This is a genomic window from Achromobacter sp. RT286_PF (genome assembly GCF_059760425.1).
Window position 1 is genome coordinate 55,658 of the sequence record NZ_JCBAMR010000002.1, and the last position, 56,762, is coordinate 112,419.

50 protein-coding genes (2 of these 50 running past the window's edge) are annotated in these 56,762 nt (G+C 65.7%); 24 read left to right on the forward strand and 26 right to left on the reverse strand.

All coding sequences use genetic code 11. From position 1 onward, the window contains the following. On the reverse strand, window positions 1-231 hold the 5' portion of the coding sequence (locus AC6LJY_RS02155; protein ID WP_104142344.1) for a hypothetical protein. Its footprint begins 171 nt before the window's first position; 231 of the gene's 402 nt are visible here — the first part of the coding sequence; the start codon lies at window positions 229-231; the stop codon falls past the left edge of the window. A gap of 153 nt (window positions 232-384) precedes the next feature. Here AC6LJY_RS02155 and AC6LJY_RS02160 point away from each other — a divergent pair, with 153 nt between their 5' ends. The 3 genes from AC6LJY_RS02160 (at window position 385) to AC6LJY_RS02170 (ending at window position 3,542) form a co-directional block, all read left to right on the forward strand. Next, window positions 385-1,746, forward strand: a complete 1,362-nt coding sequence (locus AC6LJY_RS02160; RefSeq protein ID WP_498135175.1) for an XAC2610-related protein — start codon at window positions 385-387, stop codon at window positions 1,744-1,746. A 113-nt stretch (window positions 1,747-1,859) separates the two neighbouring features. Then, the gene (locus AC6LJY_RS02165; RefSeq protein ID WP_498135176.1) at window positions 1,860-2,453 is read left to right on the forward strand and encodes a YdcF family protein; all 594 of its coding nucleotides are present in this window, start codon (window positions 1,860-1,862) and stop codon (window positions 2,451-2,453) included. A 45-nt stretch (window positions 2,454-2,498) separates the two neighbouring features. Beyond that, window positions 2,499-3,542 carry a histone deacetylase family protein gene (locus AC6LJY_RS02170; RefSeq protein ID WP_498135177.1) on the forward strand — a complete coding sequence of 348 codons (1,044 nt, stop codon included), beginning with the start codon at window positions 2,499-2,501 and terminating at the stop codon, window positions 3,540-3,542. A 21-nt stretch (window positions 3,543-3,563) separates the two neighbouring features. Here AC6LJY_RS02170 and AC6LJY_RS02175 read toward each other — a convergent pair whose 3' ends face one another. After that, entirely contained in the window at window positions 3,564-4,898 is a 1,335-nt protein-coding gene (locus tag AC6LJY_RS02175) for an MFS transporter (protein WP_046806790.1), read from the reverse strand. Window positions 4,899-5,119: 221 nt separating this feature from the next. Here AC6LJY_RS02175 and cyoA point away from each other — a divergent pair, with 221 nt between their 5' ends. The 5 genes from cyoA (at window position 5,120) to AC6LJY_RS02200 (ending at window position 10,082) form a co-directional block, all read left to right on the forward strand. Then, complete coding sequence (gene cyoA / locus AC6LJY_RS02180) at window positions 5,120-6,163, forward strand: ubiquinol oxidase subunit II (RefSeq protein WP_046806791.1); 1,044 nt, start codon at window positions 5,120-5,122, stop codon at window positions 6,161-6,163. Between the two features lie 86 nt (window positions 6,164-6,249). Beyond that, window positions 6,250-8,253, forward strand: a complete 2,004-nt coding sequence (gene cyoB / locus AC6LJY_RS02185; RefSeq protein ID WP_046806792.1) for a cytochrome o ubiquinol oxidase subunit I — start codon at window positions 6,250-6,252, stop codon at window positions 8,251-8,253. Next, window positions 8,246-8,887 (forward strand): cytochrome o ubiquinol oxidase subunit III, encoded by a 642-nt coding sequence (gene cyoC / locus AC6LJY_RS02190; protein WP_046806793.1) that lies wholly within the window; start codon window positions 8,246-8,248, stop codon window positions 8,885-8,887. Before cyoB ends, cyoC begins: the two co-directional genes overlap by 8 nt. After that, on the forward strand, window positions 8,884-9,303 hold the full coding sequence (gene cyoD / locus AC6LJY_RS02195) for a cytochrome o ubiquinol oxidase subunit IV (protein ID WP_498135178.1): 420 nt from the start codon (window positions 8,884-8,886) through the stop codon (window positions 9,301-9,303). Before cyoC ends, cyoD begins: the two co-directional genes overlap by 4 nt. Next, window positions 9,303-10,082, forward strand: coding sequence for an SURF1 family protein (locus tag AC6LJY_RS02200; RefSeq protein WP_498135179.1), 780 nt, complete (start codon window positions 9,303-9,305; stop codon window positions 10,080-10,082). Before cyoD ends, AC6LJY_RS02200 begins: the two co-directional genes overlap by 1 nt. A gap of 79 nt (window positions 10,083-10,161) precedes the next feature. Here AC6LJY_RS02200 and AC6LJY_RS02205 read toward each other — a convergent pair whose 3' ends face one another. From AC6LJY_RS02205 to AC6LJY_RS02215, 3 genes are all read right to left on the reverse strand, one after another. Beyond that, a complete protein-coding gene (locus AC6LJY_RS02205; RefSeq protein ID WP_104142231.1) occupies window positions 10,162-11,856 on the reverse strand; it encodes a nicotinate phosphoribosyltransferase in 1,695 nt (564 codons plus the stop codon). Window positions 11,857-11,869: 13 nt separating this feature from the next. Then, window positions 11,870-12,778 carry a phosphoribosyltransferase family protein gene (locus tag AC6LJY_RS02210; RefSeq protein ID WP_498135180.1) on the reverse strand — a complete coding sequence of 303 codons (909 nt, stop codon included), beginning with the start codon at window positions 12,776-12,778 and terminating at the stop codon, window positions 11,870-11,872. 116 nt (window positions 12,779-12,894) lie between these two features. Beyond that, window positions 12,895-13,548, reverse strand: coding sequence for an NUDIX hydrolase (locus AC6LJY_RS02215; protein ID WP_314361896.1), 654 nt, complete (start codon window positions 13,546-13,548; stop codon window positions 12,895-12,897). A gap of 267 nt (window positions 13,549-13,815) precedes the next feature. Between AC6LJY_RS02215 and AC6LJY_RS02220 the strand changes: the two genes are divergently transcribed. Next, complete coding sequence (locus AC6LJY_RS02220; RefSeq protein WP_314361897.1) at window positions 13,816-14,922, forward strand: porin; 1,107 nt, start codon at window positions 13,816-13,818, stop codon at window positions 14,920-14,922. Window positions 14,923-15,087: 165 nt separating this feature from the next. On the opposite strand, the gene AC6LJY_RS02225 is transcribed toward AC6LJY_RS02220, so the two are convergent. Further along, window positions 15,088-15,717, reverse strand: coding sequence for an ankyrin repeat domain-containing protein (locus AC6LJY_RS02225; protein WP_485858291.1), 630 nt, complete (start codon window positions 15,715-15,717; stop codon window positions 15,088-15,090). 220 nt (window positions 15,718-15,937) lie between these two features. Here AC6LJY_RS02225 and AC6LJY_RS02230 point away from each other — a divergent pair, with 220 nt between their 5' ends. Next, a complete protein-coding gene (locus AC6LJY_RS02230) occupies window positions 15,938-17,266 on the forward strand; it encodes a ParB/Srx family N-terminal domain-containing protein (protein ID WP_498135181.1) in 1,329 nt (442 codons plus the stop codon). A 60-nt stretch (window positions 17,267-17,326) separates the two neighbouring features. Beyond that, window positions 17,327-17,767, forward strand: coding sequence for a gas vesicle accessory protein GvpU (gene gvpU, locus AC6LJY_RS02235; protein ID WP_498135182.1), 441 nt, complete (start codon window positions 17,327-17,329; stop codon window positions 17,765-17,767). A gap of 25 nt (window positions 17,768-17,792) precedes the next feature. On the opposite strand, the gene AC6LJY_RS02240 is transcribed toward gvpU, so the two are convergent. Further along, window positions 17,793-18,602: a hypothetical protein gene (locus AC6LJY_RS02240; protein WP_046807908.1), complete on the reverse strand. Its 810-nt coding sequence runs from the start codon at window positions 18,600-18,602 to the stop codon at window positions 17,793-17,795. A 324-nt stretch (window positions 18,603-18,926) separates the two neighbouring features. Between AC6LJY_RS02240 and AC6LJY_RS02245 the strand changes: the two genes are divergently transcribed. The 5 genes from AC6LJY_RS02245 to AC6LJY_RS02265 are packed head-to-tail and all read left to right on the forward strand — an operon-like array spanning window position 18,927 to window position 27,715. Further along, window positions 18,927-21,761 carry an ATP-binding protein gene (locus AC6LJY_RS02245; RefSeq protein ID WP_498135183.1) on the forward strand — a complete coding sequence of 945 codons (2,835 nt, stop codon included), beginning with the start codon at window positions 18,927-18,929 and terminating at the stop codon, window positions 21,759-21,761. A 2-nt stretch (window positions 21,762-21,763) separates the two neighbouring features. Continuing rightward, window positions 21,764-22,981 carry an EAL domain-containing response regulator gene (locus AC6LJY_RS02250; protein ID WP_498135327.1) on the forward strand — a complete coding sequence of 406 codons (1,218 nt, stop codon included), beginning with the start codon at window positions 21,764-21,766 and terminating at the stop codon, window positions 22,979-22,981. A gap of 15 nt (window positions 22,982-22,996) precedes the next feature. After that, the gene (locus AC6LJY_RS02255; RefSeq protein ID WP_498135184.1) at window positions 22,997-26,293 is read left to right on the forward strand and encodes a hybrid sensor histidine kinase/response regulator; all 3,297 of its coding nucleotides are present in this window, start codon (window positions 22,997-22,999) and stop codon (window positions 26,291-26,293) included. Between the two features lie 55 nt (window positions 26,294-26,348). Then, a complete protein-coding gene (locus AC6LJY_RS02260; RefSeq protein ID WP_046807966.1) occupies window positions 26,349-26,999 on the forward strand; it encodes a response regulator in 651 nt (216 codons plus the stop codon). Between the two features lie 20 nt (window positions 27,000-27,019). Beyond that, window positions 27,020-27,715: a pentapeptide repeat-containing protein gene (locus tag AC6LJY_RS02265; RefSeq protein WP_046807965.1), complete on the forward strand. Its 696-nt coding sequence runs from the start codon at window positions 27,020-27,022 to the stop codon at window positions 27,713-27,715. Between the two features lie 152 nt (window positions 27,716-27,867). Here AC6LJY_RS02265 and AC6LJY_RS02270 read toward each other — a convergent pair whose 3' ends face one another. From AC6LJY_RS02270 to AC6LJY_RS02290, 5 genes are all read right to left on the reverse strand, one after another. Continuing rightward, window positions 27,868-28,845 (reverse strand): GNAT family N-acetyltransferase, encoded by a 978-nt coding sequence (locus tag AC6LJY_RS02270; protein WP_485798788.1) that lies wholly within the window; start codon window positions 28,843-28,845, stop codon window positions 27,868-27,870. 71 nt (window positions 28,846-28,916) lie between these two features. Then, on the reverse strand, window positions 28,917-29,741 hold the full coding sequence (locus AC6LJY_RS02275; protein WP_498135185.1) for a DUF1365 domain-containing protein: 825 nt from the start codon (window positions 29,739-29,741) through the stop codon (window positions 28,917-28,919). Continuing rightward, window positions 29,723-31,048 (reverse strand): NAD(P)/FAD-dependent oxidoreductase, encoded by a 1,326-nt coding sequence (locus AC6LJY_RS02280; RefSeq protein ID WP_498135186.1) that lies wholly within the window; start codon window positions 31,046-31,048, stop codon window positions 29,723-29,725. Before AC6LJY_RS02280 ends, AC6LJY_RS02275 begins: the two co-directional genes overlap by 19 nt. A gap of 115 nt (window positions 31,049-31,163) precedes the next feature. Next, complete coding sequence (locus tag AC6LJY_RS02285; RefSeq protein WP_498135187.1) at window positions 31,164-31,721, reverse strand: DNA-3-methyladenine glycosylase I; 558 nt, start codon at window positions 31,719-31,721, stop codon at window positions 31,164-31,166. Window positions 31,722-31,816: 95 nt separating this feature from the next. After that, the gene (locus AC6LJY_RS02290; RefSeq protein ID WP_314361913.1) at window positions 31,817-32,242 is read right to left on the reverse strand and encodes a lysozyme inhibitor LprI family protein; all 426 of its coding nucleotides are present in this window, start codon (window positions 32,240-32,242) and stop codon (window positions 31,817-31,819) included. 103 nt (window positions 32,243-32,345) lie between these two features. On the opposite strand from AC6LJY_RS02290, the gene AC6LJY_RS02295 reads away from it, so the two are divergent. Beyond that, window positions 32,346-33,161: a metallophosphoesterase gene (locus tag AC6LJY_RS02295; protein ID WP_314361915.1), complete on the forward strand. Its 816-nt coding sequence runs from the start codon at window positions 32,346-32,348 to the stop codon at window positions 33,159-33,161. A gap of 129 nt (window positions 33,162-33,290) precedes the next feature. On the opposite strand, the gene AC6LJY_RS02300 is transcribed toward AC6LJY_RS02295, so the two are convergent. Both AC6LJY_RS02300 and AC6LJY_RS02305 read right to left on the reverse strand, forming a co-directional pair. Further along, complete coding sequence (locus tag AC6LJY_RS02300; protein ID WP_255444748.1) at window positions 33,291-33,506, reverse strand: hypothetical protein; 216 nt, start codon at window positions 33,504-33,506, stop codon at window positions 33,291-33,293. A 90-nt stretch (window positions 33,507-33,596) separates the two neighbouring features. Continuing rightward, window positions 33,597-34,646, reverse strand: a complete 1,050-nt coding sequence (locus AC6LJY_RS02305) for an NADP(H)-dependent aldo-keto reductase (RefSeq protein WP_046807105.1) — start codon at window positions 34,644-34,646, stop codon at window positions 33,597-33,599. 145 nt (window positions 34,647-34,791) lie between these two features. Between AC6LJY_RS02305 and AC6LJY_RS02310 the strand changes: the two genes are divergently transcribed. Continuing rightward, the gene (locus AC6LJY_RS02310; protein ID WP_046807104.1) at window positions 34,792-35,568 is read left to right on the forward strand and encodes a bestrophin-like domain; all 777 of its coding nucleotides are present in this window, start codon (window positions 34,792-34,794) and stop codon (window positions 35,566-35,568) included. Between the two features lie 28 nt (window positions 35,569-35,596). Here AC6LJY_RS02310 and AC6LJY_RS02315 read toward each other — a convergent pair whose 3' ends face one another. The 4 genes from AC6LJY_RS02315 to AC6LJY_RS02330 all read right to left on the reverse strand — a co-directional run bounded on the left by AC6LJY_RS02315 (window position 35,597) and on the right by AC6LJY_RS02330 (window position 43,039). After that, window positions 35,597-38,233 (reverse strand): excinuclease ABC subunit UvrA, encoded by a 2,637-nt coding sequence (locus tag AC6LJY_RS02315; RefSeq protein WP_046807103.1) that lies wholly within the window; start codon window positions 38,231-38,233, stop codon window positions 35,597-35,599. 49 nt (window positions 38,234-38,282) lie between these two features. Then, window positions 38,283-39,848 carry a hypothetical protein gene (locus AC6LJY_RS02320; RefSeq protein WP_498135188.1) on the reverse strand — a complete coding sequence of 522 codons (1,566 nt, stop codon included), beginning with the start codon at window positions 39,846-39,848 and terminating at the stop codon, window positions 38,283-38,285. 221 nt (window positions 39,849-40,069) lie between these two features. Then, window positions 40,070-40,969, reverse strand: a complete 900-nt coding sequence (locus AC6LJY_RS02325; RefSeq protein ID WP_498135189.1) for an alpha/beta fold hydrolase — start codon at window positions 40,967-40,969, stop codon at window positions 40,070-40,072. A 216-nt stretch (window positions 40,970-41,185) separates the two neighbouring features. After that, a complete protein-coding gene (locus AC6LJY_RS02330; protein WP_104142203.1) occupies window positions 41,186-43,039 on the reverse strand; it encodes a methyl-accepting chemotaxis protein in 1,854 nt (617 codons plus the stop codon). Window positions 43,040-43,181: 142 nt separating this feature from the next. On the opposite strand from AC6LJY_RS02330, the gene AC6LJY_RS02335 reads away from it, so the two are divergent. Next, complete coding sequence (locus AC6LJY_RS02335) at window positions 43,182-45,011, forward strand: ATP-binding response regulator (RefSeq protein WP_498135190.1); 1,830 nt, start codon at window positions 43,182-43,184, stop codon at window positions 45,009-45,011. Next, on the forward strand, window positions 45,008-45,646 hold the full coding sequence (locus AC6LJY_RS02340; RefSeq protein WP_498135191.1) for a response regulator transcription factor: 639 nt from the start codon (window positions 45,008-45,010) through the stop codon (window positions 45,644-45,646). Before AC6LJY_RS02335 ends, AC6LJY_RS02340 begins: the two co-directional genes overlap by 4 nt. Here the strand turns inward: AC6LJY_RS02340 and AC6LJY_RS02345 are convergent. The 5 genes from AC6LJY_RS02345 to AC6LJY_RS02365 all read right to left on the reverse strand — a co-directional run bounded on the left by AC6LJY_RS02345 (window position 45,585) and on the right by AC6LJY_RS02365 (window position 51,612). Next, window positions 45,585-47,780 (reverse strand): peptidase domain-containing ABC transporter, encoded by a 2,196-nt coding sequence (locus AC6LJY_RS02345; RefSeq protein WP_498135192.1) that lies wholly within the window; start codon window positions 47,778-47,780, stop codon window positions 45,585-45,587. The two genes, AC6LJY_RS02340 and AC6LJY_RS02345, sit on opposite strands and share 62 nt — an antisense overlap. After that, window positions 47,777-49,069 (reverse strand): HlyD family secretion protein, encoded by a 1,293-nt coding sequence (locus AC6LJY_RS02350; RefSeq protein WP_498135193.1) that lies wholly within the window; start codon window positions 49,067-49,069, stop codon window positions 47,777-47,779. Before AC6LJY_RS02350 ends, AC6LJY_RS02345 begins: the two co-directional genes overlap by 4 nt. Before the next feature lie 54 nt (window positions 49,070-49,123). Continuing rightward, the gene (locus AC6LJY_RS02355) at window positions 49,124-49,321 is read right to left on the reverse strand and encodes a hypothetical protein (protein ID WP_314361935.1); all 198 of its coding nucleotides are present in this window, start codon (window positions 49,319-49,321) and stop codon (window positions 49,124-49,126) included. Between the two features lie 259 nt (window positions 49,322-49,580). Continuing rightward, window positions 49,581-50,627 carry a Dyp-type peroxidase gene (locus AC6LJY_RS02360; protein WP_314361937.1) on the reverse strand — a complete coding sequence of 349 codons (1,047 nt, stop codon included), beginning with the start codon at window positions 50,625-50,627 and terminating at the stop codon, window positions 49,581-49,583. 226 nt (window positions 50,628-50,853) lie between these two features. Then, window positions 50,854-51,612 (reverse strand): MipA/OmpV family protein, encoded by a 759-nt coding sequence (locus AC6LJY_RS02365; protein WP_498135194.1) that lies wholly within the window; start codon window positions 51,610-51,612, stop codon window positions 50,854-50,856. 142 nt (window positions 51,613-51,754) lie between these two features. Here AC6LJY_RS02365 and AC6LJY_RS02370 point away from each other — a divergent pair, with 142 nt between their 5' ends. Beyond that, window positions 51,755-52,423, forward strand: a complete 669-nt coding sequence (locus AC6LJY_RS02370; RefSeq protein ID WP_082134636.1) for a response regulator transcription factor — start codon at window positions 51,755-51,757, stop codon at window positions 52,421-52,423. Further along, a complete protein-coding gene (locus tag AC6LJY_RS02375) occupies window positions 52,420-53,778 on the forward strand; it encodes an ATP-binding protein (RefSeq protein WP_498135195.1) in 1,359 nt (452 codons plus the stop codon). The genes AC6LJY_RS02370 and AC6LJY_RS02375 overlap by 4 nt, the downstream gene beginning before the upstream one ends. 37 nt (window positions 53,779-53,815) lie before the next feature. Here AC6LJY_RS02375 and AC6LJY_RS02380 read toward each other — a convergent pair whose 3' ends face one another. Continuing rightward, entirely contained in the window at window positions 53,816-54,670 is an 855-nt protein-coding gene (locus tag AC6LJY_RS02380) for an alpha/beta hydrolase (protein WP_498135196.1), read from the reverse strand. Between the two features lie 155 nt (window positions 54,671-54,825). Between AC6LJY_RS02380 and AC6LJY_RS02385 the strand changes: the two genes are divergently transcribed. Then, complete coding sequence (locus tag AC6LJY_RS02385) at window positions 54,826-55,491, forward strand: GntR family transcriptional regulator (protein WP_046807092.1); 666 nt, start codon at window positions 54,826-54,828, stop codon at window positions 55,489-55,491. An 18-nt stretch (window positions 55,492-55,509) separates the two neighbouring features. After that, on the forward strand, window positions 55,510-55,872 hold the full coding sequence (locus tag AC6LJY_RS02390; protein WP_314361943.1) for a hypothetical protein: 363 nt from the start codon (window positions 55,510-55,512) through the stop codon (window positions 55,870-55,872). Window positions 55,873-55,884: 12 nt separating this feature from the next. Here the strand turns inward: AC6LJY_RS02390 and AC6LJY_RS02395 are convergent, their stop codons facing one another. Beyond that, on the reverse strand, window positions 55,885-56,553 hold the full coding sequence (locus AC6LJY_RS02395; protein ID WP_046807090.1) for an RraA family protein: 669 nt from the start codon (window positions 56,551-56,553) through the stop codon (window positions 55,885-55,887). 31 nt (window positions 56,554-56,584) lie between these two features. After that, window positions 56,585-56,762, reverse strand: partial view of a Bug family tripartite tricarboxylate transporter substrate binding protein gene (locus AC6LJY_RS02400; protein WP_498135197.1) — the end only. 788 nt of this gene lie beyond the right edge of the window; the window shows 178 of its 966 coding nt (coding positions 789-966); its start codon lies beyond the right edge, outside the window; its stop codon occupies window positions 56,585-56,587.

Here is a 56,762-nt window from a genome sequence, read left to right on the forward strand (position 1 = left end):
GCTGGGCGTGATGACGATCACGATGCCCAGCTGCGCCTGGATACGTCCCTGCATGGCACGCAGGTCTTCCAGGCTGGTGATGTTTTCCAGGCGCGCGACCAGGCGTTTTTCTTCTTCCTTGGTCAGCCGAAGGATGCGGATATCGGCCGCCGGGTCCGCCAACAGCGCGTCGCGGTCGCACATACAGGCGCCCGGCGGACATTCTTGGCGGATGGGAAAGGCAACGTTCATGGCGGACAGGCACGCGTGGGCCGATAAGACCGGCAGCAACTCCAGACGGTCAATTCTACTCAAGATGGCAAGCCGGCTTGCGCCGCGCGGTGATCGTTTTCCCGCACGGCGCTGCGGTATATTCCCCCCCTTGTTCCAGGTGGGGAGAGGCGCGTGAAACGGATTTTGCTGGCGGCCTCACTGGCCACGATGGCGGAACAGCCGCAGGCCGGGGCTTGGGCACAGACCCCGGCTCGGGACCAAACGCGTACCCAGCCGCAGATTCTTGCCCAGGCCGCGTCCGCGACTTCTTCCCCGGCCGCCCGGCAAGACTATCCCATTGTCATCCAGCCCGGGCTGGCGGCCGTGATCACCCTGGGCAATGGCGATACGCAGCAAGCGAGCGTACGCGTGGGCGACGGCCCCCTCCAGCCGCTGGCCACCTTCGATGACGACACCGTGGACCAGGTGCAGGCCGTGGACATCAACCACGACGGCTACCGCGACCTGATCCTGGGGCAAAGCGGCGGCAGCACGCAGCTTTTCGCCCGCCTGTTCCTGTACCAGCCGGATCGCCGCGGCTACCAGGAAATTGCCCACCCCGACAACGCCAGCCCCTGCAAAGGCTTCGTCAACCCGGTCATTGACGACAAGCAGCCTGTGATTCACGTGGCCTGCCGCTACGGCGCCGCCAGCAATGGCTTTGAAGACTACGTGCTGCGCCCCGACGGCACCGTGCGCGCCACATCGTGGGGCACCCAGGCGCTGTTCGCGCTGGAGAGCGAGGCTGCCGAACTGACCTACCGTTTTCGCGAAGACGGCGCCATCGACCGCATCGACATCGAGGGCGAAGGATCGCCGCTGGAGGGCGGCACGGTGCCGGTCAGCCGGCTGGACCTGTACGACACGCCGGACGTCAACGCCCGGCCCGGCACGACCGCCGCTGAAAGCGAGCACCTGGACGTCGTCGCGCTGCGCCCGCCCCACTGGCTGCAAGTGCGCTACGCCGACAAGACGGCGGGCACGGTGCTGAAATGGGTGCGCTACGGCGATCTGCGCGTCGACAAGCATCGGCTGGCAACGCCGTCGCCGAAAGACAGGCTGACGCTTGAGCTTGCCGACACGCTGGCCGATTGGAATGGCGAAGACGGCGGGCAGTTCATGGTCAGCGTGGCCAACCATGGCGACGGGCCCGTTGCCCTGAACGCGCCGCGCGTGTGGCTGCTGTTGACCAACGCGCAGGGCGAGCGCATCGTGCACCCGCTGTACCAGCGTGAGGGCGACACGCTGCACCCCGCCAACCCGCAGGGCTTGGCGCGCGACCCGGTCGTGTGGGCCGCCGGTGAAGATGGAAAACCGACTTATCAGGTGAACGACAACGGCTATAGCAGCGTGCCGTTCCTGCCCGCGCTTGCGCCCGGCAAGTACCGCGCCGCCGCCGTCCTGACCGACCCGGGCAATCTTGCCGTGCCCATCGTGTCCAACGACGTCCGCTTTGATTACCCGTTGCCGAAACGGCCGCCCGCCGCGCAGTAGCCGCGCGTTCATCATCCACCACAGCGTCCCGACCCGTGACCTTTCCTCGCGCTGATCGCGGCCAGTCGGGCGATAAGGCGGCCCCGGCTTCGGACCGGACTTCGAAGTCTGCAATGCGCCGCCGCGCCGGCCGCGTGGCCGTCTTATTGCTTGCCGCCTTATTGCTTGCCGCCGTTTTGCTGGGCGCCGCCGCCCTGGCCGCAACCGGCCTGCTTACTGGCCTGTCCACCCAAGCCCGCCCCGCCGACGTCGCCATCGTGCTGGGCAACACCGTGCTGCCCAACGGCCAGCCCTCGCCACGGCTAGCGGCCCGACTGGATCGCGCCTATGACTGCTACGCGGCCAAGCAATGCCACACCCTGTTCGTCAGCGGCGGCATAGACCCGGCCGGGGCCGACGAGGCCGCCGTGATGCGCGGCTACCTGTTGGCACGCGGCGTGCCCGGCGACCGCATCGTGACGGACAGCGCGGGAAACAATTCCTGGGCCACCGCGCGCCATGCCGGCGCCTACATGCGCGAACACGGCTATACCCGCGCGCTGGTCGTGACGCAGTATTTCCACGTCCCCCGCACCATGCTGGCCTTGCGCCGCCATGGCGTGGCGGACGTCAGCGGCGGCTATCCGCGCTTCTTCGAATGGCGCGATATTTATTCCCTATTTCGAGAACTGCCGGCCGTGGCGTGGTATGCGCTGCGCCCGCTATAGTGACAACCGCCACCTGTCATTGCCCGCCATTCAAGGACCGACCCCGTGCTGATTTTCCACAACCCCGTCCACGACCAACACGCCGGTCGCCACGAAATGTTCCGGGGCAAGCTGGTGCCCTGCCACGAAACGCCGGCCCGGCTGACCTTTGTGCTGGACGCGCTGCGCCAGCGTGGCATCGGCGAACTGCGTGCGCCGTCCGCGCCCGACATGGACCTGATCAAGCGCGTGCACACGCCGCGCTACGTGGATTTTCTAGCCCGAGCCTGGCAAGACTGGGTGGCGCTGGATCCGGCCAACGCGGACATCGACATCCTGCCTTCCGTCTGGCCGGTGCGCGGCTTTCGCCACGACATCGAACCGACCAATTTCGCCGCCCGCGTCGGGCTGTTTTCGTTTGATAGCGGCTGCCCGTTGACGGCCGGCACCTGGGTGGCGGCCACCGCCGGTGCGGCTTGCGCCATCGACGCCGCGCGCGCCGTCACCCCCGCTGGCGGCCCGCGTGCCGCCATGGCCTTGACGCGCCCGCCCGGCCACCATGCCGGCGCTGATTTCTTCGGCGGTTACTGCTTCCTGAACAACGCCGCACTGGCCGCGCAAGCCCTGCGCGAAGCCGGCGCCGCGCGCGTGGCGATTCTGGATGTGGACTACCACCACGGCAACGGCACGCAAAGCATCTTCTACGAACGCGGCGACGTGTTGACGGTGTCGATCCATGGCGACCCGACCACCGAATACCCCTTCTTTCTGGGCTATGCCGACGAAGCAGGCGAAGGCGCGGGCTTTGGGGCCAACCTGAATTTGCCGCTGCCCGCGGGCACCGACTGCGCCACCTGGATGCAAGCGCTGCAACAAGGGCTGGCCGCCGTGCAAGCGTTCAAGGCCGACGCGGTCGTGGTCGCGCTAGGCGTGGACACCTACGAAGGTGATCCGATCTCGACATTCAAGCTGAAAAGCGCGGACTATCTGGCCGTCGGGCAGGCGCTGGCCAGCCTGGGCCTGCCAACCGTTTTCACGATGGAAGGCGGCTATGCCGTGGCCGACGTAGGCATCAACGTGGCGAACGTGCTGGAAGGATTCGGGGGCTGAAAAAAGCCCCCGGCCGAAGGATCAATCCCGCGTTTCCAGCACCTTGTTGATGCGCAATGCCAGCAAGGTGCATGCCGCGCCCGACAGCAGGTAGACGCTGACGGCCACCAGGCCGAAGCGGGCCGACAAGCCCAGCGCAACCACCGGCGCGAAGGCCGCGCCGACCAGCCACGCCATGTCCGACGTAAGCGCCGCGCCCGTGTAGCGGAAGCGGCGCGTGAAGTTGGCCGTGACAGTGCCAGACGCCTGTCCATACGACAAGCCCAGCAACGCGAAGCCGATCAGGATGAAGGCATCCTGCCCCACCGGCCCGCCGCCCAGCAGCCACGGTGCGAACAGCGCAAAGATGCCGATCGCCACCGCCAGCATGCCCAGCGTGGTGCGCCGGCCGATGCGGTCGGCCAACCAACCGGAAGCCACCGTGCCCAGGATGCCCAGCACCGCGCCAAAGATCTGCACAATCAGCACGTCGGTAATCTGTTGCGTGGCACTGATCGCAATCCACGACAGCGGGAACACGGTCACCAGGTGGAACAGCGCATAACTGGCCAGCGCCGCGAACGCGCCGATGAACAGGTTGTAGCCTTGCGAACGCAGCATCTCGGTAATGCTGATGGGTTCCAGTTCGCCTTCTTCAAGCAGCTGCGTGTATTCCTCGGTGACGACCAGGCGCAGCCGCGCGAACAGCGCCACCACGTTGATGGCGAACGCCACGAAGAACGGATAGCGCCAGCCCCATTCGATGAAGTCGGCCTGCGTCAGCGTGACGTGCAAATACAGAAACAACGCGCTGGCGACCAAGAAGCCGACCGGTGCACCCAACTGCCCCATCATCGAATACCAGCCACGCCGATTGGGCGGCGCGTTCAACGCCAGCAACGACGGCAGCCCATCCCATGAGCCACCGAACGCCAAGCCTTGCAGGCAGCGGAATACGGCAAGCAAGGTGATGGCGTGCGCGCCGATGGTTTCGTAGCTGGGCAGAAACGCCATGCCTACCGTGGCCGTGCCCAACACAAACAGCGCAACCGTCAATTTTGTGGCGCGGCCCCAACGCCGCTGCACCGCCATCGACAGCGCCGTGCCGATGGGCCGCATGATGAACGCAAACGAGAAGATCACGAAGGACCACAGCGTGCCTTCAAGCGGTGCTTCAAAGGGGAAGAAGACTCGGGGAAAGACCAGCACGCAAGCGATGCCGAACACGAAAAAATCGAAGTATTCGGATGCGCGCCCCACCACCACGCCGACGGCGATTTCGCCAGGAGCCACCTTGGCATGGCTGGCCCCGCCGGACGGTGCCCCCGGGCCGGGAACGGAAGGGGCATGACCGGGATACTGCGTGGAGGTCGACATGGATGTGCTCACTGTAGGAAGTTCGAAACCGCCTTGTCTACGATCTTGCAACATGCCAGTGCAACGCAACGTTGCTGCCCGCCAAGCCGCGCCCGCATTGGGATAGCGCCCTGCCGCGCACGCCTTGCCGCGCACACTTTTGTTCTTTTTACCCTAGATTTTTCGCGGCTTCCAGCGTAGTGTTGCGTTTACCTCCCACGGTTACGTTTCGAGGTATGGCTATGTTGTCCATCACCAGGCTCCGCGGATTGATCCTGATTACCGCCCTGCCATTGCTCGCTGGATGCAATGCAGTGCTGCTGTCGCCCTCGGGCGATGTCGCGCTTCAACAGCGTAATCTGATCATCATTTCAACCGGCTTGATGCTGCTGATCATCGTGCCGGTGATCTTCCTGACCTTTCTGTTTGCGTGGCGCTATCGGGCCAGCAACAAAGAGGCTCACTACGATCCGGAATGGAACCACTCCACCATGCTGGAGCTTCTGATCTGGGCGGCGCCGCTGCTCATCATCATCGCGCTGGGCGCGTTGACCTGGGTCAGTACCCACCAGCTGGATCCCTACCGCCCGCTTGCCCGCCTGTCCGAAGGCCGCGAGGTGCCCACGGGCACCAAGCCGCTGGTGGTCGAAGTGGTGGCGCTGGACTGGAAGTGGCTGTTCCTGTACCCCGAACAAGGCATCGCCGCCGTCAACGAAATGGCGGCGCCGGTCGACCGCCCCATCCAGTTCAAGATCACCTCGTCGTCGGTGATGAATTCCTTCTTCGTGCCCGCGCTGGCCGGCCAGATCTACGCCATGCCCGGCATGCAGACGACCTTGCACGCGGTCATCAACCACCCCGGCGAATACGAAGGGCTGTCGGCCAACTACAGCGGCTCGGGCTTCTCGGGCATGCGCTTCAAGTTCCATGGGCTGGACCAGCAAGGCTTTGACAAGTGGGTGGCCGACACGCGCGCCTCTACCCAGCGGCTGACGCGCGACGCCTACCTGAAGCTTGAGCAGCCCAGCGAACGCAACCCCATCCAACACTACGCCTCGGTCGCACCCGGCCTGTTCGACGCCATCGTGAACCGCTGCGTCGAAGGCAACCGCATGTGCATGAAAGACGCCATGGCCATCGACGCGCAAGGCGGCATGGGCATACCGGGCGCGCTCAACGTCACCACGCTGGACGCGCAAACGCGCGAACGGCTGGGCCTGACCGACACCAAGCCGCGCAAGTATGTGGGCGCCATGTGCACGTCCACCGAAGGGCTGGTGTTGTAGCGGCATGCGCGCGGTCCGCGCCGTCCGCACCGCACATCGGATGACGCAGGGTTTCATGAAATCGTGGTTTTTACGCTGGAATCAAGATGCCTGATCAACCAGACCTCACCAAGCTGATCTTCGGTCGCCTGACCTGGGACGCCATCCCCTACCACGAGCCCATCCTGATCGCCACGTTCTTCATGGTGGCCATCGTGGGCATCGTGGTGCTTGGGTCCATCACCTACTACAAGAAGTGGGGCTACCTGTGGCATGAATGGTTCACCAGCATCGACCACAAGAAAATCGGGATCATGTATGTGATTCTGGGCATCGTCATGCTGCTGCGCGGCTTTGCCGACGCCATCATGATGCGCTTGCAGCAGGCTGTGGCGTTCGGCGATTCCACCGGTTATCTGCCGCCGCACCACTACGACCAGATCTTTACCGCGCACGGCGTGATCATGATTTTCTTCGTGGCCATGCCGCTGGTCACGGGCCTGATGAACTACATCGTGCCGCTACAGATCGGCGCGCGCGACGTGGCTTTTCCGTTCTTGAACAACTTCAGTTTCTGGATGACGACGGGCGGCGTGATCCTGGTGATGATGTCGCTGTTCGTGGGCGAATTCGCGCGCACCGGCTGGCTGGCGTATCCACCACTGTCAGGCATATTGCACAGTCCGGATGTCGGGGTCGATTACTACATATGGGCCTTGCAGATTGCCGGGGTGGGAACCCTGCTATCCGGCGTGAACCTGCTGGTCACCATCGTGAAAATGCGCGCGCCCGGCATGAAGATGATGCGCATGCCCATCTTCACGTGGACCGCGCTGTGCACCAACGTGCTGATCGTGGCGGCCTTCCCCGTACTGACGGCGGTGCTGGCGCTGCTGTCCATGGACCGCTACGTGGGCACCAACTTTTTCACGGCGGACTTCGGCGGCAACGCCATGATGTACGTGAACCTGATCTGGATCTGGGGCCACCCCGAGGTCTACATCCTGATCCTGCCGGCCTTCGGCATCTTCTCTGAAGTGGTGGCCACGTTCTGCCGCAAGCGCCTGTTCGGCTATGCGTCCATGGTGTACGCCACCGTCGTGATCACGGTGCTGTCGTACCTGGTTTGGCTGCACCACTTCTTCACCATGGGGTCCGGGGCCAGCGTGAACTCGTTCTTCGGGATCACCACCATGATCATCTCGATCCCGACCGGGGCCAAGATCTTCAACTGGCTGTTCACCATGTATCGCGGCCGCATCCGCTTCGAAGTCCCCATGCTGTGGACGCTGGGCTTCATGGTCACCTTCGTGATCGGCGGCATGACGGGCGTGCTGCTGGCGGTGCCGCCCGCGGACTTCGCGCTGCACAACAGCCTGTTCCTGATCGCGCACTTTCATAACGTGATCATCGGCGGCGTGCTGTTCGGCTTGATGGCCGGCATCACCTACTGGTTCCCGAAAGCCTTCGGCTACAAGCTGGACCCGTTCTGGGGCAAGTGCTCGTTCTGGTTCTGGCTGGTGGGCTTCTACGTAGCCTTCATGCCGCTGTATGTGCTGGGCCTGATGGGGGTGACGCGCCGCGTGAATCACTTTGAAGACATGTCGCTGCAAATCTGGTTTCAGATCGCGGCGGTCGGCGCCTTGCTGATTGCCTGCGGCATCGCCAGCTTCATCATCCAGCTGATCGTCAGCTATCGCCGCCGCGACCAACTGCGCGACTTCACCGGCGACCCCTGGGACGGCCGCACGCTGGAATGGTCCACGTCGTCGCCGCCGCCGCAATACAACTTTGCCTTCACACCGCGCGTGCATGACCTGGACGCCTGGTGGCAGATGAAACAGCACGGCTACGAACGGCCGCAGCAAGGCTTCATCCCCATCCACATGCCCAAGAACACCTGGGCCGGCATCGTGCTGGCGGGCATCAGCGTGGTGATGGGCTTTGCGCTGATCTGGCACATGTGGCCGCTGGCCGTGCTGTCTTTCGTGGCGCTGATCCTGGTGTCCATCATTCATACCTTCAACTACAAGCGCGACTACTACGTGCCGGCCGATGAGGTCGTGCGCGAAGAGGCCGCCCGCACGAGGTTGTTAGCGAATCATGTCTGATACCTTGGCCCCCACCCTGCAAGGCGGCGCCGCGCCGCCGCAAGAGCCCGTGTTCTACGTGCCGGGCGAACATCATCCCAAGAACGGCACGCTGCTTGGGTTCTGGGTCTATCTGATGAGCGATTGCCTCATCTTCGCGTGCCTCTTCGCCACCTACGGCGTGCTGGGGCGCAGCTACGCGGCCGGGCCATCTGGCGCCGACCTGTTCGACCTGCCGCTGGTGGCGGTGAACACGTCGCTGCTGCTGTTGTCGTCCATTACCTACGGCTTTGCCATGCTGGAGATGCGGCGCAACCGCATCGGCGCCACGCAGCTGTGGCTGGCGGTGACGGGCCTGCTTGGGCTGGGCTTTCTGTCGCTGGAAATCTACGAATTCGCGCACCTGATCCACCAGGGCGCGGGGCCGCAGCGCAGCGCCTTCCTGTCGGCGTTCTTCACACTGGTGGGCACGCACGGGCTGCACGTCACGTTCGGCATCGTGTGGCTGGTGACGATGATGATCCAGGTGCGGATGCATGGCCTGATCCCCGAGAACCGCCGCCGCCTGATGTGCCTGTCGATGTTCTGGCACTTCCTGGACCTGATCTGGGTGGGCGTGTTCACCTTCGTGTACCTGATGGGAGTGCTGCCATGACGACGTCGCACATGGACAACCTGGCTGATCGTGGGCTGCATGGCCACGGCGGCGGCCATGACCACCACGACGACGATGACGGCGCCGGCCATGGCACGCTGAAAAGCTATGTCACCGGCTTCATCCTGGCGGCCATCCTGACCACCATTCCGTTCTGGCTGGTCATGAACCGCGTGTTTCCCAGTTCGCGCACGACGGCGCTGGTGATCCTGGCGTTTGCCGTGGTGCAGATCGTGGTCCACATCATCTACTTCCTGCACATGGACACCAAGTCCGAAAGCGGCTGGAACATGTTGGCGTTAATATTCACGCTGGTGCTGGTCGTAATCACGCTCAGCGGATCAATCTGGATCATGTATCACTTGAACTCCAATATGATGCCCATGTCCACACACGACATGCGGAATATGCCCTGATGGCAGCAGTAAAAGACACCACTATCCGCGACACCCCCCGTAAACCGCGCAGCAAAACCACCCTGGTCATCCTGGGCGTGGTTGCTGCCGGCCTGTTCGCCGGCCTTTGCGCGCTGGGCACCTGGCAGGTGCACCGGCTGGCCTGGAAACAAGAGCTGATCTCGCAGGTGAAGCAGCGCGCGCACGCGCCGACCGCCCCCGCGCCGGGCAAGCAGGAATGGCGCGGCCTGACGTCAAGCAATGCCGAATACCGCCACGTCACCGCCACCGGCACGTATCAGTACGACCGCCAGACGCTGGTGCAGGCCGCCACCGAACTGGGCAGCGGCTACTGGGTCATGACGCCCTTGCAAATGACCGATGGCGGCACGGTGCTGGTCAATCGCGGGTTTGTGCTGCCGCAATGGCGCAAGACAGAAGGCGCCAACCCGCCGCCGCCAGCCGAAGGCCGCGTGACGGGCCTGCTGCGCATGGGCGAACCCGGCAGCGGCTTTTTGCGCAACAACGATCCGGCCGCCAACCTCTGGTATTCGCGTGACCTGCCCGCCATTGCCGCCGCGCGCGGCCTGACGGATGTGGCGCCCTACTTCATCGATGCCGACGCGGCGTCCAGCCCGGGGCGCGATCCGGCCAAGGCCCCCGTCGGCGGGCTGACCGTGCTGGAATTTCCGAACAACCACCTCGTCTATGCCATTACCTGGTACGCGCTGGCGCTGATGATCATCGTGGGCGTGGTGATTTTCGTGCGTGAAGACAAGCGCGCGCGGGCCAAGGCCTGACGAACGACTCTTCAGGCAATAAAAAAGCCGCACTGCCCGAATCGGGCGAGCGGCTTTTTTCATGGGCGACGCTATCGGATCAGCGCGAGGCCCACGCAATGCTGCCGGCTTCCGGGCATACCCACGACGTTTGCAGCCGCTGCCGGATCTGGGCCAGGTCCTGTTCCACCAGCAACTGGCCGTCGCGAAACACCGGCACCAGCGCGCCGCCCGCCGCTTGTTCAGGCGTCTGCTGGTCGTGCAGTTCATAGCCCGTGGCGGTCTCATCCACGCGCAGCAGGCCCTTGGCCGAACGCTTCACGCCGGAATCCGTGACCGGGTCCTTGACCAGTTCCTCGGGTTCGCCGTTCACTTCGGCGTACGTGGCTTTCAGTGCCCAGCCGAAGGTGTCGCGCGTCAGGTACTGGTACGTGTACGAGCCGATGCCCAGCACCACGTTGCCGGAGGCGTAGCCCTTCTTTTCCAGGCGCACAAGAATGTCGCGGCCGCGTGCCAGCGTGATCGAGTCGCCGTAGATCAGGCCAACGTGCGGGTCCAGCAGCTTGTAGCCACGGTCCGTCACCACACCACCGAAAATGTCCCACAGGCACTGCACCGCGCCCTTGACCTCGGCTTCGCGCAGCGGCTGGACGGCGCGGGCGTCATCGTCCAGCAGCCAGTACTTGCCGGTGGCGGCGTCGCGCACCGCCTCGAAGCCTTCGCGCCGCGCGGCGGCCAGCGCCGTCGCATCCTGGACGGCCGGCACGTCGGTGCAGAAATAGCCCGTCAGGATCTTCACCGGGTCGCCGGAATCCGGGCGGAACACCACCTTGGCATTGCCGTACGGGTCGGGCGTGCGCGCCAGGATTTCCGACTTGAGCGCAGCGGCGAAATCGGTCACCACCTGCCAGAAGTCCCAGGTGTCGGACACCACCGACACGATGCCGCCGGGATACACCTGGGTGACCAGGCGGCGGATGGTTTCGATCTCGCCTTCCTTGCTGCCCAGGCACATCACCGAGTGTTCCGTCGCCGGCACCGACCCACCGACCAGTTCCCGATCGGAATCCGCGCCGTAGATGTCTTCCAGGTAGTCGATGGCGGGAATCGTGTCCGTGCCGGTGAACGACAGCAAGTGGCCCGCGCCGCTCTTGCGTGCGTCGTACAAGCCGGACATGCCGCGCATGGAGAAGTCGTGCCCCTGCCAGTTCACGAAGTCCATGGGGCTGCCCGTGGTGCGCGCGAAATAGGTCAGCAGCTTGCGGTATTCAAAGGCAATGGTGGCCACCGTGGACGGCTTCCACGATTCGCAACTGAACAGGGTTTCGATGTAGGTCACCAGCCACGCAAAGTCGGGGTGCGTGTTGATGAAGGTGACGGGCGGCACGCGGATGTCGACGCGGGCGCCTTCGGGCACCGAGCGGATCTCCAGCGGCAGGTAGCCCAGTTCATACAGCGCTTGCAGGTGGTCGACGGTGACGGCGCCCTTGCCCAGCGCATTGTCCACGCGGCGTTGGTATTGGCGCACCGCGCTGCCGGCCGGCTTGCCGAAGAATTCGCGGTTGAACAGGTCGATCAAGATTTCCTTGATAAAGCCTTGCAGGCCGAACCAGACGATCTTGTCGTCGAACAATTCGGGCAGCACCGGCGCCAGCCGCGCCGAGCGTGGCGTGAAGTTGGCCAGGATCTTGTTGGTGCCCTTGGGGTACTGGAAGGGGTGGCCAGTCTTGTAGAAATCCGCTTGCAGGAAGGGGTTGATGCCGTTCTTGGCGATCAGGGTGTCGGGAGCATTCATGGCAGTTTCCTTCTTAGTTCACAAGCGCGGGGATGGCGCACGCCTGGGGGTTGGGCGCCAAAGACGGCGATGCAGGCGTTGGGCGGTCCGGGCCTACGCAGACCGGGGCGCCGTCGCCATCGGTCAACGTCCAGTCGTAGGCGGTGAACACGCCGGCATAGCGTTCATTCAAAGCCGTCAAGCCATGGCTGAAGATGCCATGCGTGACGTACAGGTAAAGCGGCTGGCGCGTCTTGTCGGCAAGCGCCAGCGCCAGTTCCAGAAAGGTGCGGCCGCCGTCGCAGATGTCGTCCACCACCAGGATGGGCTGGTCGGGAATGTCGTCGGGCACGCGGGTTTCGGTGATGCGGCCCGTTTGCGGGTCGCGCACTTTTTCGGCGTAGCGCACGTCGGCCACGCCCAGCTTCTTGGCCAGGGCCTGCACCCGCTTGCGGGCGCCGGCGTCGGGCGCCATCAACGTCACGCCGTTGGCAAAGGCCGGTGCCGCCAGCGTCCGGCCGACAAACGCGGCGGCGTCCACCACGCGCACCCGCTGCAACAGCGCGGGGGTAACGTCGCTGTGCGGTTCGGTGATGGTGACGGTGGCGTATTGCTGGTCGTTGATCAGCTTGCAGAAGACGGCCGCGCCCAGGGCCTCGCCCGGATTGCACACCCGGTCTTGCCGGGCATAGGGCACGTAAGGCATGTCCAGATGCACCGGCACGGCGGGATTCAGGCGGCGCAAGGCGTCGGTCAGCATCAGCAGCTGCATGACGTCATTGGCGGACTTGAGCAGCGCGTGGATACGGAACTCGGTGGCGGCCTCGGCCGCCGCGCGCAAGCCGGCGGGCACCGTGACCTGGCTTTCGCCGCCGGGAAACACGAACGCGGTCGGCGTTTCGGTTTGGCGTTGTCCTTCTACTACGGCAGTGATGGTGAACATGATCGGCCCTTAGTGGCGTTTCAAAACTAAGTGAGGCAAGTATATGCGCACTTATTGTTATCTTGCAACTATGTCGTTGAAAGTCCGCGTTGCGTGGCGGGTGTTGGCGTGCAGGGTCATCCGACTGTGCGGTCGAACAGGGCGAAGTCTTTCAGGCGGTACAGGCGCGCGGGGCGCTGCGCCCCGGTGACGAAATCGCCCGTCGGTTCCAGTACACCCCAGGCGTCCATCTTCCTGCGGAAGTTCGATTTTTCCAGCCGCGTCTGCAAGATGGCTTCGTAGGTGTGCTGGAGCTCGGTCAGGGTGAAGCGTTCCGGCAGCAGGAAGAAGGGCAAGGTCGAGTAGCTGGATTTGCCGCGCAGGCGGGCCACGGCGGCGGCCACGATGGCGGCGTGGTCGAACGCCAGCGCGGGCAACGCGTCCACGCTGACAAAGCGCAGGCCCTGCCCCGCCGCCGCTTCCAGTTCGGCCACCGGCACCAAGGCCACGTATGACACGGACAAGGACCACTGGCGGGGGTCACGCTGGGGGCCTGAGAACACCTGTAGCTGTTCCAGGTAACGCGGTTCAAAGCCGGTTTTTTCGCGCAGGACCCGGCGGATGCTCGCTTCGGTGCTGTCGTCTTCGTCCGCATGCACCACGCCGCCCGGCAGCGCCATGGCGCCCTTGAAGGGCGCGCGGTCGCGCTGGTGCAGGGCAATTTCAAGGCCGCCGGCCCGCAATGTCAGCAGGACGGCGTCAACGGTCACAAGGGGCTGTGGATAGTCCACGGGGCAGTTTCCAGATCAAGGCTTCGGGGCAAGATGCCACTATGACGGCGCGCGGTCAATCGGCGGGCGACATAGGCGCCAGCATCAGGCCGCAGTATGAGCCGCCAGCAGGGCCGCCCGATTAGACGAAATAGCCGGAACATCCCAGGCAATCAAAGGTAAATAGCGTAAATGTTCTACACTTGCGCCCGGGAACACCGCTTGGTTTGATGCCTGGCGTGGTGTTCCCTTTGTTTTTTCCCCTCAAAAATCCCAGGAGATTCCCGGATGAAAAAGACGCTGCTCGCCGCTGCGATGCTGACCGCTTTCACAGGCATTGCACAGGCAGAACCGTCAGTCACCCTCTATGGTGTCATCGACACCGGCATTGGCTACAACAAGATCAAGGGCGACGGCTACAGCGGTAGCAAGCTTGGCATGATCAACGGCATCCAGGCCGGCTCCCGTTGGGGCGTGCGCGGATCCGAAGATCTGGGCGACGGCCTGCGCGCCGTGTTCAAGCTGGAAAGCGGCTTTGATTCCGCCAATGGCCAACGCGGCCAGTCCGGCCGCCTGTTCGGCCGCCAAGCCACCATCGGCCTGGCCAACGACGCCTGGGGCCAGCTGGACTTCGGCCGCCAAGCCACGATCGGCTCGAACTACCTGGCCGACATCGACCCCTTCTACACCAGCTACACCCAGTCGAACCTGGGCCTGGGTTTCAGCGCCGCCAACACCATGCGCTGGGACAACATGGTCATGTACCGCACCCCGTCGGTGAACGGCTTTGAATTCGGCATCGGCTATTCGTTCAACGCTGACGACACCACCGCCGACCAGACCGGTTTCCGCACCGCCGACAACACGCGCGGCATCACGGCCGGCCTGCGCTACGTGCAGGGCCCGCTGAACGTGGCGCTGACGTACGACCAGTTGAACGGCTCGAACCGTGGCAACATCGACAGCAACGCCACGCCGCGCCAATACGCGTTGGGCGTGTCGTACGACCTGGAAGTGGTGAAGCTGGCCGCCGCCTATGGCCGCACCACCGACGGCTGGTTCGTCGGCCAGGACCTGCCGGCCGACACCCCGTTCAGCGATGAATTCGGCACCAACCGCTTCGTCAACGGCTTCAAGGCCAACGCCTACATGCTGGGCGCGACCCTGCCCGTGGGCGGCGCCAGCAGCGTGTTTGCCTCGTGGCAGCACGTGGCCCCGTCCAACGACAAGCTGACCGGCGGCGACGCCAACATGAACGTGTACAGCGTGGGCTACACCTACGACCTGTCCAAGCGCACCAACCTGTATGCCTATGGTTCGTACGGCACCGACTACGCGTTCATCGACGGCCTTAAGAGCACGGCCGCCGGCGTGGGCGTGCGCCATCAGTTCTAAGGCACGCATGACGCGGCCGGGCGACAGGCGATAGCGCGATAACACGCCAGTTCGCCAGCCCGATAAAAAGCGGGGCGAGTCCGATGGGACGCGCCCCGCTTTTTGCTTTGGCCTGGCAGGCGCTGCCTGCGTTTCGCCTGCCGCGCCGCCCGGCGCTTCATCCGCCTATCGCGCCCCCGCGCGTTCCAGCTGGGCAATGATTTCGGCCTGCCCCTTCTGACGCGCGTGCCGCAACGGCGTCACGCCCTCCCGATCCGCCAGGTTCACGTCGGCGCCCGCCCCGATCAGCATGGCCACGATCGCCTGATGCCGGGGGCCGCCGTCACCCAGAATGATGGCTTCCAGCAGGCCCGTCCATCCCAGCCGATTGACGTGATCGGGCTTGGCGCCCGCTTGTAGCAGCGTCCTGACCACTTCCACATGGCCGCGTTCGCAGGCAGGAATCAACGCGGTGCCGCCGTAGCGGTTGGTGCTTTGCAAGTCCGCGCCGTGGCGCAAAGTCAGTTCAAGAATTTCCCGATAGCCTTGCGCGCCCGCCAGCAGGTAGGCGCTGTCCTGCATGCCGTTTTGCGCGTTCACGTCCGCGCCGGCTTCGATCAGCACGCGCGCCGCCTCCACGTGGTTGCCCTGCGTGGCGCGCAGCAACGCCGTGTTGCCTTGCGCGTCGCGCCCGTCCGGCGGCACGCCCTGGTCCAACAATTCCCGCACGCGCGCTGCCTGGCCCAAGGCGGCGGCCTCGCGCAATTGCGCCGTCGGGTCCACCGCGGCGCGCGCCTCGCCGCTGGCCGCGCCCATCGCCCCAACGGCGCCCAACGTGCTTAGCGCCAATACGAAACAGGCCCGCCAGTGTTTGATCGTTGCCATTGCCGGTATCCTCCCGTCTGAATCGAGGACCGATTATGGACAAGCCCCTGGCGAATGGGAAATCGATGGCGTGTCATGGCCGGTGCAATACGGGGGAAACACGCCGCCGTCATGATTGGATACCTTTAGATCGCCGCAATACGGCCCGCCCATGACCCTCGACTTTGCTTCCCGCCTGCCCCTGAAACCCCTTGCGCGCCTGCTGCCCATGGCATTGCTGCCGCTGGCCCTGGCCGCTTGCAACGGCAGCGACGACAACGACGACGCGCCCGCCTCGCCCATCGTCAGCGCGCCGCCCGCTGTCGACCCGGCGCCCGCCGTCGACCCCACCCCGGACCCCGACGTCCCCGCGCGCAACACCGCCTACCTGAACGCCAAGGCCGGCGACGTCATCCAGGTCACCATCGACGCCCTGCGCCCTACGCAGGCTGCCATCGGCTACGACCAGATCTACTACAAGCTGGGCCGTTGGCAAGGCGACTTCAACCGCTCGTGGGCCGGCGACGACGCCCGCCAGCTGGACTACCTGGATCGCACCGTCGGCAAAAAGTTTGACGACTACTGCGAGGACATGGGCGGTGTGGAACGCGCCGAAAAATTTGCCGACCTGGCTGCGGCCCGCGCCGCGCGGCTGGATCAGCCCGCCACTTTCGCGTGCCAGGACGCGCCGGGCACGCATCCGGAAAACCTGAAAACCGTGGTGGTGGGCTGGGACGGCAACCTGTACCTGACCGACGGCCATCACACGTTCTCGTCGTTGCGCGAGATATTCGATGGCGGCCCGAAGCTGCCGGTCTGGGTCAAGGTGGATGCCAACTACAGCAGCCTGCCGACCGCCGCCGCATTCTGGCAACGCATGGTCGACGAACGCCGGGCGTGGCTGCGCGATGGCCAGAACCAGCCCATCACCGTCGACCAATTACCCAGCCGCCTGGGTCTGGCCAGCGCCGACGAAGCCGGCGGCATGCAGGAAGACCGCTATCGCTCGCTGGTGTACTTCACCCGCGACATCGCCTACCAGAACGGCAACCTGCCCGAGTTCGCGGAATTTCTGTGGGGCGACTGGCTGCGTCGCCAGGTGGCGGCCGGGCAACTGCCGGCGCTGGACCAATACAAGATGGCCGCGCCCGCCACGCCCGCGCAGATCCTGGCGGTCAGCACGCTGAATTCGACGCTGGTTCCCGGCGGCGCCAACGACAGCTATGCTGCCGCCGTTCGCGACGCCTCGTTGAAAATGGGCGCGCTGGCCGACACCGATATTGTGTTCGACGACCGGCAGGCGCAGACGCTGGGGCGCATCCCCTTGGCCGCCAACGTGGCCGCGGGCGTCTCCATCAAGAGCCAACGCGACACGCTGGAAGAACTGCCGCGCGTAGACGTCAAGACCGACGGCTCGCCGCGCAACGCCGGCAAGCTGTGGTTTGCGGTGAATTACCGCAATTGCGGCAAACCGGCGGCCGGCACGTGCTGGGGCTGGTAGGCTTTTTTTGCGCGATTCGAGTATCTTGTGCGTCTTCTACGACCTTTCCGAGACCCCGTTATGTCCAACGAGCCCACCACCAGCACCAACACGGCCCCCCACGCCGACGCCTTCCTGCAATTTTTGGTCAACCTGGTCAACAACGGCGGCCAGCTTGAAAGCATTGGTGTGACGCTGCAAATGGGCGGCATGCTGGTGTCGGGGTCCATCGTGTCGGGCGCGGAATATTTCGACCGGTTCGCCGCCAGCTTCACGGGTTCGCTCGACATGCTGGATGCCGACGCCCGTGATGCGGTGCACCGGTCGCTGGCCGAACTCGGGGATGTGTTCCGCGTGCCGCAGCCGGCCGACCCGCTGCCCAACTACATCCACCTGACCGACGCGCTGTTCTTCACGGCCGACGGCACGCCCATTGCCGGGCAGCCCACGCTGTGGCGCGGCCGGACGAGTTCGGTGGATGGGTTTATCCTGGGCCGCCTGCAATCCGAAACCGGCAACTAAGCCAGCAACTAAGCTGACAACTACGCTAGCTTTCCGCCACGCCGGCGAAGCGCGTGGTGGATGCATTGAATGAGCGCCACGCGTTGCTGTCGGCGTCTAGCCAGATGCCCAGGCATTCGGCGCTGAGCGGGGCGGATAAGGCCGCCCCGCGAAACAGAAGATCGCTGTGCAGGCGCATCCACGCAAAGTCGCGGATGTCTTCCACGCCGCCCGCCACCACTTGCAGGTTGGCGCACCAGGCGCGCTCCATCAAGGTGAAGAAGCGGCCCTGCAAGGTGCGGTTTTCGGACAGGCCCAGCGGCACCTGCACATGCAGGCCGTCGGCGCGCAAGGCGCCATGGCCGGTGTCCTTGCCGCGCAAGACGGCGGGAAGCAATCGCGCGCGCAGCCGCGCCTGGAATTCCGGATACCGCGACAGCACATCGGCGTGGTCCGACAGGCGGTCGGTCAATGGCAGGGTGAAGGTGATGCGCTTTGCCGGCATCAAGAGGGGCGCGGCATCGTCGTAGCGCGCGTACTTGTTGACCCAGATGGCGTTTTCCAGCACGCCGATGCCCAATTCGGAGCACAGGCGTTCGGCCAGATCGCCATGGCCACGCACATCAAGCGCGTGTTCGAATGACAATTCGATTGGGGTTTTGAATTTCTTGAAGAACGCCACGCCGGCCATCAGGCTGGCGCCCAGGCCCACGGGGTTCAGGCTGCTCCAGGGTGACGGCCGGCAGCGGCCCATCACTGCGTATTCGTGGACTTGCCCCTGTGCCGTGAACACGGGCTGGAAGCGCAGCACGACGGACTCTTCGGACAGAGCCCAGGAACGGGCGTCGTCTTTCATGGCAAGACCCGAACGATGGGGTGCGCGGGGGGGCAGAGCCGGGTCAATATCATGCTGTTCTCGATTAACGTCTAAGCGCCGTGCTGAGGCATGCCGCCGGTGTGAAAATGCGCCGGTAGGCAGCTTCTTGGCGAAGTCGGAATCCCACAGATAGTGCCCAACGCTGCCAGGTAAAAGAACAAGAAATTTCTCAAATTCCGGGATTGCGCGGCGCATACCAAAGGGCCTTCTGCTTCGGCCCTTTTCTTCCCCCTTTCTTCCCTTTTTTTTGCGCCCCCCACTTTGAGATTCTTCTTATTCACTGGGTAAGCAGGTGTTTCTACCATGCGTCAAATGCTGGTAGAAGACCATGGCGCTCCCGCCCTAGAACCCCTTGCCGCGCCGCGCGCCGCCTCGCTGTTACTGCACTTTCTTGCAGTGGCGCTGCTCGTCTGTATCGCGGCGGGCGCTACCCTGTACCTGTACTGGGCGTTCAGCAACGTGGTGTCCAACTACCGGCGCCACATGAACGCCGCCGCCTACGAAGCCCAGCATTTTTTCGCCCAGCGCGAATCCCTGCTGCGCTCGATATCCGCGTCGGCGGTGCGCAACACCAACCAAGAACCCATCAGCAAGACCCCGTCGCATTTCGGCAAGACGGGGCAGATCGAAGTGCTGCCGCTTCAAGAAGGCCCGGACGCCTACGATTGGGCGCTGGTCCTGACCCCGCGCGACCTGCGCCGCGTGGCACAGGCCAACACGCGCATCGTCTACAGCGCGGTGCGCCACGCCAGCACGGTGCCCATCGCCTCGCACGACCAGCCGGGCACACCGGCCATTCCCGCGTCCATCCAGCAGTGGCTGGCGTTGACGCTGGCCGACGTGCAGACCCGGGCGCCCACCAACGGCCTGCCGCCCATCGTCTGGCTGCATCCGCCGCAGGACACGGTCAAGCGCCTGTTCCTGTTCACGCCGCTTGATGCGGTACACCCCGAGGCCGCCTGGATCGGCCTGGAAGTCCATGGCGTGGATTCGGCCGTGAACGCGCCGCGCATCGGCGCGGGCGACTACGTGCTGTTCGACGAACTGAGCCGGCCGGTGCTGCGCAGTGCCGGCGCGGGCGCCACCAGCCAGGCCTTGCCGCATACCACCCGCGAAGATGCCTTCGGCCTGCAAGGCCAGGGCTGGCTGCCCGAATACCTGGTGCTGAGCAAATCCGTGGGCGATGACGGGTGGCGCCTGGTTTACTACGCCCCCATGCGCCACGTGCTGCGCGACAACGCCATTGCCTTTCAGACGGCCGCCATTGCCTCGCTGCTGCTGATCATTACCGTGATCCTGCGCGTGCGCTATATCCGCCGGCGCCTGGTGCTGCCCGCGTTGCGCCAATACGAAGCCCTGGCCGATAGCGTGTCGCTTAACCGCAAGCTGATCGAAGTGGCGCCGGTGGGGCTATGCCTGCTGCGGCGTTCGGATCGCGCGGTGGTGTTGTCCAACGACATGGCGCGCCGCTGGTTCCAGGGCACACCGGGCTGGCGCACCGAAATCCTGTCCGCGCAGGGCGATGAAGCCGGCCGCGAACATCGGCTGAACGATGGCCGCACCGCCTATCTCAGCTTTGCGCCCACCACGTACCGGGGCGAAGCGGTGGTCCTGTGCGGCATCAGCGACATTTCTGCCTTAAAGCGCATTGAACATTCCTTGCTGCAAGCCAAGCGCGACGCCGAAGCCGCCAACCAGGCCAAGACGGTCTTCCTGACCACGATGAGCCACGAAATCCGCACCCCGCTCTACGGCATTCTTGGCACGCTGGAACTGGTTTCATTGACCCGCGTCAGTGGCCAGCAGGCGCAGTACCTGGAAACCATCCAGCAATCGTCGGCCACGCTGCTGCGTACCATCAACGACACGCTGGACCTTTCCCGCATCGAGGCTGGCCACACTGTGCTGGAACGCGCGCCTTTTTCTCCCGTTGAACTCTTGAACAACGTCGTGGCCAGCTTCGCGGCGCGCGCGCATGCCAAGGGCGTGCGCAGCTATGCCGTGGCTGACCCGGACACCCCCGCCGCCGTCATCGGCGATGCCACGCGCATCCGCCAGATTCTCGACAATCTTGCCAATAATGCGATCAAGTTCACGGATTCCGGGCAAATCGTCCTGCGCCTGAAGGTCAACAGCCGCACCCGCGACAGCGTCGACCTGTGCTTTCAGATCGCCGACACCGGCGCGGGCATCGCCCCCGAACACCAGGCGCGGCTGTTCGAACCCTACTACCAGGTGGACGCCGACAACTGCGTCACGTTGCCGGGCACGGGGCTGGGCCTGTCCATCTGCCGCAGCCTGTCGGACATGATGAACGGCCGCCTTAACGCCGTCAGCGAACCCGGCCTGGGCACCAGCATTACCTTTGAAATCCGGCTGCCGCTTGCACCCGAGGCGCTGGACGCGCCGTCGCCCGAGCTCGCGGGCACGCTGGTCTACGTCCAGGGCGCCGTACCCGAAATCGTTCATAACCTGTGCGACTGGCTGCGTCGCTGGGGCGCGGTCGGCCTGCCCTACCCCGCCGGCGGCGTCACGTCGGGCGAGCCGGCAGTGCTGGTGCAAGCGTGGCCGCACGCGCAAAAGATCGGTAACTGGATCGGGCCGCAGGTCATTTTGCATCCGCCCGGCCTGCGCCCCCGCGTGGAAGACAGCCACCGCAACTGGTTCGCCAGCGCCTACAGCCTGGGCAGCTTCAACCATGCGGTGCGTCTGGCGCAAGGTGGCGCGGCGCGCAGCACCGCTTTCGATCCCAAGGCGCCGCTTGAAGTCCTGGGCCTGCGGATACTGGTCACGGAAGACAACCCCATCAGCCAATTGATCCTGCGCGAACAACTTGAGCACATGGGCTGCACGGTAGTGCTGGCCGGCAACGGCCAGGAAGCGCTGAACCTGCCCGACCTGATGACGTTTGACGCCGTCTTGACCGACCTGAACATGCCGCTGGTCGACGGCTACGAGCTAACCCGCATTCTGCGCAAGCGCGGCTTTGACAAGCCCGTGCTTGGGGTCACGGCCAACGCGTTTCCCGACGAGCAGCGTCGCGGCATCAATGCCGGCATGACCAGCCTGCTGGTCAAGCCGCTGCCGCTGACGGTCCTGCGCCAAACGCTGCAATCGGTTAAAGAACTCCGGAGTTGACGATGTTATCCGTGTACAAGGTCTTGGTCCTGGACGACCATGCTTTCCAATGCGCGCAAATGCGTGGCCTGTTCCTTGAGGCCGGCTTCGACCATGTGGACATGGCGAATTCGGCGCAAGAGGCCCTGGAGAAATTTCGGACGCATTCTTACCAGTTGGTGTTGATGGACCTGAACATGCCCGGCATGGATGGCGTGCAGTTCATCCATGAGCTGGCTCGCCTGCAATGCAACCCGATGCTGGCCATCACCACCGCCTGCTCGCGCCGCATCATGAACAGCGTCAGCCTGATGGCCAAGGAAAAGGGCCTGTCGGTGATTGCGGCCTATACCAAGCCCGTCACGCGCGAACACGCGCTGGCCTTGGCCAAGCGGCTGCGCAACCCGCAACAGGGCGGCGTAGCGTCGCCTACGCTGTGCGCGCCACCCGCCCCGCTATTCGACCGGCGCACGCTGGAAAAGGCCTTGGCCGGCGGCCAGATTCAGGCGTGGTTCCAGCCCAAGAAAGCGCTGGCCACCGGCAACATCGTCGGCGCCGAGGCGCTGGCGCGATGGCATCACCAGGAATTCGGCTTCATGTTGCCCGCGTCGTTTCTGGGCGCGGTGCGGCATCACGGCCTGGACCACGCCCTGCTTATCCGGATGCTGGACGACGCCTTGACGGCCTATATCGGGTGGCGGGACCTGGGCTTCCGGATGCCGATTTCCGTCAATTTGCCTACCCGGCTGCTGGACGAACCGGACTTGCCCGACCAGCTTTACAATCTGGTCGCGGATCGGGGTGTGCCGTTCGAAGACGTGACGTTCGAACTGCTGGAAGACGAAACCACCTCGATCCCGGGCCACTACTATATGGGCGCCAGCCGGTTGCGCCTGAAAGGTTTCGGTCTGGCGCAGGATGACTTCGGCAAAGGCTACAACTCGATGTACACCTTGATTTCCACGCCGTTCACCGAACTGAAGATCGACCGCGCCTTTGTCAACGGCGCCGCACAAGACCATGTGCGGGCCGCCGCCTTGCTCTCTTCGGTGCAATTGGGCCGCCAATTAGGCCTGCAAGTTACCGCCGAAGGCGTCGAAAGCACGAAAGACCTGGAGTTTTTACGCGAAATCGGCTGTGATTTCGCCCAAGGCTTCCTGATATCCGCCGCCGTCAACGCCCATGACTTCACCGATCTGCTGGCGGACGAGCCCAGGCCGTATGCCACTCACCCGCTTTAGGACTCTTACCCGCGTATGCAGGAAACGCCGTTTAGCAGGATTGCACGCACTTCACGACGGCTGAATATCGCGCTGTTCGGCATCCTGCCCATTGCCCTTATCTTGATCGGCGCCCTGCTGTGGGGCGCCCAGCGCATCATCAAGCAAGAAGAAGACCGCCTCTTGATGGACTTCGCCGTGCTGGTGGGCTACATCCACGAACAAGAGCTGTTCCTGAAGCAGTTCAGCAAAGAAAGCCAACGCCTTGATGGCCGGCCGCCGGTCGACAACACCGAGTTGTCCACGCCCTTGGATTCCACCCGACCTGGCATGCGCGTCTATCGCGGCCAGCACGCGCTGGTCGCCATGCCCTTTTCGCTGTTTTGCGCCTATCCCGCCGAATGTCCGGTGGCCGACAGCCCGGTGCCCGCGGCAGCGGGCTACTTCGCGGACTTCTACAGCACGTTCTGGGCCAACTCGTACTTTCCGGCCGCCGCGGCGTTTCTCGTCAACCGCACCGACAGCGTGGGCGTCGCCGTGCCCGCCATCAACGTCAAGCCGGGCTACGGCGAACCGCTGGTCGAAGACACCCTGCTGCTGGTCAACGACGCCGTCCGCACGCAGCTTGCCAAGGGCGGGGACGACCAGGCATCCGCAACCTTGAACGCGCCGGCCTCCGGCGTGGGCACGGCACACGCCGAAATTCGCTGGTTTCCGCCGGCCGGGCTGCCTGACCGCATGGTGGGCATCATGCCGGCGGGCCTGACCGGTTCGGCCTGGGCCAACCGCGCGGGCGGGCAGCCCGACCTGTATGTGGCCACCCTGTTCAGCCGGCGCCGCATCAACATCTACGATCGCGCGCTGCCGTCTATCCAATACGACGGGTTCTGGCTGTCGCATCGGGACATCGGCCTGATGATCGGCGACGGCCCGGTGCCCAACGTCGAGCACAGCGGCCTGCGCGCCACGGCGGGCGGGCTGATCCTGCAAGTGTCGGACCCGACCGGCATCTGGACGGCGCGCTACCGCGTCACCTACCGCAATTTCTTCGAAGACAACCTGTGGCTGCCCGTCAGCGCCGCGCTGATGTTGCTGTTGAGCCTGGCGGGCGGCATCGGTTATCAGCGCTGGTACACGCGGCGCGTGATCGAGCCGGCGCAAAGCGCCCACCGCGACATCGCCGAAAGCGAGGAATTCAACCGCACGCTGATCCAGACGGCGCCCATCGCCCTATGCGTGCTGGCGCGCGCCAATGGCGACGTGCTGTTCGCCAACAGCCTGGCGCTGGAATGGCTGGGCGCGGCCACCGGCCAGGGCCTGCGCGATTCGCCCGCCGCCCGCCCCTTGCTGGACCAGGTGCTCAACGCGTCCCAGCCCGGCAATATCGAAACCTTTCACGCCGACGACGGCCGGCCGCTGTACGTGGCCTATTCGCCCACGCGCTACAAAAAGCAGGACGTGGTGCTGTGCGCCTTTGCGGACATCAGCGCGCGAGCGGAAATCGAACGCGCGCTGGCGCAGGCCAAACGCGACGCCGACAAGGCCAGCGAAGCCAAATCCACCTTTCTTGCCACCATGAGCCACGAGATCCGCACGCCGCTGTATGGCGTGCTGGGTACGTTGGAACTGATGGGCATGACCGAGCTGAACGCCGAGCAGCGCCAGCACCTTGAGCGCATCCAGAATTCGTCGGTGATCCTGTTGCAGCTGATCAGCGACATCCTGGACATCACCAAGATCGAATCCGGCCAGTTGGCGCTGGAATCCACGCTGTTCCGCCCGCGTGAACTGGTGGAAAGCTGCACTCGGTCATTTGCGGCACTGGCCCGTCAGAAAGGGCTGCTGCTGTTTGCCAGCGTGGACGATTCGGTGGCGCCCTGGGTCACCGGCGACCCGGTGCGCATCCGGCAGATCCTCAGCAACCTGCTCAGCAACGCCATCAAATTCACCGAATCAGGCCATGTCATCGTGCGCTTGCGCGGCGCCGAGCGTGCCGACGGCGCACAAGTGCTGACGCTGCAAGTGGTGGACACCGGCATCGGCATCGACAAGGAAGACCAGGCCCAGCTTTTCAGCCCCTTCTACCAGATCGACAGCGCCAGCCACACCGTGCGCGGCGCGGGCATCGGGCTGTCCATCTGCGCGCGCCTGGCCAAGCTGATGGACAGCGATATCCGCCTGACCAGCGAACTGGGCCTGGGCAGCAGCTTCTCGCTGGACCTGGCGCTACAGCCGGCCGACGGCCCACCCATCGACGAACCCGACCTGCACGGCATCCGCGTCGTGGTGCGCAGCCCGCATCGCGAACTAAGCGACAACGTCTGCCAATGGCTGACCCGCTGGGGCGCGGCCGCCCAGCCCGCGCCGACGCCTTTGGGCCCCGGCGAGGCCGACGACGTGCTGCTCGACATCCTGGGCGACTCGGCAGCGCCCCCCGCCAACTGGATCGGCCATTTCCTGTCGGCCGGCGACCCGCGCGAATCCGCGACGGGCATGCCGGTGCAGGTTGACGGGCACGACCTGGACAGCATCGGCTTCGGCATTTCGCGCTTGTTACGCGGCGACCCGCCGGTGCCGGCTGAATCCCCCGCCAACGCGCCGCTGGAGCCCCTGAACCTGCGCGTGCTGGTCGCCGAGGACAACCCTATCAACCAAGCCACCTTGCGCCATCAGCTGGAGCAGCTGGGTTGCACCGTGACGGTGGCGGGCAACGGCGCCGAAGCGCTGTCGATGTGGAACATGGCGTATTACGACGTGCTGCTGACCGACGTCAACATGCCCAAAATGAACGGCTACGAGCTGACGGGCGAACTGCGCACGCGCGGCTTTGCGCAGCCCATCATCGGCGTCACCGCCAACGCGATGCGCGATGAAGAAGCCCGTTGCATGGCCGCGGGCATGAATTCGTGGCTGGTCAAACCCATTGAACTGAGCGCGCTGCGCCGCCATCTGGGCGGCATCACGCCGGTGCAACCGGACACGGACGCCCCCGCGCCCTCGCCCTCGCCCGTCGACGCCCCCGAAGCCCCAGCCCCCGCCGACGCCTTGCCCCCCGAACCGCTGGTGCCCGCCAAGTACCGCCGCCTGTTCCTGGACACCATGGACAGCGACCTGAATAACCTGGACCAGGCCATTGCCCGCCGCGACGTGCCCGCCGCGTTGCAGACCATGCACCGGATGCGTGGCGCGTTGGTGATGGTCAAAATGACAACACTGTCATCGGATTTTCAAGCCATCGAAGTCAAGCTCAGGCGCGACGGCGGTGACGACGCCGTGTTCCAGGAAACGGTCAAGCTGACACAAGCGCTCAGGATCCTGCTGGCTCAAGTCTGAGTCTTGGTACAGAATGAGCCCGATTACCCCCACGTTCACCCCACGGCGCCCCAGAATGGAACGACTCCGAATTGTCCTGGCCGACGATCACCCGCTGGTGCTCGCAGGCATGCGGGATCTGCTGGAAAAGGATCTTAGCGTTGAAGTCACCGGGCTGCTCGACAACCCGACGGCGCTGGTCGACCACCTGACCCACGACCTTCCCCATGTTGTCATCACTGACTATTCCATGCCGGGCGACGAAACCTATGGCGACGGCATACGCCTGGTCAAGTTCCTGACGCGGCGGTTTCCCAAGACGCAGGTGGTGGTGCTGACCATGGTGTCCAACCCCATGATCATCTCGGCCATGTACGACGCGGGCGTTGCCGCCGTGGTGCTCAAGCGCGACAACCTGGCTGAAATTGTCACCGCGCTACGCACGCTGCAAGCGGGGCGCAAGTACTATCCTCCTGGATTCCAGCGCGATGGCACGGTGGATTCGCGCAGCAAATTCATCGGCGAACGCATCAACAGCCTGTCGCCCAAAGAGTTCGAGGTGCTGCGCCATTTCATCCGTGGGGAATCCATGATGCAGGTGGCCGAAACGCTCAAGCGCAGCGTCAAGACCGTCAGCGGCCAGAAAATATCCGCCATGCGCAAGCTGAACGTGCAGACCGACCAGGAATTGGTCGCGTTCTGCGTGGAAAGCGAAATCTTCCAGTAGGCAAACCCGAGACAACACGCATGACGCAAGACCTGCTTCACACCACGACCGGCCAGGACGTGGACCGCAACACCCTGCTGGCACTGATCGATCACGCGGCGGGCCAGCCGCTGTCATTCGAAGACTGCGATTTTCAACACGCTGATTTTTCCCGCCTGGACTTGCGCGGGGCGCGCTTCACGGGCTGCGCCATCGCCGGTGCGTCGTTCCAGGGCGCCACGCTGGCCGACACCACGTGGCTACGCTGCCGGGGCGGCCAAGCCAACTTTGCGTCGGCGGACGCCAGCGATGCGGTCTTTCAACATTGCGACCTGAACAACGCCAACTGGCGACGCGCACGCCTGGCCGCCGCCCGCTTCCAGGGCTGCAAACTGACCGGGTCGGACTTCGACGGCATCGCGTGCCTGGGCTGGAGCCTGGAAGAATGCCTGCTGGTTGGCGCGCTGCTGCGTGGCGTGTCGTTTCGCAAATCGAACATCATGCAGCTGGACTTTTCCGACGCGGATCTGGCCGGCAGTGATTTTCGCGACACCGTTTTTCATGGCGGCAGCTTGCGCAACGCCAACCTGAAAAACGTGCGCTTCGAAGGCGCGGACCTGCGCGAAGTGGATCTGAACGGCATCGACCTGACCGCCGCCGCGCGGCTGGCAGGCGCCACTATTTCCAAGACGCAGGCGGCGGCGTTGCTGGCGGAATTGCGCATCAGCGTGATCTGAGGCGCGATAAGGCGTGATCTAAGGCGTGATCTAAGGCGTGATCCGGGGCGCGATCTGAGGCGTGATCTAAGGGGCGATCTACGCCGTGATCCAGCGGGCAAGCTAAACCGGCGGCCCCCCCCGCAACACCCGCCCCCCGCGCAACACCCGCATCACGGCCGGCGGCGCGCAAAGCGCTGTTCCACCACCACGCTGCCCCACTGCCGGCCTTCCTGCTCGTGCGTCAGCACAAAGCCCGCCGCGTCGTACAGGTGGCGCGCGGCGTCCAGCCCCTTGAAGGTCCACAAATACGTCTCGCGGTAGTGCGCGTCGGCAAACGCCAGCGCGCGCGCCAACAGCGCCCGCCCCACGCCCATGCCGCGCAGCGCATCGTCCACGATGAACCAACGCAGATGCGCCTGCCCCGCCGCCATGTCGCCGTCGATGACGATGGACGCCAGCGTGCGCCCGCCCGGCTCGGCTTCCGCGTACCGCCACATGCCCTTGCCGCGATCGGGCAAGGTTTCGGCAAACGCCGCCAGCTCCGTCGCCACCTTGCGTTCAAAGTAGACGCCAAAGCCCGAGGCCTGTGCGTAGTAGCGCGCGTGCAGGCTGGCGATGTCGCCGATGCAACCCGGGCCGTAGCCGTCGACGATCTGCTCGTCGATGGCAAAGGCGGCCGGCGCCTCGTTCGGGTTTTCGCGCGACAACGCATCCGCATACAGCGACATGAAACGAATCAGGGACTGCTGGTCGTCAGGCGTCATCCGGCGCAGCGCGTGCGACACCTGATCGGTGGCGAATTGGTCAATGCGCGCGCGCAGCGCCAGCCCGGCATCCGTCAGTGTCAGCTTCGACGAACGCGCATCGGCGCTATCGACCTCGCGGGCCACCAGCCCGGCGGATTCCAGCTTGGCCAGTTGCCGGCTGGTGTTGGACTTGTCCAGCCGCAGAATGACCGCAAGATCGCGCGCCTGAATACCCGGCTGCAAGCCGATTTCGATGATGGCGTGCACGGCGGACGGGGCCAGCTCGCTGCCCGCCAGCGACGTGCGCATGAAGCCGAGTTCGCGCACCAGCTTGCGGGAGAACTCGCGCAGGTCGCGGATGGTTTGCTCGCGGGATTGAGGGGGAAAGTCGATCAGGTCCATGGCGCGCCCACTTAAAAGTTGCGGTTCGCAACCAATATAATTGCGGATCGCAACCAAATCAATGGGGAATTTCAGGGGTGCTTGCGCGGCGGCGGCGCCGTTACTTCGCCGGCCGGCGCGGCCGGCTTGCGATGAAACGGCACCTTCAACAGGAACAGCCGCAACGCCTGCCAATGGATCCGCCACACCACGCCCAGCGTCATGAACGGCATCGCCGCCACCGCTTGCAGCAACGCCGCCGTGGTCAATGGCACGCTCTGGCCCCGAATGGCGGTGTGCAGCAGCGGCTGCGGCTGGGCGGGGTCGTCGTGGTAGTCAATGATGGCAGCGTGCACGCCATTGCGACGTTCAACCCGAAACCGGTAGATGCCGCTTACTTCGCAGAACGGCGACACGTGAAACGCCTTGTCGCTTTGCAGCACTTGGCCATCCTGGATGACGCCGCCATCGGGCGCGCGCAGCACGTACTGGTGGCGCTCGCCAAAGGTGTTGTTGACCTCGGCCACCAGCACCCGCAAATTCCCCCGTGTGTCGTGCACGTGCCAGAAGCTGACGGGGTTGAAGACGTGACCGAACAGGCGCGGAAAACACTGCAACCACACCGCGCCTACATCAATATCCGCGCCTGCAATGGTCAGCCGCGATTGCAACCATGCCATCGGGTCGCCGCCGTCGCGCGCGCCATGGTCGGCAAAGTGAAATGCCACCGGGCGCCGACGGTTCACGCCGAACAACCACGACGCGCGGCCGTCAACACGCGGCGCCTGATCGATGCGCAGGCGCAGGCAGAACACCGGGTACGTGAAGCGGTGCGCCACCGGCCGCGTGCGCGCGTGCAACACGCGCGCGCGCATCAGTTCGATCAGGCCGTCCGCGTTCATGGCGCGGCGTCCCATGGCGGCGTCACGCCAAAGTCCGCCGCCACGCGGATGGCGGACGCCAGCCCGTCTTCGTGAAAGCCGTAGCCCGTCCAGGCGCCGCAGAACCACACGCGCGCACGGCCCTGGATCTCGGGCAGGCGCGCCTGCGCCAGCACCGCGTCGGCGTCCAGAATGGGATGTTCGTAATCGTAGCGACCCAGCACCGTGTCGGGCGCCGGTTCCTGCTGCGGGTTCAGCGTGACGATCACGGGTTGCTTGAACGGCAGCGGCTGCAAATGGTTAAGCAGATAGCTGACCGACATGGGCGCATCCGGCGACGGGCCGGCCAGATAATTCCAGGCCGACCACACCGCCCGGCGGCGCGGCAGCAGCGCGGTGTCGGTGTGCAGCACGGCCAGATTGGGCTGATAGCGCACGCGCGACAGCACATCGCGCTCGGCCTCGGTGGCATCCAGCATCGCCAAGGACGTGGGCGCGTGGCACGCCAGCACCACGGCATCAAAGTCGTCAACGTGGCCCGCCGTGCGCACCTGCACGCCGCCTCCCACGCGCTTGACGGTGTGCACCGGGCTGGCCACGCGCACCTGCTCGATGCGTGGCAGCATCGCTTGTACGTAACGCTGCGCGCCGCCGTCAACCGTTTTCCATTGCGGCCGCCCCGCCACCTGCAACAAGCGGTGGTTCAGGCAGAACGACAGGAACGTGCGGGCCGGCTGCGCCAGCACCATGCTGGGCGGCGTGGACCAGATGGCGCCCGCCATGGGCAGCAGATACCAGTCGCGCATCGCCTGGCCATAGCCCTCGGCATCCAGCAGGTCGCCCAAGAGCGCATGCGGCCCGCTGCGCGCCAGGTAAGCGGCGGCGTGGCGGTTGAAACGCAGAATGTCTCGCAGCATGCCCAGAAAGGCCGGACGCAGCAGGTTGCGGCGCTGTGCGAAGACGGTGTTGAGATTGGTGCCGGCCCATTCCAGGTCGGGTTGCGATAGCGACACACTGAACGTCATGTCGCTGGCATGCACCGGAATCGACAGATGCTTGAACAAACGGATCAGGTGCGGGTATGTCAGATCGTTGTGCACCAGAAATCCGGTGTCCACCGGATGGGTGATGTCGCCCACCCGGGCGTTGACAGTATTGGTGTGGCCGCCGACGCGTTCCTGCGCTTCGAACAAGGTCACCGAGAATTTCTCGGACAGCAACCATGCCGCGCTCAGGCCTGCCACGCCGCCGCCGATGACGGCGATGCGGCTGCCCGGGGCAAGCGGAGCAATGGTGCGCGGCGCCGGCTGGGCATCCGCGGCCGTCGACGTAAGGGTCACCATGGCGCCGCCTTGTTGGGATCCGTTGAGGCCCGATTAAACCATCAAGACGACCGATTGGGATGATGTCCGCAAAGGAAAAAACCGCCCCCCTGGCCAGGCCCACGCCAGGCGCAGGCTACGGCCTTTGGAATTGTGCGCGCGCGGCCTGGACGGCGGCGTGGCATACGCAGCCGCTCATGTGGTCGTTGACCATGCCCACGGCTTGCATGAAAGCGTACATCGTGGTCGGCCCCACGAACGTCCAGCCGCGCTTTTTCAGCGCCTTCGATAGCGTGACCGATGCGGCCGAGGTCGGGTTGCCGTTCCAGTACGCCAGGTCCACCGTCTTCGGCCGCTCGGTGGCTGCCGGCTCATGCCGCCACAGCCAGCCCGCCAGCGACCCGGTTTCAAGCGCCAGGTCCACGGCGCGGCGGGCGTTGTTGATGGTGGAAACGATCTTGGCGCGGTTGCGCACGATGCCCGGGTTGGCCATCAGCCGGTCTACGTCCTGGTCGGTGTAGCGCGCCACGCGTTCGAAGTCGAAATCGTCGAACGCCTCGCGAAAGGCCTCGCGCTTGCGCAAGATCGTGATCCAGGCCATGCCCGCTTGAAAGCCTTCCAGGCAGATCTTTTCGTACAGCCGGCGGTCGCTGCCCACGGGGCGGCCCCATTCGTCGTCGTGGTAGTCAGGCATGGACGGCTGCCAGAAACAGCGCGGTACGCCATGGGCGTCCACAATCAGGCCGGCGGCACTCCGCTGGGCGGCACTCCGCTGGGCGGCGGTAGCCGTCATTGTGCGCCGGGCACCGGGCAACTGGTGTCGCCTTCCTTGCACTTCAGGTAGGCGCGCAGTTCTTTGGTGCGTGCCTGCGTCAGCTTGTCCAGGCACTGGCTCAAGACCATGGGATAGATGCTGCCACCGGTGGCGCCACCCGACGAGAACGCGCATTCCGCATCGCGAAAAAACAGCCATGCCTTTTGCGCGGCCTGCAATTGGGTCGTCTTGGTGCTGTCGTCTTTCAGGCGGTCGATGACGCTGCGGTAGGCCTCGTTCAGATCTTTGTCGGACTGGCGATAGGCCTGGTCGGCACACAAGTTCATGTCGGTCTGCGTGGAGCCTTTGCCGCATTTGAGTGGCATGGGTTGCGGCTGCGGCTGCGCGTGGGCGCTGGCCGCCAGCAGCAGCGCGGCGGCCGTGGCGATCGCGATACGCATGGGCGTTCTCCTGTTTGTCTGTGGCGAGTCAATGGGAAAGTGTCGCATGGATGGGCCCTTGCGCGCATGTCAGCCCCCGGCCAGGTGGCCTAAGATATTGCTCATGAAAATTCAATTGCTCTCCGACCTGCACCTGGAAACCGACCCGACTTTCGTGGCAAGTCCCATACCCGGGGCCGACCTGCTGGTTCTGGCCGGCGACATCGGTTCGTACCGCCAGGGGTCCAAGCTGGCCAGCAACGATTTCGGCCTGGGCAGCTACGCCCCGCGCAACGGCTGGCCCACGCCCGTGGTGTTCGTGCCCGGCAACCATGAATACGACAACCTGGATTTCGACGAGGCCCATGAACGGTTGCGCGAGCTCTGCCACGCGCTGGACATCCAGTGGCTGGAACGCGAAACCTGCGTGATTGACGGCGTGCGCCTGGTGGGCACCACGCTATGGACGGACTTTGACGCGCTGGCTGCCGACACCGACACGCTGGGCGTGGCCCTGGCCAAGCGCGCCAAGGCATTTCGCGCCGCCGACTTCTATCTGGAAAAGGCGCAAATGCGCCGCAACGGCGCCCCCTTCATGGCCGAGCAAATGCGTGCACAGGGCCTGGCCTGCCAGCAATGGCTGACCGACGCGCTGCGCACGCCGTTCGACGGCCCCACCCTGGCCATCACGCACTTCGCCCCCACGCTGGCCAGCGCCGACCCGCGCTATGGCGTCACGCCCGGCACCGCGGGGTTCTGCAACGCGCTGGACGCGCTGCTGCCCCTGGCCGATTGCTGGATGCACGGCCACCTGCACTGCGCGCACGACTACATCAAAGACGGCTGCCGCGTCGTGGCCAACCCGCTGGGCTACGCCAAGAAAGGCGAGCAGGACGACTTCCAGCCCGATCGCCTGTGGCAAGTGCCCGCTGGAACTTGAAGCTGGCGGCAACTACGGGTCCTGTTCGATGCAGATGTCGTCAGGTGGATGCCTGAGCCGGCTGGCAGCCTGTGAACCCGTAAGTCGGCGCAACGTAGGGGCAGTTCGTCCCCCATCAGCCGTCGCCCCCTATGGCTCCAGCCCTGCCACCGGCAACGCGAACAACACCACGGCCGGGTTCGCCAATACGAAGCCCGTGCCCGCCACGAACGCAACGGGTGACAGCAGCCGCATTGCGTCGGCGCTGGCTTGCGAATCCTGCACGGTCACGCGATAGGTCTGGTCCAGTGCAGTGGAAGTGGCCGCGCCGGCCTGCGCCACGCCAGGAGTGCCCGGCCGCGCCACGTAGCGCTTGCCCTTCTGGTGATGCGTGAAATAGATCAGCCGGTCATGGGGGTACGCCGCCAGGGCAACGCGCCCCGGCGGCCGTCACAATCAAGGCGCCGGGTTCGGGTAGCGCACGTGGATGGCGTCGATCGCCTTCAACAGTTCCGGCGACAGCGTCACATCAACGCTGTCGATGTTTTCCTTGAGCTGTTCAAGCGTGGTCGCGCCGATCAGGTTGCTGGTGACGAACGGGCGCTGATTCACCCAGGCCAGGGCCAGGTGCGTGGGCGACACGCCGTGCTCGCGCGCCAACGCCACGTATTCGGCGGTGGCCGCTTCGGCTTGCGGATTGCTGTAGCGCGTGAAACGCGTGTAGCGCGTCAGGCGCGCGCCTTCGGGCCGGGCGCCGTTCAGGTACTTGCCGCAAAGCATGCCCATCGCCAAGGGCGAATACGCCAGCAGGCCCACGCCTTCGTGGTGCGTGAATTCCGACAGGCCGATTTCAAACACGCGGTTCAAGAGGCTGTACGCGTTCTGGATCGACACGACACGCGGCAGGTTCTGCGTGTCCGCATGACGCAGGAACTGCGACAGGCCCCAGGGCGTTTCATTGGACACGCCCACGTGGCGCACCTTGCCGGCGCGCACGAAGTCCTGAAGCACGGACAGGGTTTCCTCGATCGGCACGGTGTGCTCGTCCTGAACCCACGGGTAGTTCAGCTGGCCGAAGGTGGCCGTCGTGCGGTCGGGCCAATGCAGCTGGTACAGATCCAGGTAATCCGTCTGCAAGCGCTTCAGGCTGGCGTCCAGCGCTTCGGTCAGGTTCTTGCGGTCAAGAAAGGTCTTGCCGTCGCGGATGTGACCGGGGCGCTTGGGGTCACGCACCGGGCCCGCCACCTTGCTGGCCAGCACGATGTCCTGCCGGCGCTTGGTGCGCGCCAGCCAGGTGCCGATATAGGTTTCGGTCAGGCCTTGCGTTTCGGGCTTGGGCGGCACCGGGTACATTTCGGCCACGTCCACCAGGTTCACGCCGCGCGACAGCGCGTAGTCCAGTTGTTGATGGGCGTCGGCCTCGGAATTTTGTTCGCCCCAGGTCATGGTGCCCAATCCAATCAGGCTGACATCCAGGTCGGTACGGCCGAGTTTGCGGGTTTTCAAGTTCTGCTCCGTGCGGGTCTTGATAGGGGAAAGTCGACACCTTACCCCAAGATGTTGGCGTTTCGCTGACAGGTACCCGGGCATGTCAGATCTTGCCCCGGCCAGGCAATCCGCATACGCTGGCGACTGTCCGACGGGGAGCGCCATGCTGCGGAATTTCAACGAGTCCTATCTCTTCTTCATCGGCGTCATCGTATTCCTGGGCGTGATCGAACTTTGCTTCCGGCTGGGCCGCAAGCAACGCAAGCCGGCGGACGAGGCGCACAAGACGCACATCAGCGCACTGCAAACCGCCCTGCTGGGCTTGCTGGCCCTGCTGCTGGGCTTTACGTTCGCGATGTCGGTGACGCGCTTCGAGGCGCGCAAGAACCTGGTGCTGGAAGAGGCCAACGCCATCGGCAACGCGTACTGGCGGTCGCAGCTGATCGCGCCCGCCGCGCGCGAAAAGATCCCACCGCTGCTGTTGGAATACATACGCGCCGCGCTGGAACTGCACGATGCCGAGAACGACGCGCAGCGCTTTGACGCCGCCAACGTCACCACCCGCGGCATCGAACGCCAGATTCGCGCCATTACCGCCGCCAGCGCCGACAACCCGCCCGCCATCGCCACCATCATGTTCATCCAGGCCATCAACGAGATGGCCCAGGTGAACGAAAAGCGCCGCGTCGCCCTGGAAAACCACGTGCCCGAACCGGTGTTCTACCTGCTGTTCATTGTCAGCATCGGCGCCGTCGGTTTCATTGCCTACGGCACCGGCCTGCACAACCGCAGGCGGCTGGTATCCACTGGCCTGTTCGCCGCGCTGATCTCACTGGTGCTGACCTTCATCGTCGACATCGACCAACCCGGCACCGGCGTGATCCAGGTCAGCCAGGAAAGCATGGAACGCATGCAGAAGACGCTGGAAAGCGAGTTGTAGCGCACAGGCTCACCGGGGTTCCCCCAAGTCAACCGCCCGCCAGCACCCGCTTCAGGAACGGCGCCGTGGCGCCCTTGCCTGCCCGGCTGACCTGCGCCGGGGCGCCTTCGGCCACGATGCGGCCGCCTTCGTCGCCCGCGCCGGGGCCCACGTCGATCATCCAGTCGCTGTTGGCGACCACGCGCAGGTCGTGTTCCACCACCACGACCGTGTTGCCGGCATCCACCAGGCCGTGCAGTTGCGCCATCAGCTTGTCCACATCGGCCGCGTGCAGGCCGGTGGTGGGTTCGTCCAGCACGTAGAGCGTGTTGCCGCGCTGGCTGCGTTGCAGTTCGGTGGCCAGTTTGATGCGTTGCGCTTCGCCGCCGGACAGCTCGGTGGCGGGTTGCCCCAGGCGCAGATAGCCCAGGCCGATCTCGTGCAGCAGGGACAGCGGACGTTGGACCGCGGGTTCGTCCTTGAAGAACGCCAGCGCTTCGTCCACCGTCATCGCCAACACCTGGGCGATGTTGCGGCCGTTCCATTCGATTTCCAGCGTCTTGGCGTTGTAGCGGCTGCCGTGGCAGACCGGACATGGCGCGTACACGCTGGGCATGAACAGCAGTTCAACGTGCACGAAGCCTTCGCCTTCGCAGGTGTCGCAGCGGCCTTGCGCCACGTTGAACGAAAATCGGCCTGCCCCATAACGCCGCGACTTGGCGGCGCGGGTGTCGGCAAACAGCTTGCGCACGTGGTCGAACAGCCCGGTGTAGGTCGCCAGGTTGGAACGCGGCGTGCGGCCGATGGGCTTCTGGTCCACGTTGACCAGCCGCTTGATGGCGTCGGCCCCTGCGTCGATGCGGCCGGTCGTGCGCGGCGGGCCATCGGCCCGCGGCAGATCGCCATCGGGTTCTTCAGCGACCGGTTCCTGGCCCAGGTGCTCGCCGATCAATTCGACCAGCGCCTGGCTGACCAGGCTGGACTTGCCCGAGCCCGACACCCCCGTCACCGCCGTGAACGCGCCCAGCGGAAAACGCGCGTCGATGCCGTGCAGGTTGTTGCGATGGATGCCGCGCAAGGACAGCCAGCCGGCGGGCTCGCGCACGGCGGCCCTGGCGGCCGGCGCGGCGTTGAACAGGTAGCGCGCCGTCAACGAATCAGGCACCTTCTTCAAGCCTGCCGGCGGCCCGCTGTACAGCACCTGTCCGCCATGCTGGCCCGCGCCCGGGCCTACGTCCACCAGCCAGTCGGCGCGGCGCAGGGTGTCCAGGTCATGCTCGACCACGAATAGGGTATTGCCCGCGTCTTTGAGTTGGTCCAGCGCGCGATGCAGCGCCTGGCCGTCGGCGGGATGCAGGCCGGCCGACGGTTCGTCCAGCACGTACACCACGCCGAACAGATTGGAGCGGATCTGCGTGGCCAGGCGCAGCCGTTGCAGCTCGCCCGGCGACAGCGTGGGCGTGGCGCGGTCCATCGCCAGGTAGCCCAGGCCCAGCGCCTGCAAGGTGCCGATGCGCTCGACCAGGTCATGCGCGATGCGCTGCGCGGCAATGCGCTTTTCCGGAGACAGGTCTGGCGTGCGACGTACATCGGTGCTGCCCGCGTGCGCCAGGCCCCCGGCCGCGACGCGGCGCGCGTTGTCCTTGCGGGTGGTGGCGCGGCTGCGCGCACCGGCGGTGGCGGGCGCGTCGAACTGGCCGCGTGCGGCGGGCGTAAGCACCTCGGCGATGCGCGCCAGCGGCAGGCGCGACAAGCTGCCGATGTCCATGCCCGCAAACGTCACGGACAGCGCTTCGGGCTTCAGGCGGCGGCCATCGCAGGCCGGACACGCCGCGCCCGTCATGAAGCGGGCCACGCGCTTTTTCATCATCGCGCTTTGCGTGGTGGCGAACGTGTGCATCACGTAGCGGCGCGCGCCGGTGTAGGTGCCCATGTAGCTGGGTTCCTGCTTGGCGCGCAAGGCGGCGCGGGTCTCGGCCGGCGTGAAGCCCGCGTAGACCGGCACCGTGGGCTGCTCATCGGTGTACAGGATCCAGTCGCGGTCTTTCTTTTTCAGCTCGCGCCACGGGATGTCGACGTCGTAGCCCAGCGTCACCAGGATGTCGCGCAGGTTCTGGCCGTGCCAGGCCGGGGGCCAGGATGCAATGGCGCGCTCTCGGATGCTCAACGACGGGTCGGGCACCATGGACGCTTCGGTCACGTCGTACACGTAGCCCAGGCCATGGCAATTGGGGCAGGCACCCTGCGGCGTGTTCGGCGAGAAGTCCTCGGCGTACAGCATGGGCTGGTTGGCCGGGTAGGTGCCGGCGCGCGAATACAGCATGCGCAACATGCTGGAAAGCGTTGTCACGCTGCCCACCGTGGAACGCACATTGGGCGTGCCGCGCTGCTGTTGCAGCGCCACCGCCGGCGGCAGCCCCTCGATGGCGTCCACGTCCGGCACGCCCACCTGATCGATCAGGCGGCGCGCATAGGGCGACAACGATTCCAGATAACGCCGCTGCGCTTCGGCGTACAGCGTGCCGAAGGCCAGCGACGATTTGCCCGATCCGGACACCCCGGAAAACACGACCAGCGCGTCTCTCGGGATATCCACATCGACGTTCTTCAGATTGTGTTCACGCGCGCCGCGAACGCGGATGCAGGCGTCGGCGCGGGGTTTGGCGGGTGTCTTTCGTGGGCTCATGCAGCCATAGTAAAGGACACCTTGCGCGCCGATCCAGGCGGGGAATCGATCACCCCAGGCGCAAGTCGGCTGCCTGATGCGCCAGGTCCAGGTACTTGCGGCGCAGAATTTCTTCGGCCTGGTCACGCGGCATCATCGGATCGTTCTCGGTTTCGTCCAGCTTCGCGGCCTGCACCAACGACATCAGGTTGCGCGAGTTCGATTCGGACGACGGCATGAACGATTGGTCCAGCAGCTTGCCCTTGAGGTACTTGGACACCTGCGTGCTTTGCGTGCGCGATTCGTTCAACGTTGCGGTCGCCAGCACGCCTTCCTGGTAGGCCACGTCCGTCTTGCTGCTGGTCGTGTCATGAATCTGGAAGTACAGGTAGTTCTGCGTCTTCTCATCGTCGGTCAGCGCCAACTGCACGTCCGGCGAGAACGACCGGTGATAACTGGCGGTCAACGTGGACTGCTGCGTTTGCGACACCGCCAGGTCCCAACCGGCCTTGCCCGACACCTGGCTGCTTTGCGAGGCCTGGAACGAAAAGCCGTCGATTTCCTTCGGCTTGGCCGGGTTGATGGCGTTGCGCACCTGCTCGATAGACGCCGAGAAATCCGCCAGGCCCGACAACAGGCTGCGATGCGCGTCGACGGCCGGCAAGCGGCGGGTGGTGGTGTCGGCCGCCGGAACCTGCGCGGCGCCATAGCTGCCGTGCATGGACGAGAACACATCCTTGAACGTGCTCATCAGCGCCTCGTCGCCCGAGCCCCGGCGCTGGGCGCGGTCGAACTGCTGCAAGTACTTGGCGACGGCGGCCGACTGTTGCTGGGCCGAACCCAGGGCAACGGGCTTGGTCAGGTCCACATCCACCTTGACCACGCCCATCACGCTGGACACGGTCAGACTCTTTTGCTTGGCGTCCGCCTGGAAATCCACGGTCTGCTCGGCGCCGTCGACCAGGCGCGTCTCGCGCAGGCTGATCGAGGACAGCAATGGCGAGCTGCCGTTGGCCAGCTTGGTCAGCGACCAGCGCGGCGGCACCTCGGCCAGGCCGTCCAGCGCATCCTGGAACGCACCGGACAGCGCGGCGATGGCGCGGCGTTCGTCTTCGTTCAATTCGCCTTCGGCCACGTCGATCTGCACCGACATGCCTTCCTTGCCGCTTTGCAAGGTGACCTGCACCTTGACGCCGCTGGCGGTGTTGATGCGCAAGGACACCGCGTTGTCGGCCCGCAGATCGGCTTCGGACAAGGGGCCGGCGTCGGCAGCGGCCGAGGCCGACGCCGCGATGCGCGTGGACGGCATCCACTGGGTATGGTTGGCGCCGTCGGTGCGCAAGCGATTCAGCACCGCCGCGCCCACCTCGGCGAACGGGTTGATACGGGTGCGCGCGTCCACGGACTTGGACATGGCAACGGCCAGCGCGTCCGGCACGGTGCCGGTCTCGTCGTAGACCGAACCGGCGGCGGTGGAGACGCCCTGGCCCAGCATCACGACAGACGATCGGGAGGACGCCGTGGCGTCAGGCGACGTCGCGACCGGGGCGATGGTCTGCCCCGCGCGGATCACCGTAACGGGGGTACTGAGCGGGGCGACGCCGGTCGCGCCTGCCAACGAGCTGATTAGGGTCATGGGGCGTCCGCAGTGGGCAGTGCCTGCCCGGGTTTTTGTCTGAATTCTTGTTGGAACTGCTAACGCGTTAACGGCAGGCGCCTAGAGAAATTAACCGCGCCAGGGGCTGAAGGGGCGGCGCAAGGCCGGCGCGAGTCCGGCAAGACGGGCGAACGGGCCGCGACAAATCCGGCCGAAACGCCTGGAACTATCCGCGCGGCGACCCGCGCCGCTTCAGCCGGTCAGAGCTTGTGCCGGGCCAGGAAGGACTGCACGGCTTCCAGCACCACCGCTTCGTTTTCACGATGCGGCACGTGGCCGCAGCCGGCCAACGCCAGCATCCGCGAGGGTCCGCCGGCCAAGGCTACGAATTTTTCAGGATGGCGCATCGACCCGTACTCGTCGTTTTCGCCGTGGATGGCCAAAAACGGCGCCTGCACGCGCGGCAGGGTGTCGTCCAGATTCCAATCGGCGAATTCGGCCGATTGCCACGTATGCACCCAGGCGTCCAGCACCCATTGCGCCTTGTCGCCGTGGTAGCGCTTGAGGCGTTCCAGCTGTGCGGGGTCGCGAAATTGTTCGCCGGCCTCGCGGATGCCGGCCAGCGTGCGGTCTTCGACGAATTGCTGGGCGGATTCGGTGATGACGCCCGCGCAGGCCTGCGGATACGCGGCGGCGATGGCAACCGCCATGCCCCCGCCCACGCTATGGCCGAACGCGATGAAGCGCGACAGTTCAAAGTGCCGGGCCAGCGCGGCAAAGGCGTCATGCGCTTCGTCGAAAACGAAGTCGGCGTTCAACTTGCCGGGGTGCGGGTCCGACTCGCCAAAGCCCAGGCGGTCGTAGGCGATGACGGTGCGGCCGGTGGCGGCGGCAAGGTTCGCGGGGAAGTCGCGCCACAGGCCGACGCTGCCCAGGGAATCATGCAACAGGACGATTGGCGTGGCGCGGTCCGACGCGGCGGCGCCCGACGCAGCGGCGCCCGACGTATCGACGCCCGACGTATCGACGCCCGACGCACCGGCGCCCGACGCAGCGGCGCCCGACGCACCGGCGCCCGACCAAACCCTGGCGTGGATGCGGCCATGGGCGGTGGGAATCATCACATCCTGCGGCGTTACGGCGGTGGCGGCGGCCATCATTCATCCATCCCTTGTTCGATCACGGTATGACGGATTCTGCTGCCATCCGCGCCGCCGGGCAACTCCCTCGGCGCGATTCGAACCTGGCTTACCCGGCCCGAACCTGCCGGGTTGCCTGCCGGGTTGCCTGCCGGGTTGCCTGCCAGGATGCCTGACGGGACGCTTGACAAGTGCCAGCCGCCGCAGGCTTGCCGGCGCTGCCCAGCCCTGCCCGTCCTACGCCGCGCGCGGCAGCGCCAGCATTGTGCCGGGCTGGCCACCGTGTGCGTCGCCGCGCAGCTTGAACAGTCCCACCGTGTCGGCCAGCGCACGCGCCTGGTCGCTCAGCATGGCCGAGGCCGCGGCGGATTCTTCCACCAGGGCCGCGTTCTGCTGGGTGGCTTGATCCATGTCGGCCACGCTGCGGTCAATCTGGCTGATGCCGACGGCTTGCTCGGTCATCGCGCCGTGGATCTCGTTGACCAGGCGTTGCACGCGGGCAATGCCATCCACGATTTCGCTCATGGTCGAGCCCGCCGCCTGCACACGCTCGGTGCCGCTCTTGACGTTTTCAACCGACGCCTGGATCAGCGTGCGGATTTCCTGTGCCGACGCCGCGCTGCGTTGCGCCAGCGTGCGCACTTCGCCCGCCACCACCGCAAAGCCGCGCCCCTGCTCGCCCGCGCGCGCCGCTTCCACCGCCGCGTTCAGCGCCAGGATGTTCGTCTGGAACGCAATGCTGTCGATCACGCTGATGATTTCGGTAATGCGTTGCGACGACTGCGAAATCGCGCTCATCGTCGTCACCGCGTCCGTCACCACCTTGCCGCCGCGCTCGGCCGCCACGCTGGCTTCCGTGGCCAGGCGCTTGGCATGTTCGGCGGCCTCTTCGGTCTGGCGCACGCTGGAGGTCATCTGCGTCAACGCCGACGACGTCTCCTGCAACGAGCCGGCCGACGTTTCCGTGCGCTGCGACAAGTCGCGGTTGCCCATGTCGATCTCGCGCGTGGCGGCCGACATCGAATGCACGCCCGTGCGCACGTCCAGCATCACATGGCTGATTTTGTCGACAAACGCGTTGAACGAGGCCGAGATCTGCGCCACCTCGTCGTGCCCGACCACGTCCAGCCGATGCGTCATGTCGCCGTCGCCCGAGCCGATGGTGTCCATGGCGTCGCGCACCGCCGACAGGCGCTTGAAGGCGCGGGATGTCACCACACTGGCAATGCCCACGGCCACCAGGGTCAGCACCACCAGCGAAATCAGCGTGGCGTTCAGCACCTGGGTCAAGCCCGCCGTGGCTTCGGCGCTGTCCAGCGCAATCACCAGCGACCAGTCGGTGCCGGGAATGCGGCGTGCCTTCAACAGCTTTTTCTGGCCGTCCAGGCTGACCGTGATGGGGTCGGCGCCCTCCTGCGCCATGGCCGTGAGCGCGGCCGGGGTCAGTTCCGGGGCCACGTCGGTGGACGGCTTCAACGCCAGCTTGTCATTCACGTGCGAGATGACCTGCCCGTCGGTCGCCACCACGAATGCCAGGCTGGACGGCGTGGGACGGATCGCGCGGATGATGCTCTGGATGCCATCGAGCGGCACCGCGCCGCTCAGCACGCCCACCGTCTGCCCGCTGCGTACCATCGGCGCGGTGAACGCCACGTACAGCTTGCCGGTGCCGGAATCGCCGTACGGCTTGGTCACGGTCAGCTTGCCCGCCGCGACCGCGCTCTTGTACCAGGGCCGCGCGGTGGGGTCGTAGTCGGCGGCGGTTTGCGTCGTCGAGAAAAACGTCTTGTCGGACCAGCCTATCGTCGAAATGGGAAAGCCGTTGGTCTCGCCCATCAGCTTGGTCAGGCCGCGCGGGTCGCCCTTTTCCACCACGGCGGCAGTGGCCGACACCGCTTGCGCCTTGTCCGCCGACCAGCGCTCGATGGCGCTGGCGTTGCCGGCTGCAATGGCGTCCAGGTTGCCCGAGATGGTTGCCATCATGTTGCTGCGCACGATCTGGTAGGTGGTGATGCCCGACAAAACCAGGGCGCCTACGACGGTAAAGCAGGTGATCAATAAAATACGGTTGCGCAACGAGGTGATTTTCATTCTTGCCTTCTTACTGCCACAGCCCATGCCGGACGGCACGGGTACGCAGCCCCCCCCACGAAACAGGCGGCCACGTTTGGGCTTACGGCAGGCACGGCGGAACCTTTAGCCGGGCGCGGTGCAATCGGTCTAAAATCCGCCGGTGCAGCCCACCCCAGGTCACTCCCCTTCCGCCACCGCGTTCACCTCCGGCTACGGCGCCCGTATCCAGCAGGTGCAGATCGACGCCTTGCGCCGCAGCTTTCCCTTCGCGCTGGCGGGGTCCCTGATCACGGCCTGCTTCTCGGCTTACGCCTTGCACAACGTCTTGCCGCTGCACGAAGTGCTGTGGTGGATCGGCGCCACATTGGTGGTCGGCGTGCTGCGCCTGGCCGCCGTCATCGCCTACGACCACCATCGCGCCGACCCCGGCGCGGCCGAACGCTGGCTGCGGCGCATGCTGGTGGGCAACCTGACGTCCGGCCTGCTGTGGGGGCTGCCCTTTGCCTACTGGACGCTGTTCGTTCCGCTGGAATACCAGCTGTTCTTCATCGTCATCCTGTTCGGGCTGGGCACCGGCGCCATCTATTCGAATTACATGCTGCTGCCGGTGATGTACGCGTTCGAGGTGCCGGCATTCGCGCCCATGTTCATCGCCCTGGCCGCGCAGCCCTCGGCCATCCACCTGGCGCTGGTCACGGGCGGCCTGGCCTATCTGGTCGCCACGCTGGCCTTCATACACCGCATGAACCGCACGCATCTGGACGCGCTGCGGCTGGGGTATGAAAACCTGGCGCTGCTGGAACAGGTACGCCAGGAAAAGATTGCCGCCGAACGCAGCGATCTGGAAAAATCGCGTTTCCTGGCAGCCGCCAGCCACGACCTGCGCCAGCCCGTGCACGCGGTCAACCTGTTCCTGGGCTTGCTGACAAACGAGCCGCTGTCACGTCACGGTCACTATCTGGTGGACAACATCGGCAGCGCCATGGCGGCAATGGGGCAGTTGTTCGATGCCTTGCTGAACCTGTCGCGGCTGGATGCCGGCGTGATCGAACCGCGTTGGCAGGGCTTTGCGCTGAACCCGCTGCTGGATCGGTTACGCGCCGAATACGCCCCGCAAGCACGCGAAAAAGGCATGTCGCTGCGCGTGCGCGCGTGTTCCGCCTGCATCTGGTCCGACCCGGTGCTGCTGGAACGCATCCTGCGCAACCTGATCAGCAACGCCATCACCCACACCACCGGCGGGCGCGTGCTGATCGGCTGCCGCCGCGTGGCGGGCCAGTTGCGCATTGAAGTGTGGGATAACGGCGTCGGCATCCCGGCGGCCGAGCAAGAACGCGTGTTCTGGGAATTCCACCAGCTGGGCAATCCCGAACGAGACCGCAGCAAGGGCCTGGGGCTGGGGCTGGCCATCGTGCGCCGCACCGCCACGCTGCTGGGGCATCCGCTGGCGCTGCGTTCGCAGGCGGGTCGCGGCACCGCGTTCATGTTGACGACGCCCATCGCGGACCCGGCCCAAGCGGGCCTGTCCAACGTCAGCGCCGCGCCCTGCGATGCGCGCGCGATGGCCGGCGAATCCGTCTTGCCCGGACAGCTGGTGCTGTTGGTGGACGACGATGCGCAAAACCTGGCCGGCTTGACGATGCTGTTTGAAAGCTGGGGCTGCCGCGTCATTGGCGCCACCAGCGGTAACGCCCTGTTTGAACGCGTGCTGCCGCTGGCCGAACGCCCATCGCTGATCGTCAGCGACTATCGCCTGCGCGACCACGAGACCGGCATCCACGTCATCGAGCGGCTGCGCGAGGAATACAACGACCCGGTCTTGCCCGCCCTGCTGGTCAGCGGCGACACGGATCCCGCCCGCCTGGCCGAAGCCGCCGACCGTGGCATCCCCCTGCTGCACAAGCCCGTTGCGGTGCAGGCGCTGCGCGAACGCGTGGCCGCGCTGCTGCAAGCGGCGCACGCCACCGCGTCCTCTGGAGATACCGAATGACGGCCGTAATGCTGGTCGACGACCACGCCATGTTCCGCGAAGCCCTCGCCCTGGCCTTGGCCAACACGGTACCCACGTTGACGCTGCATCCGGCCGCCAATGGCCGGGACGCGCTGGAGGTGCTGGCCCGCCATGACGACATCACCAATGTAATCATGGACTACTACTTACCGGATATCGCCGGCGCGGAATTGCTGCGGCGCATGCGGCAGCGTCGTTCGCGGTTGCGCGTGCTGGTGCTGTCCGCTTCGGAAGACCCCGAAGACCGGCGCCGCGCCATGGAAGCCGGCGCCCAGGCCTTCATGAACAAGTCGGCCAGTTGCCAGGAACTGGTGGCCGCGCTGGATGCCATCAACGATGCCTCCCCGCCCCTGCACCGGTCAGCGGCCGGCGGCGACGCGTCCGCCACGCAGGACGAAGCGGCGCTGCTGCGCACGCTAACGCCGCGTCAGCAGGAAGTGCTGCGGCTGATGTGCGACGGCCTGCGCAACAAAGAAATCTCCGAGCGCTTGAGCATGACGGAAAAAACCGTGAAGACGCACGTGTCGGCCATCCTGGCCGCACTCGGCGTGCTTAATCGCACACAGGCGACGCTAGTGGCTCGGCGCGGCGGCGTGTTCGGCCGGCCGGCGTAGGGCTGCGCCGCCCGCTGTCGGCGGCAATCTTGCCATCCACCAGCGATATCTCGCGGCCCGCGGCGGCGATGGTGTCCGGCCGATGCGCAACGATGACGCGCGTCATGGCCAGCCGCGCAATCGCCGTGTTGACCACGCGTTCACGGTCGATGTCCAGATGGCTGGTGGCCTCGTCCAGGAACAGCACGGACGGCTGCTTGTACAGCGCCCGCGCCAGCAGCACGCGCTGCTTCTGGCCGCCCGACAGCACCGTGCCCATATCGCCCACCAGCGTGTTGTAGCCCATGGGCATGGCAACGATATCGTCGTGAATGGCGGCGATGCGGGCGCAGCGCTGCGCGCGATCGGCATTGAAACGCGGATCGAAAAAACTGATGTTCTCGCCGATGGAACCCGCAAACAGCACATCGTCCTGCAACACCGTGCCCGCCATCTTGCGCAGCGACGCCGCGCCCGGGCCGCGCACCGGTGCGCCGTCCACCAGCACTTCGCCATCGGTGGGCGTAAGAATGCCCAGCAGGATATTGACCAGCGTGGTCTTGCCGCCGCCCGATGGCCCGGTGATGGCCACGGATTCGCCCGACTCGATCCGCAGGCTCACGCCGTCCAGCACATAGGGTTCATGCGGGCTGTAACGAAAGCGCAGGTTGCGCACCTCGATCACGGGCGGGCGCACGCCGGCGCCGGCGCCAGGGTCTGCGGTGTCGCGCGGCGTTTCATCGATGGCCTCCGGCGCTTCGCGCACGATGTCGGCCAGGCGCTCGCCTTGCAGCCGCAACATCTTCACGTCCACCAGCTTGTCCAGCAACGCCGCCACGCGCTTGTCGAACAGCGTCTTGTAAACAATGAACGCCAGCAAGGCGCCGACGGTGAACTGGCCGTTCAGCACCAGCCGCGCGCCCGACCACAGAATGGCAATGGACGACAGCCCGAACAGCAAGCCATTGAACGTGCGAAAAAACAGCGTCCATTTCTGTACACGCAGATCGGCGTTGATTTCATTGACCAGCAAGGCCAGCCACCGTGATCGGCGGTCGTCCTGATGCTGGAACAGCTTGATGGCCTTGACGCCGCGCACCGTTTCCAGAAAGTGCGACTGTTCTTTCGCGGCGTGCACGATGTGCTCTTCGGTGGCGTAGCGCAGCGACGCATAGCCGGCCCACCGCGCAAGCCCATACAGCGCCATTGCCCCCAACGCGATCCACGCCAGCGGCGGGCTGTACAGGAACATCAGCACCAGCGTAATCACCATCACCATGCCGTCCAGCAGGGCTTCCAGGAACGACGTGGTCACGGTGCGCTGGATGGCGTCGATGGCGCCGAAGCGCGACACGATATCGCCCAGGTGACGCCGTTCGAAATAGCCGACCGGCAAGCGCAGCAGATGCGTGAAGACGTTGGTGCGCCATTGCAGATTCAGCGTCGTGCCCAGGTACAGCAGCATCCAGCTGCGCGCGACCGAGGTCAGTTGCAGCATCGCCATCAACAGCCCGAAAGCCAGCGCCAAGGTGGTCAGCAAGTCACGGTCGCCGGTGTTCAGCACATGGTCCACCACCCATTGCAGAAAGAACGGCTGCACCACCGTCAGCACTTCCAGCGCCAGCGCCAACAGCAGCACTTGTGAAAACGCCGCGCCCAGGCCCGAGATGCGCCCGGTCAGTTCACGCAGCCGCACGGGCCGCGCCTCGTGCGCGGTGACGAAATCCGGCGTGGGCCAAAGCTCCAGGGCCACGCCGGTGTACGACGCCGACAACTCGCTGATGGCGACCTTGCGGGTGCCGCGCGCCGGATCGATCAGCGTGGCCCACCGCCCATTGATGGCGGTCAGCACCACAAAGTGGTTGAACTCCCAGTGCAGGATGCACGGCAGCGCCAGCTTGCCCAACGCGCCCAACCCCGCCTTGACGGGGCGCGAGGCCAGCCCAAGCTGGCTGGCCACATGGATCAGCGTCGCCAGGGTCGAGCCTGACAGCGACACCGGAAAGCGGCCGCGCAGGCTGGCCAGGCTTTGGTGATGCCCATGAAAGCCGGCGATCATGCCCACGCAGGCCAGCCCGCATTCGGCCGCCTCGGTCTGCAACAGGCGCGGCACGCGGCGTTTGACGCCCAGCGTCAGGCGTTCAAGCATCGTCATAGTTTTCCCGCCAGTTGGTGGGCGGGGTCGATGGCCCATTGATAGAGCCGCCGCGTCTGTTGCAGCAGGTCGGCGTCCAGGCGCATGCCGGGGCGCAGGGTCAGCGACTGCCCATCGGGTCCGCGCACCGGTGTTTTCAGCAACACGGTGATGCGGTACATCGGCTCTCCCGGGGCGCCCGCGTTGGCGTTGTTGCCGCCAGGGCCGTCGGGAGGGTTGGCATCGGCGCTTGCCCCGTCGTGCAACTGCCATTCCGGCAAGGCGCTTTGCGTGACGTTCTGCACCACGCCTGCTTGCTGGCCGTAGGTTTGGTAGGGGTAGGCGGCAAAGCGCATCAGCACCGCATCGCCCGGCGCCACGAAGCCCACCGCGCGGCTGGGGGCATACAGTTCGGCCACCAGCTTCGCGCCGTCCGGCACGATGGTGGCCAGCGGCCGCGCCGTGTCCACCGCCTGGCCCACGTCAGCCGTCACGGCCGTCAGCACGCCCGCTTGCGGGGCGGTGACCAGCATCTGGCGCCGCGCTTCGCTTTGCGTCAATTCCACTTCCACGCCCGCCAGGTCGCGGTCCAGTTGCGCTAGCTGATTTTGCTGCCGCAAGCCCAGGTCGGCCAAGCCGGCCTGCCGTGTGGACAGATCCAGCCCCAGGCCGATGCGATCGCGCAGCAACGCCTGCAACTGGTTGCGTTGCTCTAGCAGTTCGGCGCGCTTCGCGTCGGATTCCTCGGGCGACAGATAGCCCTTGTCCATCAGGTTGCGATAGCGCTGCGCGCTGTCTTCGGCCAGCTTGATGCGGGCGCGCTGGCCGTCGATCTGGCTATCGATGGCCGTTAGCTGCGCGCGCAGGCTCGCCACGCCGGCCGTCAACAGATCGCGTTCGCCCTGTTGCAGCAACAACGTTTTCTGGCGCGCGACGCGCAGGCTGTCCTGCCGCTGACGGATCTGCCCGCTGATGACTTGCTGCGTGTCGCCCATGGCGCTTTGCCGGTCGCCGGACACCACGTACAGCACGTCGCCCGCGTTCACATGCTGGCCTTCCCGCACCCGCCTTTCAAGCACCACGCCGGCGTCGCGCACATACAGCTTCAGCAGGCCCGTATCCGGAGCAAGCCGGCCGCTGACCGTGGCACGCTTGGTGTAGGTGCCGAAGGCCAGGAACAGGCAGACCAGCAACACAAAGCCGCCCAGCGCCGCCGTGACCAGCACAAACGACACCGGTCGGATCAGGACGATATCGCCCAGCGGCGCGGTGCGTTGCGCGGCCAGGGCTTGTTTGCGATAGAGCGACACGGCAGGTCAGGCCAGAAGGAGTGCGCGGCGATGGCATCGCCGCGCCCCCCTGCATCAGCGCGTGAAAAAGGTCTTGCCGGACGTCGGGCTTACCGAACCCTGGCCGGGGACGCTACGCTGCGGCACGACGACGCCGAAAGAGCGGTTCTGGCCGTAGCCGCCGCTGACCTGCTGGATTTCTTGTGCCGTCAGGGCCTGGACCTGGGCGTCTTGCGCCTGGCTGGCCGTGGACGGTTGATGGTTGGTCTTCATGCGATTCTCCTGCTGCTTGCCGACGAAGAAAACCGCGTCGGCATCGGCTGAGCAGCAGCCACCGCACGGCACGTGCCGCGTGACGATGCAATCGGAAAGCGCCGTGGCCGGCAATGCCGATCTGCTCCGGGCGGACAGTAGCAGCGGGGCGCGACCGGCGCATCGGTCTTTAGTCGTAGAGGATGGCGTTCTTGCGCCCTGCCGCGCCTGCGCGGCACCGCGTCAGGGTGCAAGATATTGCCGGCCTCGGCCGCCGCCCCTACGGCACGGTCGGTGCGACCGGCGCGACCGGTGCGCTTGGCGCGCTGGCCACCACCGGCGCGGCGTCGTCCTGGACAACAGCTACGACCGGCGCGCGTTCGGCCAACTGCTCCAGCAATTGCGCCGACGGCACGAAGAACAGCCCGCCCGTCACCGCCCGGCTGTAATCCAGCAAGCGGTCGTAGTTGCCCGCCGGGCGGCCCACGAACATGTTTTCAAGCATCTGCTCGATGGGCGCGGGCGAACGCGCGTAGCCGATGAAGTACGTGCCGAACTCGCCCATGCCCGCGCGGCCGAACGGCATGTTGTCGCGCAGAATCTTGATCTCTTGGCCGTTCTCTTCCAGCGTGGTCAGCGCGCTGTGCGAGGACGCCGGCTTGATGTCGTCGTCCAGTTCAACGTTGGATAGCTTGTGGCGCCCGATGACGCCTTCCTGGCTTTCAACCGTCAGCGCGTTCCAGGCCGCCATGTCGTGCAGGTACTTTTGCACCAGCACGTAGCTGCCGCCGGCAAACTCGGCGTCTTCATCGCCGATGACGGTGAAGTTCACGGCTTCGCGGCCTTCGGGGTTTTCGGTGCCGTCCACAAAGCCGATGATGGCGCGGCGGTCGAAATAGCGGAAGCCGTGCACCTCGTCCACCACCGTCACGGCATCGCCCAGGCCTTGCATAAGCAGCGTTGCCACTTCAAAGCACAGGTCCATGGAATCGGCGCGGATGTGCAGCAGGATATCGCCGGGCGTGGCCACCGCCACGCGCGCGCCTTCGCCGAACACCCGGAACGGATGCAGGCTGGCCGGCCGCGGCTGGCCGAACAGCGCGTCCCACGCGTCGGAGCCGAACGCGCACACACAGGACAGGTTTTGCTCCGGGGAGCGCGTGTTGACGGTGCGCACGCGCGTGGCCACGTCTTCGCACCACGACCGCACCGTTTGCGCGGCGTCGGCGCCGGGGTTGATCGTGGCCACGATAAAGATCGCGTGCCGCGTCGTCGGGCTGTGCACGGCTTGGGGTTCAGGCGGAAGGTCGGGCGATGTGGCGGGCATGGCGGGGCTCAAGGGAATGAGGGAATGGGGAATCGAGGAAGCGAGGAAACATCCGGGATTTCGCGCGGAAATTGTATCCGGCACCCGGTGCGTTTTCTTGAACAAAATAACGCTGCGGGTTGCTCCTTGTTTGTTGCGCGCTGCTCGTTGCCCGGCCGCCCGCTGCCGGGAAGCCGGCTGCCCCCAAGCCCGCTGCCCCGCCGTCCCGCCGTCCCACCGTCCCGCCTTAGAAGCGATACATGACGCCCACCGACCCAAACATATTCGTCTTGCGCTCGGTCAGCGGGCTGTCGCGCGCATCGCCCAGCAAGGTGCTTACGCCCAGGGTGGACACGGTGCTCCAGCTGGGGTCGATGCGATAGGTCCAGGTGGTGTACAGCGCCGCCGACTTGAAGCCCGACGACGGCGAATAGGTGGACAAGCCTTCGCGGCTGCGCGCCGCTTGCGAGGACGTCACGCCGAACCGGGTCTGCATGGCATCGTGGTTGGCCCATTCGGTCCTGACGCCGACCTGCACCACGTTCCGCTCGGTCATCAGGGCGGCGTACGAGGCGCGCAATTCCAGCGTGCCGCCATAGCCGCTGCGCGCCGCCTGCTTGTAGCCGGCGCCCAGCGAATACCGGCCCGGCCGCCATTCCACGTAGGCGCCGTAGGCGCCATGGAACTTGATGTCGTCCAGCCCCTTGGTGCGGTCCGCGTCGTCCGCCTTGCGGCCCAGGCTCAGCCCCACGAAAACGCCCGCGTCCAGGTCGCTGGCCAGCGACGTCTTCAGCCCCATCGCGGGCAAACCCATGCGCGGCGTAATGAAAAAGTTGCCGGAGTGGTAGTTGATCAGCGGCACGGGCAAGGCGCGATATTCGCTGGACCCTTCATAGACCGGTATGGCTCCGACCCCTAAACCTATGCCGTTGGCGCCCTGCGCCTGGGCCACGCCGGCCCCGCCAAGCACCGCGCCCGCCATCAAGCCGCTTGCTACTATACCCATCCGCATCAGGGCTTCCTTTTCATTCGTGTCGTTGGCCGCGGGCGGCCGCCCACGGGATCGGCCCGAATTGTCTTCTGCAACTTTTAAAATTTCTTTAAGACCCGCCGCCCGCCTGGCGCGTGGGTCCTGGTCTGGAGTGTGCTTGCGTATCCTGCTTGTTGAAGACGACCCCATGCTGGGCGACGCGCTGCACGCGGGCCTGGCCGATGACGGCGCCAGCGTCCACTGGGTGCGCACCCTGCCCGACGCGCAACTGGCGCTGGTGGACCACGGCTATCACGCCGTGCTGCTGGACCTGGGCCTGCCTGAAGGCAGCGGCCTGGCGCTGCTCAAGACGTTGCGCGGCCGTTTCGACACCACCCCCGTTCTGATCATCACGGCGCGCGACCGCCTCAGTGAACGCATCCAGGGCCTGGACGCGGGCGCCGACGATTACCTGGTCAAGCCGTTTCAGCTGGACGAGCTGCAGGCCCGGCTGCGCGCGGTGCTTCGGCGCAGCAGCAACAGCGTGGTGTCGGCGCTGCGCTGCCGCGACGTGGTGCTGGAACCGGCCGGCCGCCGGGTCAGGCAAGGCGGCCGCGACGTCAGCTTGAGCGCGCATGAATACCACACGCTGCTGGCGCTGATGCAGCGCATGGGCCACACGGTCAGCCGGGATCAGCTTGAAGCGGCGGTGTACGGCAGCAGCGGCACGATCGAAAGCAACACGGTGGCGGTGTACATCCACCAGCTGCGGCGCAAGCTGGGCGACGGGCTGATCGAAACCCAGCACGGCATGGGCTATCGCATCGTGGCGGACACCGCGCCATGATGACGCTGCGCCGGCGGGTGGCCATCACCCTGCTGCTTGCCATGCTGGCCACGGGGTTGATCGTGTTTGCGCTGCTCTACGTGCAGCAGACGCGCGCTGAAACCGGCATGTTCGACCAGGGCCTGCGCTACGGCGCGCAAAAGGCGCTGGTGTCCATTCCCACCAGCCTGCTGGAAGCGGAGCCGTCGCGCGAAGACCGTTTTGAATTGTCCGCGCCCGCCCGGATGGACGGCGAAACCGCCAACTTCCAGGCGTGGTCGCTGGCCGACAAGCGGCTGGTCCTGCAATCGCCCTGGGCGCCCGCCGAGCCCTTGGTGCCGGACTACCAAGACGGTTATCGCAACATCATCCTGCAAGGTGAACCGTGGCGCGCATACGCGGTGTCGGACGCCGACGGCCGCGTGCAGGTGCAGTTTGCCAAGTCGGTTAAAGAGCTGCGGCAGAAAACCGCCGAACGCATGTGGAGCAGCCTGTGGTTCCTAAGCGTGCTGTTCCCGACGCTGATGGCGCTGACGTGGCTGGTGATCCGGCGCGCGTTTCGCCCCGTGGACCACGCGCGCGACGCCATCCTGCACCGCACCGGCGTGGACCTGACGCCGGTGCCCACGGCGGGCATGCCGGGCGAATTGCGCCCCTTTGTCGGCGCCATCAACGACCTGCTGCAACGCCTGTCGGCCTCTTTGGACCGCGAGCGCCGCTTCGTGGCCGACGCCGCGCACGAGCTGCGCACGCCGCTGGCGGCGTTAAGCACGTATGCCGAACTGGCGCTGCGCAGCGAAAGCGAGGCGGCGCGCGCGCAGGCGGTCGGGCAATTGCGGCAGGTGGCCACGCGCACGGCGCGGCTGGCCGAACAGTTGCTGGAACAGGCGCGCACGCAGGCGCAGGACGAAAGCGCAATCGAACCCGTGCCGCTGGATCGGCTGGCGGAAATGATCGCGCGCGACAGCGAAATGCCGGCCGCATCGCGCCAGCAGCGCATTGCCCTGGACACCGAAGCCGTGTCCGTGCCGGGCAATGTGGACGCCCTGGGCGTGCTGGTGCGCAACCTGCTGGACAACGCGTTGCGCTATACGCCGGCCGGCGGCCGCATTCAGATTCGTTGCGGGCCGCTGGTTGCGGGCGGCGCCTACCTTAGCGTGTCGGACGACGGGCCGGGCATCGCACCGGCCGAACGCGAACGCGTGTTCGACCGCTTCTACCGGCCGCCCGGCACAGCGGAACACGGCAGCGGCATCGGTTTGTCGCTGGTGGCGCAGATTGCCAAGGCGCACGGCGCGCGAATCGAATGGGGAACCGGGCTGGGGCCGGCCGGACGCGGCGTGAGCTTGACGATCGCATTCGCCCGGCGGGTGTAGTGCTGCCGGTGTAGCACTACACCCGCTGTCGTGGGCGCTATCTGACATACCGTTGCAGCGTTGCCGCCAGCGAGGCGGGCAGCATCGCGCCGTGCCCCAGGCCGGGAAACACCTGCAAGTCTGCGCGCACATGCGTAATCCGCGACAGGGCACGCACGACGCTTTCGGGGCTGTCCGGCGCGTCGTCCTGGCCCTTGGCTTCGGCGCCGGCCATGACCGTTACGTCGATGCCGGCCGGCAGTACCGGCGCAGGCGAGGCCAGCGCTTGCAGGATGGTGTGGTCGTTCCACCAGATCGACGGGCTGGCCGCCACATAGCGCTGAAACGCCTGCGGCCGCGTCAGCGCCGCGTGCAGCACGAACAGCCCGCCATACGAATGGCCGTACAGACTGCGGTTGCCCGGGTCCACGGGATAACGCGCCTGGACCAGCGGCAGCACCTGTTGCAGCAGCAGGTCCAGGAAATGATCCGCGCCCCCGCCCCGCTTGGCCCAGCCCACGGCGTCGGGGTTGTTGGGCGCGCCGCGTGGCGCGTCCGCACCGGGCGATGGCGGCGTGTAGTCGTAGGACCGCGCCGCCAGATTGGCCTTGGGATCAAACGGCTTGGCATCGTCCTGGTCCACGCCCACCACCACCGCTTGCAGCGACCGCCCGGGCGGCAATGCGGCCTGCGTGCGCGTCAAGCTGTCGAACACCGCCGCGCCATCCAGCATCAGCAGCAGCGGGTAGCCGGTGGGCGGCGCCGGGTCAAGCGGCGGCGTCCAGACCGACAGGCGATACACGCGCTTGCCATCCGGCGCGGTGACAAGGTGATGGTGGATATCGGCGGCCGCCACGCCAATGGCGATCTCGGCGGGTTGCGGCGGCAGGGCGGGGAAATTGTGCTGGCCCATGGCGGTGCGCTCTTCATCGAAACAGGACGGCTTTATTCAGCCATAAACGGCGGCGGGCGGCAACGTTGCCGGCCGTCTTGCAGACGCTGTTTTCAAGTCGCCTTCGGGTATAGTCTGGAACTCTTCGCGCCCCCCAGGAAAGCCCCTTCTTCACCATGACCAGCGCCCGCGATCTTGTCTATGCAGAACTGCGCCGACGCCTGATGTCCGGCGTGTTCCTGCCTGGCGAACGGCTGCGCGAAGAACACATCGCGGCCGAACTCTCCGTCAGCCGCACACCGGTGCGCAGCGCCATCGAACGGCTGGTCGCCGATGGCCTGGTCAAGCGCGAAGGCCGGCGCGGCGCCGAGGTGCTGGGCTGGGTGGACCGCGACATCAACGAAGCGTTCGAACTGCGCCTGCTGCTGGAACCCTATGCCGCGCGCAGCGCCGCCGAACGGGCCACGCCGCAGCAGATCGACCATCTTGAACAGATCAACCAGCGCATGCTGGACGCCATCCTGTCCGACGATGCCGACAAGGTGGCACGGGTGCAGCATTGCAATAACCTTTTTCACCATGCGCTGCTGGACGCGGCGCAATCGGCGCGCGTGCGCACCATGGTGGAAAACCTGCTGGACATGCCGATCATCATCGGCTCGTTCTATTTCTATACGCACGACGACATGCTGCGCAGCGTGGAACACCACCGCCAGATCATCGCCGCCTTGCGCGCGCGCGATGCAGCCTGCGCCGACATCGCCATGCGTTTTCACCTGACCAGCACGCACCTGTTGTTTCGCAGCCAGCGCAAGCCGCCGGCCGATGCAACAGCCGCATGATGGGCTTTACCGATATTTATGAATTCGCCTCAGATCCTGGTTGCCCTTTTTGTCCTGCTGCTGGCGGTCGCCATCCCGCTTGCCACCATCGTGGTGCAGTTGTTCCGCCTGATGCAGTGGATGTCGCGCGGCAATGACCCCACGCGCGGCGACCGCCCGCATTTCACGGGGCCGGTGCTGGCGCTGCTGTTCAGCACGCTGGCCGCCAGCGACTTCACGAACTACGAGCCGCTGCGCACCATCGCGCAGATCAACCCCGTGCCGCTGGCCGCGCGCGCGTACTTCACGGTGACCATGCTGGTGCTGGCGGTGCTGTCCTGGGCCTACGCGGGCGGGCTCAAGGACCGGTTGCTGCGCCGCCTGGGTATCGGCCGGGGCTAAGGCGGCTGCGCGCTACGGCTTCCAGCCCTGCGCCTTCATGCGCGCGTCGATCCACGATGTGTCCAGCGTGCCGGCGGCAATCTGGGCCAGCATCTTTTCTTCCACCGCGTGCTTGGCCGAGGCGGCCTCGTACAGCGCGGGCACCTGGTCGTAGGGCAACGCCAGCAGGCCGTCTTCGTCGCCCAGGATCAAATCGCCCGGCTCGATCGTCATGCCGTCCAGCGAGATCACCACGTTGATTTCACCCGGCCCGTCCTTGTACGGCCCGCGATGCGTGACGCCCGCCGCGTATACCGGAAACGAGCCGCGCCGGATGGTGCCGCAGTCGCGAATGGCGCCGTTGATCACGATGCCGGCCAGCCCTCGCGTCTGCGCGTAGGTCGTCATGATTTCGCCGATGATGGCGTTGGTCAGGTCGCCGCCCGCGTCCACCACCACCACGTCGCCCGGCTGGGCCAGATCCAATGCCTTGTGCACCAGCAGGTTGTCGCCGGGGCGTGTGCGCACCGTCACGGCCGGGCCGGCCAGCAAGGTGCCGTCATGCATGGGGCGCAGGCGTGCGCCGCCCGCCGTCATGCGCCACATGCAATCGCTGATGTTGGCCACCGGGATGTGGCGGAATTTCTCGACGAAATCGCTGCTGACCGCGCGTTGGCGCGGGCGGATATCAAAGCCGATCATGGGGTGCTCCTGTTGCGTTCGATGTTGGGGTTCATTGCTTCGGGATGCCGGCTTCCTGCACGACCTTGCCGAAGACGTCGTGGTCGGCGCGATGGCGCTTGGCCAGGTCCGCGGGCGTGCCCGTCATGACGCTGTAGCCGGAGTCTTCCAACTTCTTCACCAGTTCCGGCTTGGCCTGCGATGCGTTCAGCGCCTGGTTCAGCGTGGCG

What these genes read in the sequence shown, in the direction of transcription:
- AC6LJY_RS02270 (WP_485798788.1), bottom strand. Translation starts at nt 28,845, where the DNA reads ATGGACCTGATCGACTTTCCCCCTCAATCCCGCGAGCAAACCATCCGC.
- AC6LJY_RS02385 (WP_046807092.1), top strand. Translation starts at nt 54,826, where the DNA reads ATGACCAGCGCCCGCGATCTTGTCTATGCAGAACTGCGCCGACGCCTG.
- AC6LJY_RS02210 (WP_498135180.1), bottom strand. Translation starts at nt 12,778, where the DNA reads ATGTTCACCATCACTGCCGTAGTAGAAGGACAACGCCAAACCGAAACG.
- cyoB (WP_046806792.1), top strand. Translation starts at nt 6,250, where the DNA reads ATGCCTGATCAACCAGACCTCACCAAGCTGATCTTCGGTCGCCTGACC.
- cyoC (WP_046806793.1), top strand. Translation starts at nt 8,246, where the DNA reads ATGTCTGATACCTTGGCCCCCACCCTGCAAGGCGGCGCCGCGCCGCCG.
- AC6LJY_RS02390 (WP_314361943.1), top strand. Translation starts at nt 55,510, where the DNA reads ATGAATTCGCCTCAGATCCTGGTTGCCCTTTTTGTCCTGCTGCTGGCG.
- AC6LJY_RS02380 (WP_498135196.1), bottom strand. Translation starts at nt 54,670, where the DNA reads ATGGGCCAGCACAATTTCCCCGCCCTGCCGCCGCAACCCGCCGAGATC.
- cyoA (WP_046806791.1), top strand. Translation starts at nt 5,120, where the DNA reads ATGTTGTCCATCACCAGGCTCCGCGGATTGATCCTGATTACCGCCCTG.
- AC6LJY_RS02230 (WP_498135181.1), top strand. Translation starts at nt 15,938, where the DNA reads ATGACCCTCGACTTTGCTTCCCGCCTGCCCCTGAAACCCCTTGCGCGC.
- AC6LJY_RS02340 (WP_498135191.1), top strand. Translation starts at nt 45,008, where the DNA reads ATGACGGCCGTAATGCTGGTCGACGACCACGCCATGTTCCGCGAAGCC.
- AC6LJY_RS02165 (WP_498135176.1), top strand. Translation starts at nt 1,860, where the DNA reads ATGCGCCGCCGCGCCGGCCGCGTGGCCGTCTTATTGCTTGCCGCCTTA.
- AC6LJY_RS02345 (WP_498135192.1), bottom strand. Translation starts at nt 47,780, where the DNA reads ATGACGATGCTTGAACGCCTGACGCTGGGCGTCAAACGCCGCGTGCCG.
- AC6LJY_RS02325 (WP_498135189.1), bottom strand. Translation starts at nt 40,969, where the DNA reads ATGATGGCCGCCGCCACCGCCGTAACGCCGCAGGATGTGATGATTCCC.
- AC6LJY_RS02200 (WP_498135179.1), top strand. Translation starts at nt 9,303, where the DNA reads ATGGCAGCAGTAAAAGACACCACTATCCGCGACACCCCCCGTAAACCG.
- AC6LJY_RS02360 (WP_314361937.1), bottom strand. Translation starts at nt 50,627, where the DNA reads ATGCCCGCCACATCGCCCGACCTTCCGCCTGAACCCCAAGCCGTGCAC.
- gvpU (WP_498135182.1), top strand. Translation starts at nt 17,327, where the DNA reads ATGTCCAACGAGCCCACCACCAGCACCAACACGGCCCCCCACGCCGAC.
- AC6LJY_RS02395 (WP_046807090.1), bottom strand. Translation starts at nt 56,553, where the DNA reads ATGATCGGCTTTGATATCCGCCCGCGCCAACGCGCGGTCAGCAGCGAT.
- AC6LJY_RS02290 (WP_314361913.1), bottom strand. Translation starts at nt 32,242, where the DNA reads ATGCGTATCGCGATCGCCACGGCCGCCGCGCTGCTGCTGGCGGCCAGC.
- AC6LJY_RS02250 (WP_498135327.1), top strand. Translation starts at nt 21,764, where the DNA reads ATGTTATCCGTGTACAAGGTCTTGGTCCTGGACGACCATGCTTTCCAA.
- AC6LJY_RS02315 (WP_046807103.1), bottom strand. Translation starts at nt 38,233, where the DNA reads ATGAGCCCACGAAAGACACCCGCCAAACCCCGCGCCGACGCCTGCATC.
- AC6LJY_RS02240 (WP_046807908.1), bottom strand. Translation starts at nt 18,602, where the DNA reads ATGAAAGACGACGCCCGTTCCTGGGCTCTGTCCGAAGAGTCCGTCGTG.
- AC6LJY_RS02280 (WP_498135186.1), bottom strand. Translation starts at nt 31,048, where the DNA reads ATGGTGACCCTTACGTCGACGGCCGCGGATGCCCAGCCGGCGCCGCGC.
- AC6LJY_RS02375 (WP_498135195.1), top strand. Translation starts at nt 52,420, where the DNA reads ATGATGACGCTGCGCCGGCGGGTGGCCATCACCCTGCTGCTTGCCATG.
- AC6LJY_RS02365 (WP_498135194.1), bottom strand. Translation starts at nt 51,612, where the DNA reads ATGGGTATAGTAGCAAGCGGCTTGATGGCGGGCGCGGTGCTTGGCGGG.
- AC6LJY_RS02245 (WP_498135183.1), top strand. Translation starts at nt 18,927, where the DNA reads ATGCGTCAAATGCTGGTAGAAGACCATGGCGCTCCCGCCCTAGAACCC.
- cyoD (WP_498135178.1), top strand. Translation starts at nt 8,884, where the DNA reads ATGACGACGTCGCACATGGACAACCTGGCTGATCGTGGGCTGCATGGC.
- AC6LJY_RS02285 (WP_498135187.1), bottom strand. Translation starts at nt 31,721, where the DNA reads ATGCCTGACTACCACGACGACGAATGGGGCCGCCCCGTGGGCAGCGAC.
- AC6LJY_RS02310 (WP_046807104.1), top strand. Translation starts at nt 34,792, where the DNA reads ATGCTGCGGAATTTCAACGAGTCCTATCTCTTCTTCATCGGCGTCATC.
- AC6LJY_RS02220 (WP_314361897.1), top strand. Translation starts at nt 13,816, where the DNA reads ATGAAAAAGACGCTGCTCGCCGCTGCGATGCTGACCGCTTTCACAGGC.
- AC6LJY_RS02275 (WP_498135185.1), bottom strand. Translation starts at nt 29,741, where the DNA reads ATGGGACGCCGCGCCATGAACGCGGACGGCCTGATCGAACTGATGCGC.
- AC6LJY_RS02175 (WP_046806790.1), bottom strand. Translation starts at nt 4,898, where the DNA reads ATGTCGACCTCCACGCAGTATCCCGGTCATGCCCCTTCCGTTCCCGGC.
- AC6LJY_RS02320 (WP_498135188.1), bottom strand. Translation starts at nt 39,848, where the DNA reads ATGACCCTAATCAGCTCGTTGGCAGGCGCGACCGGCGTCGCCCCGCTC.
- AC6LJY_RS02255 (WP_498135184.1), top strand. Translation starts at nt 22,997, where the DNA reads ATGCAGGAAACGCCGTTTAGCAGGATTGCACGCACTTCACGACGGCTG.
- AC6LJY_RS02260 (WP_046807966.1), top strand. Translation starts at nt 26,349, where the DNA reads ATGGAACGACTCCGAATTGTCCTGGCCGACGATCACCCGCTGGTGCTC.
- AC6LJY_RS02225 (WP_485858291.1), bottom strand. Translation starts at nt 15,717, where the DNA reads ATGGGCGCGGCCAGCGGCGAGGCGCGCGCCGCGGTGGACCCGACGGCG.
- AC6LJY_RS02295 (WP_314361915.1), top strand. Translation starts at nt 32,346, where the DNA reads ATGAAAATTCAATTGCTCTCCGACCTGCACCTGGAAACCGACCCGACT.
- AC6LJY_RS02205 (WP_104142231.1), bottom strand. Translation starts at nt 11,856, where the DNA reads ATGAATGCTCCCGACACCCTGATCGCCAAGAACGGCATCAACCCCTTC.
- AC6LJY_RS02355 (WP_314361935.1), bottom strand. Translation starts at nt 49,321, where the DNA reads ATGAAGACCAACCATCAACCGTCCACGGCCAGCCAGGCGCAAGACGCC.
- AC6LJY_RS02330 (WP_104142203.1), bottom strand. Translation starts at nt 43,039, where the DNA reads ATGAAAATCACCTCGTTGCGCAACCGTATTTTATTGATCACCTGCTTT.
- AC6LJY_RS02265 (WP_046807965.1), top strand. Translation starts at nt 27,020, where the DNA reads ATGACGCAAGACCTGCTTCACACCACGACCGGCCAGGACGTGGACCGC.